Origin of the sequence: Azohydromonas aeria (assembly GCF_009760915.1) — a bacterium.
Lineage (GTDB): Bacteria > Pseudomonadota > Gammaproteobacteria > Burkholderiales > Burkholderiaceae_C > Azohydromonas > Azohydromonas aeria.
This window is the reverse complement of sequence record NZ_VIDQ01000062.1, coordinates 1-45,247: the sequence shown is the minus strand read 5'-3', so window position 1 is coordinate 45,247 and position 45,247 is coordinate 1. Positions and strand designations below refer to the sequence as shown.

The window sequence follows — 45,247 nt, the reverse complement described above, 5'->3', positions numbered from 1 at the left end:
CACTCCACGTTGGGCTACTGCTCACCGCAGGAGTTCCTGCAAAGCTGGATCAGCAAGCAGCAAGCTCAGCAGCCGAAGGCGGCATAAGAGCGGCCAGTTGGAAGGCGAAAAACGAGGGGCACCTCAGCTGGGCTTGGTGCCAAAGCAGCACTCCAGTGGAGGCAAGAACGTCTTGCTGGGAATAAGCAAGCGCGGTGATCGCTACCTGCGCACGTTGCTCATCCATGGTGCCCGCTCAGTCATGTATGCCCTTGAACGAGCAAAGAAGATAACGCTCAGCTGGGTTGGTGTATGCGATCAATCAACGACGCCCTTGAAACCGGCAGCAGCTGTTGAGAAGGTACGTGCCCACGTAGGCAGATGGGCACGTAATGTCAGACAGTCATCTTTCCGAGTTGGCGCAGCGGCTGGTCATCGGCCGCAAGCGTGACGGGCGCAGCATTTACGACGAGGCAGCCAAGCACGAGTTGATCCTGGCGTGCCGCGAGCCGGGCGCGTCGCTGGCCAAGATCGCCCGCGCATGTGGCGTCAATGCCAACCAGCTCGCCAGCTGGGTACGGCAGCACGAACGCTCAGTGGCACAGAGCACCCCGCCCAGCGGCGAGATCGTGCAGGCCCAGGCATCGGACTTCGTGCCGGTGCGCATAGAGCCCGCTGAGCCGGCCGCGGTCGAGCCCGTGGTGAACCTGCAGGCGCGGCTGCCCAACGGCGTCGTGCTGGACCTGCGCGGCTGCGATCTGGGGCAGGCGTGCAGCGTGATCGAGGCCTTGGGGAGGGTGCGGTGTTCCGCTTCAACGAAGGGCTGAAGGTTTACCTGCACCGCCCGTCCGTGGACTTCCGCATGGGCATCAACGGCCTGGCGCTGCTGGTGGAGCAGTCGCTGGGGCTCAACCCGTTCGCCGAGTGCGTGTACGTGTTCCGCAACCAACGGCGCACCCGGGTAAAAATCTTGGGTTGGGATCGCAACGGGTTCTGGCTCCTTCTCAAGCGGCTCGAGGCCGACAAGTTCATCTGGCCCGACGAGGCGGCGGTGCCGACGCTGACGGTGGAGCAGCTGCACTGGCTGCTGGAGGGCATCAACGTGGCCGCCGTAAGACGGCATCCGCAGCGGGTGTACGAGCACGTCGGCTGACGCACGGTGAGCAGCACGGCCGTGGCGTTGAAGCGTCACCGGCCACGGCAATGTTCTCGCACAATAGGGCGTCCCACCGGCACAGCCCGACGCCACGAGAACAACGCCGCCGATGCAGCAGATGCCCAGCGCCGAAGAGTTCCAGGCCCTGCAGCAGGCACTGGCCGAGGCTGCGCGCCGCAACGAGGCGCTGGTGGGCGAGCTGCGCGTGGTGCGCACCGAGCGTGACCTGCTGCAGGAGCAGCTCAACCGGTTCAAGCGGCAGCTCTTCGCTGCCAAGAGCGAGGTCCGCGGCACCGAGCAGAAGGACCTGTTCTTCAACGAAGCCGAGGAGCTCGGCGCCGGCGCTGCCCCGGCCGCTGAAGAGGCCGTAGCTGAAGACGGCGACAGCGTCGACGTGCCGGCACACAAGCGCGCCAAGCGCGGTCGCAAGCCGCTGGACCCGGCACTGCCGCGGGAAGTCGTGCGCCACGAGCTGCCCGAGTCCGAACGTGTGTGCCCGCATGACGGCGCCACGCTGCAAGAGATCGGCGTGGAGGCCAGCGAGCAGCTCGACATCATCCCGCAGCAGGTGCGCGTCATCCGCCACGAGCGGGTGAAGTACGCCTGCCCGTGCTGTGATGGCGGCCTACGCTTGGCACCCAAGCCCCCGCAGATCATCCCCAAGGGGCTATTCACCGAGGGGCTGCTGTCCTGGGTCATCACCTCCAAATACCTCGACGGCCTACCGCTGTACCGCCAGGCAGCGCTGCTGGGGCGCTTCGGCGGCAACGACATGGCGCGCAACACGATGGCTGCCGGCGTCGTGCGTGTCGGCCGGGAAGTGCAGCCCGTCATCAACCTCATGCGCGACCGGCTGCTGGAGGCGCCGCTGATCTACGGCGACGAAACCGTGGTCCAGGTGCTCAAGGAGCCCGGACGCAAGGCGCAGGCCAAGAGCTACATGTGGGTGCAGATGACCGAAGGCTCGGGGTCCGACGGCACCGGGCCGCCGATCCGGCTCTTCGCCTACTCGCCGTCACGCAGTGCGCAGACGGCGCTGGACCTCTACGCCGGCGTGCAGGCGGGCAGCGTGCTGATGAGCGACGGCTACGACCCCTACGACAACGTCGCCACGGCCAACAAGCTCGTGCACTTGGCATGCTGGGCACATTGCCGGAGGCGGTTTAACGACGCAGTGGAGGCCTTGGCCAAGGACAAGCGCGGCCCCGACCAGGTGGCCGTGCAGTTCATGGACCTCATCGGGCGGCTGTACCACGTTGAGTCGGTGGCCCGGAAAGAAAAGCTCAGTGCCAGCACACTGAAGGAGCGGCGTCAGCAGCAAAGCGTCCCGATCCTCGACGAGATCGAGCGCCTCTTGCTGGCCAAGCTGCACACAGTGATGCCCAAGTCACTGCTGGGCAAGGCGCTGCACTATGCCCATGGACAGTGGTCCAAGCTCAGGCGCTACGTTGACGATGGCAACTACCCCATAGATAACAATGTGTGCGAGAACGCCATCCGTCCGTTCGTAGTCGGCAGACGGGCATGGCTCTTCAACGACACAGTGGCCGGCGCCAATGCCAGCGCGAACCTGTACTCGCTGCTGCAGACCTGCATTGCCAACGGCATCGACGGTTACTGGTACCTGCGCCGGTTGCTGACCGAGTTGCCCAAGGCCAAGACCGTGGACGACTACGAGGCGCTGCTGCCCTGGAACCTCGGACCGGCGGCGAGCTGACCGCCGCTGCCGTCTGGCAGTGAGCGCATCCTGCCGCCGTCCGCCAGGACGGGTATGAAAGACCGCTTACGGGTTGGTAACTTGGCTGATCGTCGACACCCCAACATAGCTTGCGTTGCGCTGGCAAACAAAAACGCTCGTGTGATCTGGGCGCTGCTGGCCAACGACCGGGAGTTCCGACCCGATTACGCGTCAGCATTGGCTGCCACGTAATCGAGCCGGCTACGCAGGCTCAACTTACTGACTACACAAGGAGATTCCCACCACGATTGCTCAGGCGATCACGACACGATGGCACGACAGGTTAGACCGTGGTTGGTGAAGCCCGTGTACGACCACGCACTTCGAGTGCAATAGAGTAATGGGGAACCGACCAGCGCATTCCATCGGGGACCGCAGGCCCACTACCTGCATGAAGTCCGAATGCATAGCTGCAATCTTCCTTTCAAGCTGTCGTTGAAAGAACGCCTGGCATCTTCGGGGGCGTCCATGCATGGTCGTACGGGTGGGAGCCACGCGCGGCGCAGCGCATGCGTTTCGTGCTGGACTTCGGCTTCGGCACCGGGCTGCGCGCCAGCGAGCTGGTGGGCGCTACGCTGGGCAATATCGAGAGCGACACCGGCGGCGATGCCTGGCTGCATGTGGTCGGCAAGGGCAGCAAGGCCGGCAAGGTGGTGCTGCCCCCCATCGCGCGCGGCGCGCTGGAGACTTACCTGGTGCAGCGCAGACTGCCGGTGAGCCCGGCGAAGTGGGACCCGCGCACGCCGCTGCTGGGCAGCCTCGATGGCGAGGACGGCATCACGGCCAGGCGGCTGTGGGCGGCGATGAAGCGCTTCTTCTCGACCGCGGCCGCAGTGCTCGCCGACGTCAATCCGGCGCTGGCCGAGAAGCTGAGCCGGGCCTCTCCGCACTGGCTTCGCCACAGCCACGCCTCGTTTGCTCTTGAGTCCGGCGCCGGCCTGACCACAGTGCGCGACAACCTGCGCCACGCGTCGGTGTCCACCACGTCGCTGTACCTGCACGCCGACGACGAGCGCCGTGCCAGGCAGATCGGCGCGGCGTTTTCTGGCCACGGCAAACGGTGATATTCCCACCGAAAAACGCACCGATTTACACGGCCAAACTGCTGTCGCCGTAATTCAAATTTTCGTAAGTCCTTGTCCCGCAACGCGTTCTAGACTCAAAGCGCACCTTTTTGCACGCGGAGTCCGTCCACCCCAAGGTGGTGCGCACCACCGTGGCTGACACGACCGCGTCCTTGCCGTCGGACAAGGTCAAGCGGCAGTTCCGCGCCGAGCGGCCCAACCAGCTGTGGCTCTCGGACTTCACGTACGTGCCGACCTGGCAAGGGTTCGTCTACGTGGCCTTCGTCATCGACGTCTTCGCCCGGCGCATCGTGGGCTGGCGGGCGTCGTCGTCCATGCGCACGGACTTCGTGCTCGACGCGCTGGAGCAGGCCCTGTACGAGCGCAGGCCCACCGAGGATGACCGGCTGGTGCATCACTCGGACCGCGGGTCGCAATACGTCAGCATCCGCTACACCGAGCGCCTGGCCGAAGCCGGCATCGAGCCGTCCGTGGGCAGCGTGGGCGACTCCTACGACAACGCGCTGGCCGAGACGATCAACGGGCTGTACAAGGCCGAGGTGATCCATCGCCGCTCATCCTGGAAGAGCAAGGAGGCCGTTGAGCTGGCAACGCTGACCTGGGTGGCCTGGTTCAACCACCATCGGCTGCTGGAGCCTATCGGCAACATCCCGCCCGCGGAAGCCGAGGCCAACTACCATCGTCAACTCGCCGAGTCGGCCGTCCCGGCCTGACTCACACCAACGAGCCTCCGAGATTCCCGGCGCGGTTCACTTCGGCACCCGGCGCGTGGCGGTCAACGAGGTGTGTGACCGCTGGCATGGCCGGGATCGCACATGGTGGAAGGTTGCCACCGCCGAGGGCTTCTACATCCTGGTGTGCGAGGACACGACTGGCCAGTGGGACTTAGCCGCTGTCGTGGGCGAGGCGCCCCGGGACGATGCTTGGCCTGTGCCGCGGCGTAGAGCCTCGCATTGAAGACGCAACGGCAACTGCACGGGACGCTGCCATGTCACCCGACACAGTGCAGGAACGCCGGCAGTTCTCCGGCGAGGAGGCTGCGCTTCCAAGGCAGAGCCGGGATGTAGCGGCCATTCCGAGCATCAACTTTGTAGGCTGACTTGCGCCTGTGCCGCCGTGAAGGTGGCGTGCTACTGCACGGCAGTGAGGCTCGGTGGCAAACCCGTTATTCAGTCCGGCGTCTCCGTGCTCGACTGCCGCTCTACCAAGACGAACGTCGGATGCTCGCCAGCGGCCAGCAGCATCAGCGTCCAGCTCCGGAGATTCAGCATGCGCGGTGAGCCTTTGCGCTCCGACATGCGCTCGATGTCGCTGACCGCCTGGGCGTCGGTGAGGCCCAGGATGCCGGCGGTGTAACTCAGTGTCCAACCCATGCGCAGCCGCAGCTCGCGCACTTGCTCCCCTGTGGGTTGCGGAAGCTCCGGGTAGAACGGTGGTTCAGGGGGCTTCTTCGGTCGGCCGCGCTTGGGGCGCTCAGGCGGCGCAGCCTCCTCGCTGCTCTCTGACATGGTCTGTTCCCTCAGATGGATTGGGCCGCCGATGTTAGGCGCTTGCCTGGAGCGGTCCGCCTCTGCTGTTCTCGGGAACCGTGGTGACCCTGACCTTGCTCGCAGGTCCTGGCCGTCGCCGCCCTGGTGATCTTCGTGAAACACCCCAGGAGCGCAGGCCTCGTCACCGATGTAGAGCAAGGCAGCCGGGCCCCCTGTCCTGGCCTCAATGCCCTTCAGCACGGCGGCGTTGGACGCATCGTTGACTAGAGGATCAACGGCTGGCACAAGGCAGCTCATTCCTGAACACCAGCAGCATGGCAGGGGAGCCGGTGCGGCCGTGGTCGGCCACGCCAGAGGGCTCGGCAGAAGGAACGGCGGACATGGGCACTTTCCTTGGCACGAGAAACGGAAGAGGAAAGGGCGGCAGCTCGCGCTGCGCGGGGTGGGAAGTCGGAGGGAGGGAGGAGAAGCGCCCCACCACCGCTGGTGTCGCCCTGGAAACCTGTTTGATTTGGCGGCCGTCGTAGTCAGGGTGCGGTGCGCCGACGCGGCTGCGGAGTCGGTGCTGTGGCGGGCTGCTGGCGCGGGGGCTGGTCCAGGCCCGCGCGCAGCCGCGCATGCATGTCGGTGAGCGTGGCGCGCAGGTCCTCGTCGAGTACGTCGCGCAGCTGCTCGCCCAGGGCATCGAGCGTTTCACCGTCGCCCCGGTCGGCGGCGTGCTGCATTTGCTGTGCAAAGGCGTCGGCGTCGAAACCATGGCGAGCCTGCGGCGGCGGCGCCTTCGGCCGCGCCGGTGCGGGTGCCGGCGTGGCAGCCGCGGCTGGCGGCTTCGCGCGCTCGCGAAGCATCGCCTTGGCCCGGTCGGTGGCGCTCGCAGCGGGGGCAGCAGCGCCAGCACCAGCGCCCTCGCCCTGCGCGTCGTTCGCCGCCGGCGGCACTTCGACCGGTTCGAACCAGTCGGCCACCGTGCTCATTTCGTCGCGCAGGCTGACATAGACGCGCTTCAGCCCCACCACCTGCGCCGGCTGGATCGCCTCGAAGCGGCGCTGGATGCGCCGCTCGATCTGTTCCTTCGTCACGCCAAACTCCACAGCGAAGGTGTCGAGCAGCCGCTTGATGCCCTCGGGGGACGTGTCGGCCTTGGCGCGCAGCGTGGCGCTGGCCTGCTCCATTGCCATCTCCGTCACGTCGCCCGGGATCTGCGCCAGGATGCAGGCGCGCTTGCGGCGCGCGGCCTGGTTGGCGCACAGCTCGTAGATGTCGCGCTCGCCCTTGAGCCGGTAGCCGCCCTCCTTCGTCTCGCGCCAGTGGCGCACGAAGAACTGGATCACCTCGCGGTTGGTGGTCTCGTAGTCCACACAGAAGGCTTCAACCTCGGACACGCCCACGCCGTCAGGCCCGACATAGCGGCTGATCTCGCGCCAGCCGCTGGAAATGTTGCCCCACTGCTGCGCCATCGCCTCGGCCGCCCGGATGCTCGGCCCCACCACGTCGGAGCCGCCGCGGCTGTACTGGTACTGCGCCTTCTCGGCCAGGGTCTGCCGCGTGAACGCGTTGCGGATCTTGTCGCAGGCCTGGATGACGTTGCGCGGGAAACGCTTGGCCATCATCGCCAGCGCCATGACCTCGGCGCTCTCGCGGGCCTGCACGGCACGTGCGCCGGCACTCTCGGCCACGCTGCGCGATGCGCCCGGCATGGCATCAAACGGGTTCTGGATCACTTCAACGTCGCTCATGATTTGCTCCTGCAGATGTGGACAGGGATGGCCTGCGTTGTGCGCGCTGCCGACTCCCAAAAAAGCTCACTTTTCGTCCTTGAGTCGAAACTGCCGCCCCGGCGAGCCGGTGCGCAGAAACTTCCGATAAAGCTCCGGATACGCGGCCTCGAACGCGGCGGCGTCGAAGCGCCGCGCGGGCTTGACGGCCCGCCATGTCGCGAGGGCGTGGCCGGTGGCATCTACCAGCGTGTCGGCCTCGCCCAGCGCCCCCATGAGCCGCGCCTTCAGCGCCGCTTCGGCCGCGTCCAGTTGCTCGCGCTGCGCCCGGAGGGCACGCAACTCGTGCACCGCGCGCAGCACGTCGACGCCGGCCACCGCCTGTCCAGCGCGGCAGGTGTCGCCAAAGCGGGCGAGCATGTCGGCCAGCGTCACCGGCTCAGGCGGCTCGCCGCGCTCCACAAGCCGCCAGAACTCCGCAATGCCGTCCTCGATCAACTCCTGCAACTCGCGGTCAGCCTCGACCACGAATTCGTCGTAGTCCGCGCCGCCGAAGAGCACCGGCACGAGGGACACATCAACGCCGGCCAGCAGCATTTCGTGCTGGACCTGCAGCAGATAGTGCTGCGGGATGTCGGGCGAGCCGGACTCGCCCCAGCCCTGGCGCGTGCGCGCGGTTTTGGCCTGGACGTTGAAGAAGCCGGGCGCCCAGGCATCGAGGTGGCAGAACATGCGACCGCGCCGCATGGTGTCGGGGCCGATCACCAACAAGTCGTCCGGGTGCGCGCGCTGAAACTCGGAGAGGATGAAGGGCTCGGCGGCCAGGCCAAAGCGCATCGCTAGGTTGTCGGGCGCTTCCGGGGCCTCGCCGCGCTTGACCTGGTAGAGCTCGAACCGGGTCTGGTACGGGCTCAGACCCAGGGCCGCGGCGCACTCGGAAGCGCCCACGCCGGTACGGCGCAGCGCCCTTTGAGCTTCGGTAAGCATGGCGCGGCCCCCGGCTTCAGAACGGGCAGCCGTCCGTACTGCCCCAAGTCGCAGGCATCGGCGCGGCCTTGGCAAGCAGCCGCAGCGAGCCGCGACAGCCCATGTCGCCGCACCAGCCGCCACCGCGCTCGAACGCCACGCCCAGGCGCTGCGGCTCAATGAGCGTCACGCGGCCGATGCGTCCGTCCGTGCCCTGCACCGTATCGCCCAGCGCCAGCGGCTCCCTGTAGGGATCGAAGGCCGGGCCGCTGGTCATGGCCTCGCACTCGTCGTCGCCTTCGGCTGCCGGCACCAGTCGCAGGAAAGCCGGCATGAATGCCCAGGGCTCGGATTTCATGGCGACGACCACCAGCCCAAGCGCGGCGCAGCCGCCGTCCTCCATCACCACGCCCTCGCCATCGAGGACCGCCGCGACTTCTTCGGGCTCGAACGCGTACACCTCCTGCGCCAGCAGTTGCGCCGCCGTGGCATGAACCCGCACGCGCTGGCCAGGGCGGAATGCGGACGCCGGCAGCGTGTGGGGCGTGCTTCCCACGTGGGTCCAGCCGCGCAGCCGGTCACCCTTCGGAATGAAGGACAGCCGCCCGTCCGCGTCGGTGTCGATGGTGCCCAGCGGCGTGCAGCGGCGGGCCAGCAGCGCCAGCCGCTCGCGCAGGTGCGGCTTGAGCGTGGCCCGGTGAGCGCCGGCGAGGCGGTTGCCGATCACGGGGCCAAGAGCGTTCAACATGGCAGGTACTCCGAAAGAAGGCCGGCAAGAAAGGCCGCCGACCAAGGCCCAGGGGCTCAGTAAGAGACGAACGGCGCGGATGCCAGCGCCAGCAGCAGCCCGGCGAGGAAGCCCAGCACGTCCCAAGGGATCAAGCGGGCGCGGTCACAAGTGCTGTGCTCGAAAGCGTCGGCAGTCGCCTGCTCGGCCAGGGCCGCATCGGTGGCGTAGAGGTCACCCATGGCGGCGCTCCAGATCGCGGATCGGGCAGCCTTCGCCTGACTGGCAGCGGTGCCCGAACTGGCAAGGCGGGCAGTCCGGGTCACTCATTTCTTCGGCTACGCACTCGGCCTCGTGGTGCCCAACCAGGACCAGGATGCGAATACGCTTCACAGGGTTGACGGGCAGATGCGCGGTCAACAGGTGGATGGCCGACTGATGGGCTGCGCTGCTCATTGCATCGCTCCCAAGGCACGGGCCACGGCCACATGCGCGGCTTCCACGAGCAGCCCGATCCGCGCCGCCAGGGCTTCGGCGTCGGATGAAGCATGCAAGGCAGGAAGCTCGGTCAGGGCTTGGGCCACCGTGAACAGGTCCGGCGCCGCTTTGAACAGGTGGGCGTCAGCCAGGACCGGCACCACAGCGACCAGACCGCCAGGGCTCGGCAGATGGTATGGACGCCTCCCACCCGCTGAGGCCAGCGAGGTCTGCCGAGCAGCAGGAATACCGCTGACCAGGGGATCAGGGAGGCCTCGCGTCACACGGCATCGAAGTGCCCAATTGGCGCTGCTTGCAACATCGCCTGAAGACGGAGGCCTCAGATGGATCGTACGACTTACGGCCTGGACCTGGCCAAGAACGTGATGCAGCTCCACTGGGTGGATGCCCAGACCGGGGAGATCAAGCGCAAGAAGATGCCGCGAGCGAAGCTGGCGGAGTACTTTGCACCGCTGCAGCCGACACGGGTTGCCATGGAAGCCTGCGGCAGCGCCCACCACTGGGCTCGCGTGCTTGGCGATCTCGGCCACCAGGTGGAGCTGCTGCCAGCGCAGCACGTCAAACCTTTCGTCCGCAGCAACAAGGATGACGCCGCTGACGCGCGGGCAATCTGGGTCGCTGCACAGCATGAGGACATCCGGCGTGTACCGATAAAGAGCCGTGAGCAGCAAGCCGTGCTGGCGGTGCATCGCACGCGATCGCACTGGGTCAGTGTCCGCACGGCAACGGTCAACGCGCTTCGGGGCCTGCTCTACGAGTTCGGCGTTGTGCTTCGTGGCGGACGCAATGCAGGCCTGAAGGCGCTGGCGCAGCAGCGCGCTGAGATCGACGCGCAGCTGCCAGCAACGTTGCAAGTCCTGGTGGACGGGCAACTGGAGATGCTGGTGCAGGTGGAGCAGCGCATCGAAGCTCTGGAGCACCAACTTGCAGCACTGCAGAAGCAAATCGACAGCGCCCGCACGCTGCGCGAGGTGCCGGGTATTGGACTGCTGGGAGCCACAGCGCTGGCGGCCACGTTGGGCGATGGAAAGGACTGGCGTTCGGGACGCGAGTTCTCCGCCAGCCTGGGACTTGTGCCCGCGCATAGCGGCACCGGTGGCAAGACGCGGGTGGGCAAGCTCTCCAAGCGCGGCGACTCCTACCTGCGCACTTTGTTGATCAACGGGGCGCGCTCGGTCATCGAGCGCACCAAGCACCAGCCGCTGTGGCTCGAAAAAATGCTGGCACGACGCCCGGTGAATGTTGTTGTGGTGGCTCTTGCCAACAAGATGGCGCGCACGGCCTGGGCTTTGATAGCTCATGGTCGTACATACCAACGGGAATGGAAGAGTAATGTGCCCATGGCTTGTGCCTCGTGATTGATTGATTTGTAGCCAACTCAACAACCGGAGTGATATGCCAAAGAGTGCGTGAGTCGAGTCGATGAAGTGATGGCAAAGCGGTTGGACCGCGGGTCGGGTAAAGCTGAACGACAACTTGGACGGGCAGGCAAGCAAAGTCCTATTGGCAGATGAGCACCGACCTTGCGAATGACCATCAAGGCCAGCAGCGGGCTCATGCCTGGACTGCATCAGTAGGCCGGATATAAGACCGCAGTGAATTCCGCTGAGTCAGAGCTTCAAAAATTCGCTCGCCACACGGGAGGCGTCCATATAAGGTTGTCGTGATGCACGGTTCGCCCGCTGGCTCCCAGGTAATACGGGCCGGGCTGAAAGCCGAAATACAGGCGATCAGAAGAAGGCGTTTGGCTTGCGGCTGCCGCATGGCCCCGCGCCGGGGGCCAGGGGCTCCGCTGGATGCAGAGCCCTTCCATTTAGACCCCCGCCCGGCTGTAGTGAGCGTGGTCCAGCTGGGCAATCCAGCGATCTTCAGCCGCAGCGGCGTCGTAGGCGTCGGGGGTGTAGTCGCCGCCGTCGAAGTCGTTGCCGCCGTCCTTGGCATGGGCCTCGGCTTCAGCTAGCCACGTTTGCAGTTGCTGGGGGTGGAACAGGCCGGCGTCCTCGCACAGATCAACTTCGTGCCCATTGAGGATGCAGACCATCGGCAGCACATATACGTCAGCGCCGCGATGGTCCTCGCTGACTTCGATCTCATATTCAATTTCGACCGGGATGCCGGCGAAGGTGCTGTTGAAGCGGTAGGTATTGGAAGGAAGGGAGTCAATCACTGCTTTCTCCTACTGCACCTGCCCTGATGCATGTATTTATTATAGGTCAAACACCGAAATACTCCATGTCTAAGACCTATATTAATTGCATCGGTTTGTTAAATCTAGGATTTTGAAATAGAGGTGGCATTGCGAATAACAAACAGCGTACGAAGAAATATTGACATATTCTTTGGCGTCGCCTAATGCCATAGCCATACTAAAAGTGGTGGAAGTTTTGTAGATATTTATAATCTCGCGGAACTGCTATAGAGGGCCTATGTCGCTTCGCGTCGATTTCATCGAAGGTCTGTTCGACCGGCTGACGCTGCGCTATGGCAGCGCCTTCATGGACCGCTGGGCCGGTCTGCCCCTCGCAGCGGTGAAAGAGGATTGGGCGCGCGAGCTGGCCAGCTATGCCCAGCGGCCCGAGGTCATCGAGCACGCGCTATCGCTGCTGGACCCGGCCGGCGTGCCCACTGCCGCAGCCTTCCGGGAACTGTGTGCGAGTGCGCCGTCTCCGGCCTTTCGGGCACAGCCTGAAGTGAAGCAGCCGCAGCGCGCTGCCGAAATCCGGCGCAAGTACCTGCGCCCGGTGGCGCCGCGGGTGGGGCGTGAACGCGCATGGGCTGCTGAGATGGTGCAGCGCGCCCGTGCCGGCGAGCGGGTGCCGGGGTACAGCCTGCGCCTGGCGCTCGACGCGCTCAATCGACCAGGCGCTTCGTCCTGAACGCCGCGATCAGCTTGGGCGGCTCCTGCGCTTGACAGCGCAGGACCGGGCTTTCGTGCTTCGCATCGAGCCCCCGTGCCGGGGTCTCGACCCTGCCGGGCTTCAATCCCTGCCGTCTTTCGCGGCGGCCTGGCGGCCGCCGCTGCGCGCTTCGCTTGCCCTCCTGGGGGCTGCCTTCGTCAACCCCCGCCGCGCTGCGCTTGGCGTCCCCAAGTGAAGCCGACCAAGCTTCGCCTGCTCGGCTTGGCCCGACGAGTAGGCAACTGCGCCTGGAACGCTCTGCAGCCGTTCACTGGCGCCTGAAGATCGCCCACTGTGCCACTGCACCGGGCCGAGGTGCGAACTGCTCGCGCAAGGCAAAGATCTCCTGCCTGGCTTGTGCCAGCGTCAACTGGCCGGCCCAAGCCCGCCGTTCCAAATCGGCCATCGCGGCCTCGTACGCCGGCGGCGGAGAAGTTGCCGGAAGAGGGATCGACGCGGTGCTGTTCATGCTGCTGTCCTTGGGCGAAGGGTTGGGCCCGGTACTCAGGGCAGCCGGTCAAGCGCCTCAAAAGCACTGACGATCACCGGCATGGTGCGGCGCAGCAATTGTTGTTCCGCCTCGTGGACTCTGGTATCCAGAAAACCGCGTAGTGCAAAGGAGGATGCCGGTGAGCAGCGACTTCATCAGCCGGGAGGCGCGCCGTCCTTGCTGGTACTGCCAGCACTACGGCGGGCTGCTGGCCAATGGGATCAACGCGCGATGCAACAAGCCCGGCGCGGCTCCCGTCGTGGCCCAGCCGGCACACGGCTGCGCACATTGGACGCGCGAGCCCGGCGGCGATGACGAAATCTGGAGCCCCTTGTATTCACCACCGCTGGCGTGATTGCGCTAGCAACCAAGCCGCCCATGCGCTGGGTGACCGGTTTGCGCCAGCGTCAGGGCTCCAACGCAATGCCCCGGCTCGCAAGCCAGGTGCCTTTCAACTGCGCGCGCACGCCGCGCTGATGATCCTGCCGCCCACCGTCCCCGGCGCCGCCACAGCCCAGTCGCCGAACACCATCCCGCCGCGTGTGGGCTGTCCGCCGCCCATGCGCCCTTTGAAGCTCTGGTACTCCAGCAGCCGCTGGCGCCGTCCCTGGCAGTCCACCTCGTAGAGGAACTGCATCGAGAGGTCGAAGTCGATCACCGGCTGCGCCATGTCCTTCATGGCCCAGACCTGACGAAGCTCACCCACGGTGCGGACCGACTCGGGATCGACGTACCAGACCGCGTTCCTGCCATCCTCGCCGAAGGCCGTCCAACCAGCCAACGCCGGTGCACCGACTGCGATGCTGGCGGCCAGCAACAGCACTTCCCTTGCCTTCTTCATGGCCCTGTCTCCCGGCTGTATGAGGCAATTGTTCCGAGCGTTATGTGGCTGGCGAAAGGCCGGGAAAACCTGTGTCGGCGCCGTGCCACGGCTGCGGTTTCCATGGCGCAAAGGTGCCACGCTCGACGGTTGCATCAAGACTCCCGGCCGCCCGGCGGCAGCCACCGAGTGCGCCAGCTTCGTGGTGCTTCTGCGGCCTGGCACTTGGCGGCAGCCGACTGGATACCCGGGCGGCGCCGTGCGTCAGGTTAGAAAAGATCCACGCTGCCCGCGTGCGCCGTGTCCGCAGCGTCTTGCCCGGCCGCCGTCATCACGGACGGCCCCGCCACCTGGTTGCGGCCGCTGGTCTTGGCCAGGTACAGCGCCCGGTCGGCCCGGTCCAGAGCGCCGGTGGGCAGGCCGCCTGGCTGCAGCGCCGTGAAGCCGATGCTCATCGTCACGCGCCCGACCTGCGGGATAAGACCACAGACGGCTCGGGCTGGCGGGTGCCGTTCCGCATGCTGCGTCACATTGTGGACATCTGACTTCGACCGCTCGCGCCAGTAGGGTGCAGGTGCCACGACCACGGCTTGTCAGCCAGAAAGTCGCGCATCGACTTCTGTTTCACAAGCAAAAGTAACTAGAATGCTCGCCCGATTACAAAAGGTGGCTGAGGATGCGAGCAGGAGGAGGAACGGAGCAGCAAGCACTATCGATGTCAGAGCAACTGTCGTACGCCATTGAACGCTATAGCCAGTACAGGGCGGTGACAAGGCGTTTTGTCGAGCAGCAAGCGCTTCAAGACTACGGTGTGGACGTGAAGGTCACTGCAGTCACACCCGTAGTACTACAGCAGTTCCGAGACGACTGGCGCAACTATCCCGGCCGTCTTGTTGACTGGGACTGGGACAAAGCCATCATCAAGCCGCTGGAAGCACGTGGCCCTAGAACATACAGTTGTGCCTTCACTGTTGAAGACAAGCTATGTGGTCTCGTCGCAGCCCGTGTCTCGCGAGGAAAAAAATGGCTCTCTCTTACTCACGTTGAAGGCCATCCAGATCCTTCCCATCCGCTCAAGAAGCACGTAGTCCCGATGGCCATCATGTCCCTCTATGCTTTCCGGTTTGCAATGTGCTCTGACATTCCGCCTACAGCCGTTGGCATCCGGGTACTTCGGCCGCTTCCGGATGCGTTACAGTCGTACAAGAACGCAGGCTATTCCCACTTTGTTGAAGGTAGGTGGGATTCAGCCATCATTGTTGCTGCTCCAGTTGAGCAGCCCAACACAGGAGAGACTTGTGAACAGCCGCCCATTGAGACAGACGAATGCTTTTCGTCGGCCGATGGTGGAGCATGTCAGTGAGGCGATGCTTGATGCTGTTCGCGCAGGTCTGCGTGCAACAGGGGCGCCTACGCTTAGAGATCTGGACCGGCGCTTTGCTAGCTGGAATGGTCCTGAAGTGAGCGGTCAGCTGTTCAAGAAGCCGTAGGCGGCATAGTTGTACGGAGACAAACGGCCCTTCAGGGCCGTTTTGCTTTGTTGAGCTTGATGCAGTCCATCTGTCTCGAAGCTTGGATAAATTTTCTTGTCGCTGCTTGGTGAACAGGCAGGGTGTTGACCTCCAGTCCTTCTCCGCGCCTCTTGCACCAGGACGGTAAAACACCACCGTCAGGGTGCCTGGGGAGACTCATGGAACCAGAGGGATCCCCGAACCTCGAACTGCTGCCGCCACCCAACGGCTCACAGCCCCGGCCGCATTGGTCAATGGCGTTCGCCACAGAGCTTTCGTACTCGTAGCGCCAGGGTCGAACAACACGATGCAGTCTTGGCCAAACTGCTGTGCCGAGCGGTAGATAAAGCCGTCGAAGCCTGCTGCATGGGCTTGTGCGGCAAGCTCCTGGGTCTGCGAATGGCGCAGGGACTGCAGAACTGGCCAAGACCCGGCATGGGGTCGCAGGTCACCCAACTGCACTTGCTGCAACAGCTGCGCTGCCAGCAACTCGCGCTGCCCCAACGCCGCGATTGAGACGCTGGTGGCCTCGCGCCGAAACACTGCCTCGTACAGCGCAGTTTCGGGCGCTTCGGCAAGGTAAGCGGTAGGCGCATCGACCAGATCAAATCGACCCGACATGACGCCTGCAGGAGCCAGCTTCAAAGGGCCTCGCCGCACGGTCTGCCGTGTCGCGCGGGCACGCTGGATACGGAAGAAGGTTTGTCCGGCGGGGATCGTACAGGTGTTGAGGTATTCGAGATCAGCGAGGTTCATGAACGCGGAGGTCAGCTGCCCCGCGCTGCCAGATCGACCACACGGGCACCCTCGCCTCGCTCGATTGCCTCACGTGGCGTGGCTCCGTTGAGCCCGCCATGTGGCGTTTCGAGAAAAGCGAGCAGCGCCCAGCCTTCCTTTGTACCGAGGGCTTGCGACAGTTGCGGCAGCACGTCCCACATCGGGGCATCGAACTGCCAACGCGGCATGCGAAACCCGCGCTTGATCTGGGTAAGCCCAATGGCGCGTCCCTTGTTGATCCAAGCGTTGATCGTCACGCGGCTGGTACCGGTCATTTCAGCGGCCTCGTCCGTGGACACCATGTCTCCAGCCTCAAGGCGCTTTTGGCGAAAGGCAACACTGCCCGCCATCAGCGCGCGCGTCTCGGCGACGGACACGAAATCCTCGGAAGGTTTGCTTTTGGGTCGACTCCTGGCAGCGATGCGGGAGTCGGTTTCAATGAGGTGGGGCGTTGACTTCATGCCGGGCAGGTCAAGGCAGATTGCGAGCGTCAACCTTGCGTGCGTGGAAAAACGCAGCAACACGCACAGAGGTCAGCAAGCGCTGTTGCCAGCCTGACGAAGCATTGCAGGCTGACAGATGTTTGAGGCAACGGCCGCTATTACGCAGGGCCCTCAGCGCCGCATGGAGAACCCGAGCAGCGCGCTGGTACGCCGTCAGAGGGCTGGTGTCGTGCTCTTCGCCAGGAGAAACGATACCGGTGAGTTCTGTACCAAGAGCGGCAAGGGCTCTCATTACCCGCAAGCGGACCTCGTCCACGAAGCGCTCACCTACAGCGATGCTGTCTGCATTGGTTTTGCTTTCGATGAGATTTATGTAGGACGAGGTTTTTTCGCAGCGTCCGAGGTCGCCAATGAGAAGGACTTTGTTGACCGATGCCATACTTGTTTTTTTGGTGTATTTCGTTAAGTACGTAATGTACGTTCTCGACAGGGCAAGTCAAGTGCATGTCGTGAAGAGCCGTGTTCGACTCGCGTTGGAAGCCCTGCGTTTCCGGTCAACAGTGGCATGAGCGGTTTGAGCAGCGCCTGAGCGAACTGTCCGCCTTGGCATCCTGAGATGGCTGTCACCGGCACACGCATCGGAACATTGATAACTACGATTATCATCACCATCACAAAAGTGATCCAATGACCTGAGTCTGTAGCCGCTCCAGGCAAGTTGATTGGACTGCCAAGGACTTAGCGAAGTCCGAATGGCGCCATGCAAGATGACACCATGCCCAACAGCGCCATCGACCACCGCACATGCCGCCCGCGCGAGATCCTGCCCGTCATCGGCCGCTGCTATCCCCACGCCTGGAAGACTTGCGACGAGTTTCGCAGCGACAAGGGCAGCCCCCTGCCCTCCTGACCAGATTGGTGCTTCCTGCCGCTGCCGGCGATGTACCCCATCAGCCGCACGCTGGCGAGTTCAGGCACCGAAGCAGCGCCAGCCGCGGCCGGCACGGGCCTGCGGGCCGTGGTTGAGCCGTTGGAGGTGGGAGACACACCAGCCCGGCGACGGCACGTTGCCCGGCCCGATAGAAGGCCAGCGGCGTTTCAGCCTGCGCTGGCTGCTGCTCATCGCCGTCAACGTCGAGAGCCTGGACACGCTGCTGGCCACCGTGCGCCGCGTCGAGCAGCCAACCCGCCAGCCAGTCCTAGCGTCACGCGCTGGCCTGCCGAGGCACGCACTGGAACTCGGGATGCTGGTTGGTCTTGAACAGCATCAGCTCCCATAGCTGCTGCGACATCTGCGCGCCGTCGTAGGCCGTCTCCACCTTGCTCAGCCAACGCACGCTCTTGACGCCGAGCAGCCGGCACAGCTCGGACTGCGACAGGCCCGCGCTCTTGCGGTAGGCCACGACGTTTTCGGCGGTAGGTTCTGGCAGTGGCATGGCAGCTTCAGCGGCTCAGGTTGATGCGGCAAATATAGTCCACAAGACCACAACAGCAAAACCAAGTCAGGCTATCCAGCGGGCTTGCCATCGCTGGCGCCAGCACCTGCGCTTTGCGCCGCAGCCAGCGACTTCTGAGCCTTGTCCTGGCGGTTCAGCGGTGTCGCCACTCCATCCGTTGCCGCACACAGCACGCCGTCACGCTCGCGCCGCGCCAGTGCGAAGGTATGAGTTTCCCCGCGCGCCACCATGCTGATGGTGCCCAGCATCTCGTGCCCAGGGATGGGCTGGGAGTAGATGCGCCACTGGTCCGTGAGGGCCACCACAGGGCGCGCACGGTCTAGGCGTGACGTGTCGATCTTGGGGCGCGAAGGCGATTGCATGGCAGGTGCTGCAGCTCGGAGCTTGGTGAACAAGGCGGAATTCTGGCTGACCAGAAAAAGGTTTACTTCGCAACTACACACCGACACACATGCAGGCTTGCATCTATAGTCCTAAAGACTATAGTTAAGACATTGCAGCACCGCTGCACCGGCACCCCCCGGCAAGAGGGGTAAGCGAGAAGTCATGAACCAGTTCTACCTGGAGTTCTCCAGCTTCATCGAGGAGTTCAAGGCCAAGCGCGGCCTGAACAAGGCCCCGGCCCAACGCCCGGCGCCGGCTGCCCGCCAGGTCCTGACCGAGGCCGAGCGCAAGGCGGCGATGGATGAACTGGACGTGCTGCTGCCGCAGTACGACCCGGCCTACGAGTGCACCGCTGACGGTGCGGCCTACGAAGCCGGCAAGCGCATCGAAGACCGCATCCGCTTCCTGACCTGGTATCTCAGCGCCGCCTGACGCCGCCCCGGGGCCTCACCGCCCCGCTCCACTTCTGGGAGAAAGAAATGACCTATCCCCACATCCACCACTTCGGCAACGACGCCCTGAGCGCCGTGTGCAACGAGGCCATGGGGCGCGTCCTGCAGCCCATCGACATCGAACTGGCCTGCCGCTACTTCCAGGAGGCCGATTGGATTGCGGAAGGCATCGGCCGCCGCGATCCCGACTCCCACATGCCCGGCATCTTCACGCGGCTGTCGCCGCTGCTGGAGGACCGCTGCTCGTGGGGTGCCTGCCAAACGGCGCACACCTGGGCCGTTGATACGGTATGGAACGAGGGATGAAGCCCCTCACCGCTCGATGTCAGGCTCCGGGTGCTGCTGCGGCGCTTGCGCCGCTGGCTGCTGGGGCCGCTGCTCCTGCTGGCGCTGGCGGTCGAGTTCCACCCCCACCACGTGCGACACCATGGGCATGTGCCGCACGAAGCCCTTGACGGCGGCGGCCAACTCTCGATCCGCTGCATCCGGCGATTCGGCCAAGGCCGCATGCAGGTAGGCCCAGGACATGAGCGAGCGCTGCATTGAATCGCTGCCCAGCGTCACACGTTCGTTCAAGGGCGGCTCCTGGCGCAGCGTCCCCGCCTTCCTGGCCCGGGTCACCCATAGCGGTTCTTCGTTGCGCACCGCGCCGCGCACCAGCCGTGTCGTTGCCTGGGCCGGCACCCCACGCGCGCGCAGCTCGCGGGCGAAGGCCTCACGCCAGCGGTGCAAGTCCGCCGGGCTCGGCGCCAGGCGCTTCAGGTGCCGTCCCTGCGCACGCACGAGCAGATGCACATGCGGGTGGCCTTGGTGGCTGTGGTAGGCCCAGGCCCATCGGTGTCCAGAAAATTCCTGCTGCGCGAACGCCACGGCCGCTGCCTGTACCGCCTCGGGGTCCGTGCCGGGCGGCATGTCCAGCGCGAGTTGGAACGCCTCACGTTGCGTGCCAAACGTAGGAATCGGGGAGCCGTCGTACTTGAATTGATCCCCGAACAGCTTCACGTCGTCGGGGGTGACGTACTCCCTGCCCTCGTCGTCGCGCAGGGTTTCACCACGCTCGGTGATGTAGCGCAGATGCTGACGAACCTTGCCCATCCCTGTGGCCGTGCCAGTGATCTTCACCACCACCGACGGCGCCTTGCTGAGAACCAGCCGCACGCGCTGCCGTACCGCGGCCGGTGTCACCTTGCCGCCCCTGGGGAGGGGCAACTTCAAGTCGCCGGCCTTGGGGCCGCGTTGCGCCCGGGGCCAGAAAAGCTCCTGCCCATGCCGGACCAGCAGTTCATCAACCTGATGACGCTTCACCTGCGCGCCTCTCGCTGCCCGGCCATGCGCCGAGTCGTGCCCACGGCATCAAAAGCCTCAGATGCGCGCCTCGCCTGCGCCCGCACTTCCCTTGCCGCGCTCTCTACCTGCGCCAAAACGGCCGGGTCATGCTCCGCTTGAGACTGCACGGCACGCAGCGTCAGTTCCAGCGACTGCAGCCGCTTGCGTACCGCCTCAAGCACGTCCAGGGCAGCCACACGCGACGTGACAAGCTCGCCACGAGCCACGCGTGAGACGTACTCGATCTGGGACAGCCCTTCAGCCGCCGCAGCCAGGCGCAGTGCCTCGGAGTCTTCCACCGTGAGCCGCCCACCGAAGTTCACCACGGTTGAGTCTCGGCTGCGATTCGCAGCCACGCGCGGCATGGACGCAGGAACCTCATCAGCCGTGTGCTCCTGCACCGCCATCGCCAACGCTTCCCGGACCCAAGCTGCCGTACCCTTTCCAGAACGCTCCGCAGCTACCAACACCAGCGGCTTCAAGTCGCCGAGGTCCACGTTGAGCGTGGAACGCTTCTTGGGCGGCGACATCACCGGCCTCCCCGAGCAGGCGAGCGTCGAAGACCAGAACAAAGAGAATTCATGGAATAGCTACTGCCTGCATGTGTGTCACAAAAGACCAGTTTCTCATGAGAAACCGGCCTCCGGTCCACTCATTCGGCTCGGAAACCGAGCAGGCGCACGTCCGTGGCAAGTACCGTCAAACGCCGAGGACTTCCGGGTCGCCGTCCGAAGATGTGCCCCTCGCGCGGGGGCTCGGAACTGAAGTCCAGCACAAGCGGCTGACCCTTGTATTCACCCATCAGGACACGCGCGGCCGTGGCCTGGCCGGCTGCCGGTGCTTCCTGCTCGGCAGCCTTGTTCTTCGGTGCAGGCCGTGCACCACCCGCCTCAACCGCTGCCGTCGTTGCAGGTGCGCCGGCGGAAGGCGGCATTGCTTCGGCAGCCGGCGCAGGGGCTGGCGCAGCAGGGGCTTCAAGTTCAGCGCGCAGCGACAGGATGCTCGCGCGCGAGATTTCCGGCTGCTGAGCTACCCACTGCTCCACCGCTTCAGGGAACTCGCGGTGCAGGTTGCGCAGTTCGTAGGCCTCGTTCACCCCGGCCACCTTGCCACTGCTGCACGCTTCGACGACAGCTGCCGGGGCTTCGGCCAGCGCCGCAGCCTTGGAGATGTAGCCCTTGCTCTTGCCCAGGCGCTGCGCGATTTCCTGCTGCTGCATGCCTTCGCCCATCCGATCACGGATGAACAGCGCGAGGTCCATCGGCGACAGATCCTCGCGCTGCTCGTTCTCGATGACTTGATCGAAGGAGGTCAGCTTGCGGCCGAGGAAGTAGGGCACATCGACCATCCCGGCCATGCGCGCAGCACGGCAGCGCCGGTGCCCGAAGTTGACGATGTAGCGTCCCGGCGCATCGGGGTTGGGGTAGAGGGACACGGGCTGCAGCACGTCGCCGGCGGCCTTGATGCTGTCCGCCAGCTCCTGCAGTTTCACGGGGTCGTGCTGCCGGCGAGGCTGCTTTGGATCTTCGTCTATCAGGTCCAGCGACATGCGCGACGGGTCACGGCTGGGAGCCGGCGCGAACTGTTCATCGTCCAGCTCGCGCGTGTTGAGCAGCGGCTTGAGCGAGCCCAAGGTGATGCGGGGTTTCTGTGCCATCGCCATGTTCATTTCGCTCCCATCAGTTGCGCGATGCGCTGCATCACCGGTTCCACCTCGGCCCACACCTCCCGGGCGGGGCCGCTCTTCTGTTCCCACAGCACGGCGCCCGACTCGTGGAATGCGCGCCAGATCGTGCGGTGCTTGATCTTCAAGAAGTCGCGGCCCGAAGTGGGTTCGTCCACGAACGACAACAGGTGCTTCCGGTAGTCCGGGGCGCCAAGCAGCGCAGCCAGGCATTCGCGGTCAACGGCATTGCGCTCGTCCACCATGACCGGGAGCATCCCGAGGAACTGCAGCTTTCGGTTGTAGTTCTCCTGGACCACGAACACGCCCGTGCGCGGATCGTTGAACAGTGCCCGGATGCCCTCCAGCGCTTCCTTGGTCAGCGTGATAGGCGACAGCACATAGTCCGACGACACCATGGCGGCCAGCACGCGAATGTCCTGAACCGGGTTGGTGTCGATTACGATGAAGTCGAAGGCCTCTGCATGCCGCCGCATGAAGCGGCGCATGTTCTTGGCGAAATCGTTGTAGAGCTCTGGATGCCGTTCAAGCTCGGACAGCGCAAGTTCGTCCTCGCGCATGAGCACGAAGGGAGCATCCTCGACCGTGGCTTCGGGATCGGTCAGCACCCGCTCGGACGTGGTTTCGGACACCACGCACTTTCCGGACGCGATGAGCGGACGCGAAAAGTCGCCCTGGACGTCAAGGTCAACCGCCAGCACCCGGTGCCCCTGAGACGCCAGGTACTGGACCAGCAGCACGGCGAGGGTGGATTTGCCGACACCGCCTTTGCGGTTTGTTATGGTCACGACACGAGCAGGCATCAGGACTCTCCGTTGTGTTGGGCCAGCAGCAGCGCGCGTTCACCGTCGCCTTGCTCAATGGCTTGCCGCGGCGTGCGGCCATCCAGCGCGCCAAGCGGGGATTCGAGGAAGGCCAGAAGTGCCCAGCCCTCGGTGGTGTGCAGCGCAGCGGACAGCTTCGGCAGCGTGTCCCACAGCGGCTGGTCGAACTGCCAACGCGGCATGCGAAAGCCACGCTTGGTCTGCGACAGGCCAATGGCCCGGCCACGCTCGATCCAGATGACGACGGTCCTGCGGTTCACTCCGACGAGTTCGGCCGCCTGCTCGGTCGAGAGCATGTCGTCAGCGTCCAGGCGCCGGCTGCGCGCTTCGGCGCTGCCGGCCAGCAACTCGGCTGGTGGTGGGTGGGATGCCTCTTTAGTCATGAGAATTTCGGGTAATCCGGGAAAGCCGGGGCATCTTAGCGCACCGACGCTGGGGCTTGGACGAAGACTCGACAGCGCCGCGCAGTGCCGCACCGTTCGTCCTCGATAACCCGGTTCCTTGCGCTTCGGATCGCACAAGTGGACTTCTCCGCTGGTGCCATTTCCGAAGGGCAGGACCATCACCAGGCGATGTGCACGGCTGGAGCACCGGCCCATGTGAGCTTTCCCGAATCCCGCGAAGCCGGACGGCAGTTCCGGGCTCATGGCTGCCTCCACTGCAGCGTGGCAGCGGTTGCGCATGCTTGACCTCCTGCCTGGATCATTCGAGCGAGCAGGGCGGTTCTCGACATTACGCACGCCGGCGGGCCAGGAACCTCTCTCTCGCGTCGTCGGGTCGGGGGCTGGCCAGGATCGCTTCTGCGCTGGCCGCTTCCAGGAATTCCAGGCGCCCTGCATCAAGGGCCAGTATCACTTTAGGCAGCGCGCCCTCCGGCACGTTGCCTTCCAACCATCTGCGTCCGAAGCTGGCGTGCTCGATCAACCTGTCCGGCAGCACCTGCAGCAGAGCCGAGCGGTCCGGCTTCGCCAACCACCGGCCGGCATGGGCTGACAGGAAAGCGCGTGATGCTGCTGCTGTGGCAGCCTCACCGGAGTTCTGGGGGTCGCGGACAGAAGCCGTCCCATCGACCGGCGCAGTCGCCGCCGTTGCTGCAGGCCGCGTCCAGTCTTCGCCGCTGTGGATCAGGTGGATGAGGTAGCCCTCAGGATCATTGGCACGAAGAATCGCGGGAAGGCGATGGGCCATGATGTTCTGCAGCCAGACTCGGGCCCGCTTCGCGATGCCCAGCAGCTTCTTGATCTGCCTGGGCACCAGCACCTGCAGCAGCGGCGCCAGGTCGCGGCGAAGGTGGAAGCGCTGACCGCCTGGCGATAACGCTGGCGCCGGCTGTCGGGGGTTGTGGACAACTTCCTTACCGGCTTGGGGCGCAGCCCCTTGGCCCCCTGAAAGGGTTTGTTCTTTATCCAGAGGCGGCGCAACACCTTGCGCCTGGTCCACGAGCAGCAGGGCCAGCGCCTTCGGCGTCAGAAAAGTGCGCCATACGGGTGAACGTCGGCCACGCAGGCTCGGCGCTGGCCGCTCGATCAAGCCCCAGGCCACAAGGTCGCTGTGAGCGTAGGACACGGTGCGCTCGCAGCAATCAAGCGCCTCTTCCAGTTCGTGGCTGGTGAGCTCGAAGCAGGCACCGCAGCGCAGCTGGTGCAGATCCAGCTTGCCCAGGTGCTCACGGAGCACGCGGTACGCGCGCCGCGGCAACTTGCGCAGCTCACCCAGCAGGAACAGCTCATCGAGCCGGCGCTGTGCCGCAAGAATCAGGTCGGGAAGTGTCCGGGAAAGGTCAGGCAGGCTGGCGCCAGCCATCGCAGCGGATTGCATGGGCATAAATTTGCAGGGACGAGCAAGCCCACCCGTTGCGCGTCACCGCTTTTGCCGTCATACTTCGCTCCATCTCACCGGTGCGTGTCTCTGGCTTTTGCGGGGACTCACATCAGGAAATGCCCTGGCTTCGCACCCCAGGGCTTTTCTCTTTGTGGGCCTCAGATTTCTTTCTCTGTGGGTCCCGGTCCTTTCAAGACTGGTGATGCCGACCGTTCGCGGCGGTCTGCATCGGGTTGTTAGTTCCCAGCGCTATACTTTCCCGGCAGCGCGGCGCTTCAATTCAATGAAGACGCGAAGTGTAGGGGTGGCCCCCAGCACTTTCTGGCTTTCTGTGCTGATTCCTGCTTTTGGCGGCGGCAGTGCACCAGTTGCGGCCGCATCAAGCCGCCATCGTCACGAGGGTGCAGGCGGCGCCTGCGGCGGTTCCAGATCGCAGAGCAACAGCCGGCACACCTCATGTGCCGAGAGGTTCACATCCTGGCCCGGCACGATTACCCAGCGGCCAGGACCTCCGACTGCGACGAACTGCTGGTTTCCAAAGGGCGGCGTCAGCTTGCGCCCCAGGACCGCGTCGCACTCGATGCGCAGGTCATCGACGACTAGCAGCGCTCGCTCGGCTCCCTGCAGCAGTATCGGCATCAACACTTCGGAGAGCGTTGCACCGAACTTGGCGGCAACGATCTTCATCTCCGGCACCGTCCATGGTGTTGTCCCGAGCAGTTTGCGTCGCGCATGTGTGGGCGTGACGCCCAGGAGTTCGGCCACCAGATGAGCCTGCTGGCGCTCAGCCACCTTGTGCTTCTGAAGCAGTACGCGAACGCACATCGCTGCGTCGTCGTCTCCATCCCCTGATCGAATGTTCTGTCGGCTCATGTAGCGCCTCTGTTGAGGCCGCAATTTTCACCGTGCCGAGCGTAAAGCGATGCGCGCAACGCTTGCGTTTCAACTGCTTGCTTCTTGGGGGGAACAAGTACTCCGTGAACTATTGAACACATTGAATGCGGAGGGCAAGATGCTTCCAACATTTGATGTTCTTCGAAGTCATGTGCGCAGTATCTTTCCATAGGAAGAACAGCAGATGTGCTGTTTTTGCGTTTGCCGCAGTTGGGATGTCTCTCGCGGCTCCGAGCGTTGAGGCGTTCGACGGCTGCAAGGTCCTGTTGTGCCTCGCTGGACCTTGGCGGTCCATTCCGGATTGCATCCCCGACGTTCCTGACGCCTTGCGCTGCATGTCACGCGGCAAATGCTGGCCGACATGCCCGAGCGCACCTGGACTCTCCATGGCGTGGGCCAACACCGCTGCTTGCCCCCCGCAGTACGGTCTCTACGAGACGGACGCCTGCGGCCGGCAAACGCTGGTGGGCTGCACCAAGAGCGGCGTCGTGGACGTGGCCTTCAACGGCGTGCCGTCATGGGTGCGCGTGTGGTTCAACCAGGGGGCTGCGGACAACTCGGTATCGCTTCAGTACAGCGACGCCGCCCGGCTCTACATGGGCGAGCACATCAACCCGCAGTTCGATCTGGACTACGCGGCATGGGTGACAACGCAACCGCCCGCGCAGTCGCCGCTTCTTTGTTCTGACGGCAACGGTTGAACATGCTGGCGCTGCCTCCCGAGGCATTGGCGCAACCTATGGAAGTGCCGGTGCTGGCCGCGCACATCAACGAGTTCGCGCCTGCCATCCACCCACGCACCGTGCTGCGCATCGTGCAACACGAATCCAAGCGCAAGCCGCTGGCCATCGGTGTCAATGGCGCGATGCTGGAGCACCAGCCGCGCTCGCTGACGCAGGCGATCAACACCGCCCGCGCACTGCGCCGCCAGGGCTACGACTTCGACGCCGGGCTTTGCCAGATCAACGTGCGCAACTGGCAGTGGCTACGGCTTGACGAGGTAACCGTCTTCGACCCGCGCGAAAACCTGCGCGCCTGCCAGACCGTGCTGCTGGACTGCTACCAGCGCGCCCCCTCCACCGATCCCCAGGCCGCGCTGCGGCAGGCGCTGTCCTGCTTCAACAGCGGCAATCACCGCAGCGGTTTCGCGAGCGGCTATGTCAGCCGCGTCGTGAACGTCCCCGCCGCACTTCCCGCCGTCCCCCTGAAGGAGCCTTCCAGATGAACCGCACTCGTTTCGCTCTCATCCAGCGTGCCCAACAGCGAGCCCGTCGCCACAGCGGCGTGCTGTCCATGCTGGCCGTCTCGGCCGCGCTGCTGGCACTGCCGGGCATTGCCCAGGCAGGGCTGCCCGACATTGCCGGCAAGGCCAACACATTCGCAACGTGGATCGGCAGCGCAGGCTTGGCCGTGCTCACGGGAGCCATCAGCTACACGGGCTACAAGACCCTCGCGCGCGGCGTCCAGTTCGAACAGGTCGAGAAGATTTTCTGGGGCGGTGTGTTCCTTGGCACCGCCGCGCTGATCGCCGCCTTCGCGATCTCATGACGCCATGAAGGAGCGTATCTACAAGGGCGCCACTCGCCCCGCGATGGTGCTGGGCGTGCCGCTCAAGGTCGGCGTGCCGGTGGCCGGCGTGGGGGTTGTCCTGTCCATGTGGGGCGGGTGGGTCTTCGGCTGGAAGGTCTTCACGGCCTTCGCAGCCGCCACGCTGATGGTTCTGCTGTGGATGCGCGCCGTCACTGCCAAGGACGACCAGCGGCTGCTGCAGAAGTGGAAGTCGTGGCGCATGAAGTGGCTGCATGGCAATCGTGGTCTGTGGAAGTGCCGCAGCTATTCGCCCACCGTCTACAAGGACTCCGACGATGCCTGGTTCCATTGAGACACATCAGTTGAAGCCGCATCAAGGCGCGCAGGAGGTGCCGCTGTCGCGCATGCTGCCGTTCAGCAGCCTTGTCACCGAGCACGACATGGCTACCCGCGGCGGACACTACATGCGGTTCTTCGAGCTGGAGCCCGCGCCGTTCGAGACCGCCGATCCCATCTACATCAACGGGCTGCACGAGGCCCAGTGTGCGTGGCTCGCGACGCTGACGGACGACTTCGTCGTGTACCGCTACCGCGTTCAGTTCTACGAAGAGTCGGACCTGCCGCACGCGCAGGGCAGCGGCTACGCGCCGCAGTTCTACAACGACTATGCGGCGCTGCTGAAGAAGAAGCCCTTCCTCATCAATCGCATGTTCCTGGTGCTGCTGTACGCGCCAGCCCGGGAGAAGGGAACGCGAACCCGCGCGCAGATCGAGCGCGACCAGGCCGAGGCACTGCAGGTGCTGGAGGAGCGCACGGCAGGCGTGCTGCGCATGCTCGGCGGCTTCTCGCCGAAGCTGCTGGGCGACGTCGAACGCGATGGCGTCATGTTCTCGCGGCCCGCGGAGTTCGCTGCGCTGCTGGTCAACGGCAAGTGGATGCGGGTGCGCGCCGGCCTCGGACCGCTGCACCGGACCCTGCCGGCGGTGCGCGCATCGGCCGCTGATGGCGTGGTGGAACTGCGCGGCATTGCCGACACGCGCTACGTCGCCATGCTCGACGTGTACGAATACTGCGATGAGCCGCAGGCGGGCTTCCTGACCGAACTGCTGTACGAGCCCATCGAGTACATCGAGGCGCAGTCCTTCAAGCTCATGAGCCGGCGCAGGGCCATGAAGAGCATGGACCTGCAGATGCGGCACCTTGAAACGGCCGCCGACAAGGTGCGTTCGCAGATCGACGCCCTCAAGGAGGCCATCGACCTCGTGGGCGCTGGGCAGATGGCCTGGGGTGAGCACTACGGCTCGCTCGCGTTCTTCGGCGACTCGGTGCAGGAGGCACGGCGCACCGCTTCGGAAGCCGCGGCGACGGTGATGGAGCGAACGGGCATCAACCTCCAGATGACGGACTTGCTGGCCGACAACGCCTGGCTGGCGCAGTGCCCGGGAAACCTGTGGCACCGCACGCGCAACGCCGAAATGTCCTCTCGCGCCTTCGCCGCGCTCAACGGTGGCCACGGCTTTTTCCGTGGCAAGGAGGATGGCAACCCCTGGGGGCCGTGCGTGGGCGTGATGCGCTCCAGCAGCGGCAGCAAGATATTCGTGTCCTGGCATGCCTCGCCGCTCAACGAGGACAACTACGGCCAGTCGTACCCGGCGAACACGCTTTTCACGGGACGCACCCGCTCGGGCAAGACGACGGGCGAGGCGGCCATGCTCCTGCTGTCGTTCCTGCTGCCGCAGCGCCCACGCATCCTCATCTTCGACAAGGACCGCGGCCTCGAAATCTTCGTGCGCCGCATGGGGGGCATCTACCTGCGCCTGCGCGAAGGGGAACCCACGGGCGTCAACCCGCTGCAGTGGCCCCTGACGCCGAAGCTGCGGGCGTTCCTGCAGCAGTGGATCTCTCAGCTCATGGGCGGCACGCTCGACGCGGACGAGCTCGCCGACTTGGAGTTTGCGATTGACACGGTGCTGGGCATGGACTGGGGCATGCGCAACCTCTCCCACGTGTGGCAGATGCTCCCGGTGAACGGCCCCAACGGCAAGGGCAACAGCATGCGTGCTCGCCTGGGCCGCTGGATCGCGGGCGGTGCGATGGGCTGGGCCTTCGACGTGGACGACGACCGGCTGCCGCGCGAGTTGACCATCGCCGGGTACGACTACACGGAGTTCCTTGACCACCCGGAGCTGCGCAGCCCGATGGTCATGGCACTGCTGGAGTACGGCGAATCCTTCCTTGATGGCACGCCCTTCATCCAGGTCGTGGCCGAGACATGGCGCGCGGTCAAGGACAAGGCCATGGCGAAGTTCCTGCACGACAAGTCCAAGACCATCGGCAAGCTCGGGGGCGTGCTGGTGATGGACACCCAGGAGCCCAACGATCTGGTGGACCACAGCGACAGCCCCGACTCCATCGGCAACACGCTGGTGTCGCAGACGCCCACCATCTGCTGCTTCCACGACAGCGAGAGCCCCGACGAGCCCTACCTGAAGACGCTGCGGCTGACCGAGGCCGAACTGCGGCTGGTCCGCACGCTCAACCTGCGCCCCGGGCGCTCCTTTCTGTTCAAGCAGAACGGCCAGTCGGCCATCGTCGAGTTCGACCTGAAAGGCATCCCCGATCACATCGTGGCGCTGTCCGGCAGCGAGAAGAACACGCGGCTGCTTGACGAGATCCGCGCCGAGGTCGGCGACGACCCAGAAGTGTGGTGGCCGGTGCTGCTGCAGCGTGTGCACGAGCGCGACCACCAGGCGCGCATCTACCAACTGGAAACCGTCCGAAAGGCTGCATGACCATGAAGCTCAAGTACCTGGCCGCTCTGTCCGTTCTTGCCGCTGCAACGGCCCATGCCGGCATTCCCGTTGTCGGCGGCCCTGTCCGTCTGCCCAACACCGCGCAGCTTCTACAACTGGCCGAGCAGCACCAAGTGCTCGCGCTGCAGTACCAGCAACTGGCCCAGGCCCAAGTCAAGCAGACGCAGCAAGGCCAACCCCAACCCGCGCAGCCGCAGCTGAAGAACGAGGCCGTGCGCGAAGGCACGAACGGCACGCGCGTGGTCGAGGAGCCGCCCCTGCCGCGCGGCTCCAGCAGCCCGACGACGCCGCAGAGCCTGTGGGCGCCAGGCGTGGTGTCGCCCACCTACGTCATCGACAGCAACCAAGGACTGCGCGAGTGCGGATGGCCGTGGCTCGACAAGGGCTGCCGGGCCTACGTCCCCAAGCAGGACCGGCGTGAGCGCGCCTGGGTGCTCAAGCTCAACGGCCAGTGGATGAAGTGCCCGCACCGTGATACGGCCAAGGGCTGCGTGTCCCACAGCGACTTCCCGAACATGGTTCTGCAGGACTGAAGGGGGCCGCCATGATCAGCTGGCTTGGCATGCAGTTCATGACGACGATCTCCGGCTATGCCGGTGGCGTCGTGGCCTACGTGATGCAGTTCCTGGCGCCCATCGCGCTCGCGCTGCTGACCGCATGGATCAGCCTCTACGGTTACGGCACGCTGCGCGGCGCGGTATCGGACCCGCTGCCCGAGTTCATGTGGAGCTTCTTCTGCAAGCTCGTGATCGTCCTGTTCGCAACCAATGCGGCGATCTACCACGGGTGGGTCATCGACGTGCAGCGCAGCCTGTCCCTGGACGTTGCCAAGCAGTTCGCCCCGACCGGTTCCCCACTGCGCAACGCGGTGAACATCTGGGGCTTCATCGAGACGTTCAATGACCGTGCGAGCCAGCTCACGGCGATGATCGCCGTGGATGGCGTGTTCTCCACGACGTTCCTGCCGTCCCTGATCTCCCTCTTCTTCTTTTCCGTCGGCAACGCCGCGTTGATCGCCGCGTCGATGCTGGTGGCGATGGTCACGGATGGGTTCAACGCATTCCTGCTGGGAATCGGCCCCATCTTCATCCTGTTCCTGCTGTTCGACGTGTCGCGGCAGTGGTTCGTGAACTGGCTGGGCTCGCTGCTGGGCATGACCGTGCTGACGTGGCTGATGTTCTTCCTCCTGGGCTTCAGCCTGTCGCTCACGGAGAAGGTAGTCGCCACCATGGTGCCCAACCTGGGCAACGTCAACGTCCTCACCCAGGCAATCATCTATGCGGCTATGTGCGGCGTGTGGTGCGTGATGCTGTGGGTGGCCCCCTCGTTCGTGAACGGCCTCACCGGCGGCGCGGCGCTCAGCATGGGCGGCCAGATGCTGACCCAGGTCCTGATGCTCATGCGCGGCGGCAAGAAGGGCGGCAACACCAACAACGACAACGGGGGAGGAAACAGCGCGTCGCGCAGCCCCGGCTTCGCCTACCGCGCCGGCGCCGCCCTTGGCGGCATGACCGGCGTGAAGTGGGCTTTCCAGTCTCTGGCCGAACGCGGACGCACCCGCTGACCCATCACCCACGCAGGAGCACCCTCATGGTTGCATTCAAGAAGCTGATGGCAGCCGGCGTGCTGGCTGCAGCAGGCAGCAGCGCGCACGCCGGCATCCCCGTGATCGACGCTACCGCCATCGCGCGTTTCGTCGAGCAGATCGGCCACATGCTCACGCAGATCGAGAACCAGATCACGATGATCGAGCAGGTCCGCGTCAACTACCTCTCGACCACCGGCACCCGGGGTCTGGGCTCGCTGCAGCGCGATCCTTCCTTCAACAACTACGTCCCTCTCGATGCGCCGGGGCAGCTCGACGGCGTGGCCGTCAATGGCTACGCCGGCATGAGCGCAGCGGGCAGGGCGATGCGGGACGCGGCCATGGTGTGGAACTGCCAGGGGCTGAGCGGGAGCACGCTGCTGCAGTGCCAGTCCATGCTGGCGCAGCCGTACCAGAACAAGGCGCTGCTGCGGCAAACCATTGCCGCCGCCAGCGGGCGCATCGGCCAGATCAGCGGCCTCATCAACGCCATCAACGGCACCAGCGACCAGGCGGCAAAGCTGGAGCTGGGCGCGCGCATCCAGGGCGAGCAGGCGCTGCTGCAGCACGAGCACACGCGCGCGCAACTGCTGTGGATGGACATGCAAAACGAGCAGCGCCGTGAGGAAGCCAGGCGGGCCGAGAGCACGGCCGAAATGCTCAGCCGACCCATCGACATTCGCCAGTACCTCGGGAGCACCGCGCCATGAAGAAGATCGGTGAACTGCTGCGTCCTTCCAGCAATGCCGAGTGGGAGGTGGACCGCATCGCAGGCCTTGAAAGTTCCGAGCGGCGCGCGTGGATGGTTGCCAAGGGCGCTGGCGCCCTTGCCGCCCTGTCCGTCGTCGGCATCGCCGTGCAGTCGAAGCTGCGCCAGGTGGTGTACGTGCCCATCGTCGTGGACAAGGCCACCGGCGAGACCGAGGTCGGCAGACCCTTGGCCGAGGACTCGGTATCGGCCAACGATGCCTTGGACAAGAAGTGCGCGGGGGACTTCGTGCGAGCCCGCTTCGGCTACTCGTGGGATTTCCTCTCGCGCGACCGCGACACCGTGGCCCGCATGGCGTCCCCGGAGGTTTTCGCCGTGTACGACGCCCTCTACTACCCCAAAGCCGGCAAGGGCCTGCACGAGCGCGCGGGCCGCTCGCAGCTGCACCGCATCAACATCCTCAGCAGACGCCTGACCGGCCCGGCGGTGGGCGGCGGCAAGGGCATGGTGGTGAACTACGAGATGGTCAGCACCTACTTTGACCGCAGCCAGCCCGACGCAACGACAAGGCACGTGGCGACGCTGACCTACGTGTACCAGCCCAAGGTCGAGCTCAAGGACCAGGACCGCGCGGAAAACCCCTTCGGCTGGATCTGCACGGCCTGCCGCTCCGATCCCATCGCCGACGCCCAAGGAAGCACCTCATCATGAGCCGCGCCTTCCCTCTGGCCCTGCTGGCGCTTCAGGCGTGCGCTGCTCTTGCGCAGACGGCGCCCATAGCCGAAGTGCCCTACGACCGCTTCAAGATCATTCACGTGCCGGTCGCGCGAGGCGTGCCAACGCATATCGAACTGGAGCCGGGCGAGTCCTTGACCACGGTGTCGCCCGGCATCGCCTCGGACTGCGAGACGAACGCGGAGGCCACCTGGTGCGTGCAATGGCAGGAAGGCGGCCGGTTCATCCTGGCCAAGCCATTGCAGGGCTCGGGCGACAAGAACCCTGTCGAAGTCATCACGAACCGGCGCAGCATCAGCCTGCAGTTCAACGTGTCCAAGACCCCGGCGCGGCGGATCATCCTGCGCACGCCACCGCCCCCCGTGGACCCGCGCGCGAACCTGACCGCTGCGGCGCTCGCGATGATGCCGCAGCCCGAGGAAGTGCTTGGCCAGCGGCTGAGCGCCAGGCCCCAGGTGCGCAATGCCGCCTACAGCCTGGCCGTGGGCAAGGGCAGCGACGACATCGTGCCCAGGGCCGTCTTCGACGACGAACGCACCACGTTCCTTGAATACCCCGGCAACCGGCCCGTCCCCTCGGTGTTCCGGCGCATGCCCGACGGCACCGAGCAGACCGTCACGACCCGCATGGACCCGCAGCACAACCTGCTCGTGGTGCCCGTGGTGGCGCGCGCGCTGGTGCTGCGCCATGGCAGTGCCGTGGTCGAACTGCGCAACGAGGCGTTCGACGTGGAGGGCCGCGGTCCCCAGGGCGGCGCCGTGGCCGATGGCGTACAGCGCCTGACACGCAATCCCCGCACGGGACAGATGGAGGCTCAGCCGTGAGCGACACCACCGACAACAGCACCGCGCCAGAGCAGCAGCCGGCAGCGGCGCCGTCGCCCGTAGGCATCCCGAACGTCGCGCGAGAGAACAACCAGGGCGTCAACAAGCGGGGCCTGATCGCGATTGCCGCCGTGGTCGCCCTGGGTGGCAGCGTGGCGGGTGTGGCGTACTGGAAGATCAGTAGCTACCTCAACGGCCTGGCAGAGCAGCGCGCCGAGGAAAGGGCCACCAAGCCCGCATCCGCGACGGGGGGCGTGCGCAAGATGGACGAGGAACTGCCCCAGTTGGCCGCGGCGCCGGCCAGCGCTCCTGGGCAGCAGGCACCCAAGAAGGAATATCAGGTGCCGGACGTGCGGCCGCAGGACGACGACGCCATCCGTGTGCGTACCGACCAGCGCACCGCCGGCGCCGGCGCCAACACGGGCGCGAAGCCCAAGCGTGACCCGCGCGATGCACCGCTGCTGCTGGCGCCCAGCAAGGGCCGCAGCGGCTCGACTGCTACGGCTACCGCGCCCGGCACGGGGGCCGGCGTTGCAGGCGATGACCTGTCGCAGGCACGCGACCAGATCCGGCAGGCCCGCGAGCAGTTGAACGTCATCACGGGCAGCATGCAGCGCATGAGCACCACCCAGGCGCAGCCTGGCGCGATGGTGCCCGCGGTGCTGCCAAGCGCGGGGGCCGGCATGCCGGGCGCATCCGGGATGGTGCGCGCGCCCGGCATGCCACCGCGGCCCCAGGCCCAAGCCGCCGACGACGATGCGCCGCGGGAGCGGGCGCCCCTGGTGGCCGGGCAGATCGCCGACATGAGCCTGACGCTGGCCGAGGGGGACGGCTTCACTTGCACGCTCGCCGTGGAGGTCGTGTCCAACGTCAAGGGCCGCATGAAGTGCATCACCCAGGCCGACGTGCGCGGCGCCGACCAGCAGGTGGTGCTGGCCGAGAAGGGGACGCTCCTCACTGGCGAATACAGCCTGACCAACGTGCGCGCCGGGACGCGCGCCATCGAGGCCTACTGGACTCGGTTGCGCACGCCCTACGGCGTCACGGTTCCGCTGAAGTGGAACGCCGTGGGGCCGCTGGGCGCGTCGGGCATCGACGGGTATGTGAACAACCGCTGGGGCGAGCGCATCACCGCTGCGTTGCTCCTGGCGCTGATCGACGACGCCGTGAAGATCGTGATTGCGGACAAGCAACAGGGCTCGGGCGGGGACACCAACATCGTGTTCGGCGGCACCGCGCAGACCGGCAGCCGCATGGCCGAAAAGGTCCTCGACAGCACCATCAATATCCCCCCGACCATCAGCCGCAACCACGGCACGGTGGTGGGCGTGGACGTGATGAACGACGTGGACTTCTCCAAGGTTTATCAACTGCGGCCCGGCCGCTGAAGCAGGAGCGACCATGCAGACCCACACGCACACGCACATGCACCGGCCAGCGCAGCCGCGCGACCGAAGCAGCGCGGCGATGTACCTGCTGCGACCGCTGCGGCCTTTCCTGGACCGCAACGACGTGACCGAGGTCCTGATGAACCGGCCCAGCGAAGTCTGGGTGGAGGCGAACGGCCAGTGGAGCGTTCACGATGTGCCCGAGATGGACTACACGCGGTGCTGGGCCTTGGCCCGTGCCGTGGGCGGGACCTGCAGCCAGGACATCAGCGTCTCCCACCCGCTGCTGTCGGCCACGCTGCCAGGCGGCGAGCGCGTGCAGTTCGTCATCCCACCGGCGACCAACATGGGCACCGTGTCCATCACCATGCGCAAGCCCTCGGCCGTCGTGCCGCGCCTGGACGAGTTGCACCGCTCCGGCCTGTTCTCCCGCGTCGTTGACCGGCCTACGCACCTGCAGCCGCACCAGCTCGAACTGCTGGAGCTGAAGCAGCAGGGCAGGTGGGACGAGTTCCTGCGCCGGGCCGTGCAGCTACGGCAGACCATCGTCCTGAGCGGCCAGACCGGCAGCGGCAAGACGCACATCATGAAGGCGCTGGCCGAGGAGATGCACCGGCTGCTGCGCATCCTGACCATCGAGAGCGTCGCAGAGGTGCTGCTGCCCAACCACCCGCTGGCTGCGCACCTGTTCTACAGCGACACCGGCCAGGGCCTGGCGCACGTCACGCCCGAGCAGCTTCTGGAATGCGCGCTGCGCATGCGACCCGACGTGATCCTGCTGGCCGAGGTACGCGGGAAGGAGTGCTACTTCTTCGTGCGCGCTGCGGCCACGGGGCACCCGGGCAGCATGACCACGCTGCATGCCGGCTCCACCGACGAGGCTTTCGAGCAGATGACGCTGATGATCCGGCAGTCGCCAGGCGGCGCAGGCCTGGACGTGGCCGAGATCAAGCGGCTGCTGACGCTGACGGTGGACGTGATCGTGCAGTTCGGGAATGACGGTTCCGGCCGCCATATCCGCGAGGTCTATTACGACCCGGCGCGCAAGCTGGCGCTGGCACAGGGCACCGGCCAATGAGCGCCAAGTCTTTTGCCCTGAAGGGCTTGCTCATCGCCGGCGGCATCGCCCTGTGCTTCGGCGCGGGCACGTGGCTCTCCGGCGCTTCCTTCATGGCCATGTCGGAGCGCAGCGTCCAGCGCGTGCTCAACGTGAAGCTCACCAGCATCTCGCGCTACTGGAGCGAGTACGGGGACGACCCGAAGCAGGCAAAGCGGCTGAAGCTGTCCATGGGGCTGAGCTACGGGCTCACCTGCCTGGTGCTGCCGTTCGGCTTTGGCATGGCTGCGCTGGGACGGCGACGACAGCTGCACGGCGATGCGCGGTTCGCCAACGGTGCGGAGATCAAGAACGCGAAGCTGCTGGACGGCGAGGGAATCATCGTTGGCAAGTACCGGGGCCGCTACCTCACCTATCCGGGCCAGCAGTACGTGTGGGTGGCCGCGCCGCCGCGCTCTGGCAAGGGCCGCGGCATCGCCGTGCCCAACCTGCTCAACTGGAGCGGGTCGGTCATGGTGCTGGACTTCAAGAACGAGCTGTGGGAATTCACCTCGGGATTCCGCGCCTCGTGCGGCCACAAGATGTTCCGCTTCGCCCCGTTCGACAAGGACGGATCGAGCTCGCGCTACAACCCCTTGGGCTACGTGCGCAACGACGAGTTGAACCGGGTGAGCGACCTGCTCGCCATCGGCAACATCGTGTACCCCGAGCCCGCTGGCAGCGGCGAAGGGGGCAGCTCCAAGTTCTTCGCCGAATCCGCGCGCAACCTCTTTCTCGGGCTGGGCCTGTACCTGCTTGAGACGCCCGAGCTGCCGCGCACCTTCGGCCAGATGCTGCGGCTGGCGTCAGGCAACGGCAAGCCGTTCCATGTCTACCTCTCGGACCTCATCAAGAAGCGCATCGCGGAAAAACGGCCGCTGTCGCGGGAGTGCGTGGATGCCCTGAACCGCTTCTTGTCCAACGCGGCCCAGGTGCTCAGCAGCATCCTTTCCACCTTCACCGCGCCGCTGACGCTGTTCATGGACCCGGTGGTGGACGCGGCCACGAGCGGCAACGACTTCGACCTGTCGAAGGTCCGCAACGAGCACATGGGCATCTACCTGTGCATCCCGTTCGAGAACGTCCCATCGTCGCGGCTGCTGGTGAACCTGCTGTTCACCCAGGCCATCAACATCAACACGCGTGAGCAGCCCAAGCCGGGGATGCACCAGTGCCTGATGCTGCTGGACGAATTCGCCGTGCCGGGGCGCATCGACGTGCTCACCCGCTCCATCGGCCTGATGCCCAGCTTCGACCTGCGCGTGCTCATCATGTGCCAGTCCGAGTCGCAGGTTGCCTTCGAGTACGGCAGGGACACGGCCAGGACGATCCGCACGGCCATGGGCATGCAGGTGCTGTTTCCGCCCAAGGAGCAGGAGGATGCCGAAGCCTATTCGCGCATGCTCGACAACCAGACCGAGCTGGTGCGCAACCGCAACTCCAGCAGCGGGCGCGGCGGCACCAGCAGCGGACACAGCGAGCAGCAGCAAAGGCGCGCCTTGATGCTGCCCCAGGAGATCAAGCGGCTGCCCAACACGAAGCAGATCATCGTGATGGAGCAGTGCCTGCCCATCCTGTGCGACCGGGCCAACTACGACGCGGATGCCGAGCTCGAGCGGCGCAGCAAGATCCGGCAGGCCGTGATTCCGCCGCTGGATCTGGAGACGCACGTGGCACGCATCCACCTGTGCGTGCGGCCGATGGAAGTGGACGAGGGGACCGCTGCCAAGCCGGTGCCCGTGGAGCGCATGGCGCCCAACTTCAAGCAGATGCCGCCACTGCGAAATGGCGCCACCGACGAGGAAATCGACAAGTGGCAGGACAGCTTCTTTGACATGGTGGTTTCGTCGGCCGCTGCCATCGCGGCCGCAGCGGAACCGCCAGTGCAGGAAGCGGAGGCCCCGAAGAAAACAGCGGCGAAGAAGACTGCGGCGAAGAGGAAGCCCGCCGCGAAGCGCGCGAAGAAGGGCGCCGAGTCCGCACCCGAAGACCAATCGCCGCCCGAGGGGGACAGCGAGGAGCGCTGGGCCGCAGCCTACGAACAAGCGGAGGACGACCTTGACCTGTCGGCGGCGTTCAAGCGCCGCGGCGTCGGCGACCACGCTGGCCTGTAACTCACTGGAGTGAAGATGCGAACCCTTCTGACCCTTTCCGTGATCGCCGCCCTGGCAGGCTGCTCGTCGGCGCCCAAGGTGCCGCAGGCCAGCGAAAGCACCCGGCGTCCTGCCAACGACCCCGCCTACATCGAAATGCTCAAGGCTCGCGCCGAGCTGGACAGAGCGCGCGACGAGCTCGCCCTGCAGCGCCGCGCTGCCGCGGCCGGCCGCATGCTGGACGAGGCCCAGAAGCCGGCGATGGTCCGCACCAGCTCGAACGGTTCGGTGATTCCGGTGTTCGACGTGTCGGCCGCACGCACAGGGAAGAACGTGGTCTTCACGGTGCGCTTTCCCGTAGGCGGCTCCACGATGGCCCTGTCCCCGCAGGCCAGGAACCTGCTCAGCGGCGCCGTCCAGCAGTCGCCTCTTGTCGTGGTGAGCGGGCGCACCGATGCCGCCCAGGCCAACGAGAAGGACGCCCGCATCGCACGCGCGCGTGCCGAAAGTGCCCGCGTGCTGCTGGTGCAGCTTGGCGTGGACAGCCGCCGAATCCGCACCACCTGGCAGAGTGCCGGTGACAACGTGGCGCCTCTGGACACCGCTGACGGTCGTGCGGCAAACCGCCGCGTGGAAATCGAGGTGTACGGCGGCGCGCCGGCGCAGGTCGCGCTCGACGGCGCCGGCACCACGGTGGCGAAGCAGTAAGGGGGATGCGTGGAAAGGCACCTCAACACCCGCTGGGAGTTGACGGCCGAAGGCCGCGACTCCCGCACCTTCATCGACCCGCAGCGTGCCGGCGCGGCCTTCTTCGATGCCAAGCGCGAGGACAGGCCGCAGCTCCTGCAGCACGACGTTTACTCCATCGACGGCGGCAACCCGAAGTCGCGGCATACCGTGATCGCCCTCACCGGGCAGGACCCGGACGGCGCGCCCTCGCACCGCCTGGTGGGCATGCCCGCCGAGGTGCGCCAGGGCTACGAAGAGGCGGCGCAGCGCACCCCCGTGAGGGCCATCCCGGTGACCGTGGAGGAGAAGCTCCAGCCTGACCCGCTGGATGCGCCTGTGCCGGCCGCGCGCGAGCCCATGGAGCTGGCGCTGCATGAGGCTTTCGTGTTGGAGCGCGAAGGACACCAGACCCGCTACTACGGCGATGCCTTCGAGGCCGGCGCCGCCTTCTTCACCGCGCCCATCACGCAGAAGCCGAAACTGCTGCACGTGGTCGGGGACCAGGAGCCGCGCGAGGTGGGGACCGTGAACCACTTCGTGGCCTCGGAGTCGGCGCTCGCCGCGGGCGTCTACCTGCTGCCTCACAAGGAAGTCACCATGGCCGAGCCCGTGGACGCCGACGTGCGCGCGGGCTTCTTCGGCGCCATGGAGCGCAGCGTGGCCGACAGGCTGGCCGCCATCGACTTGCAGGAGGCCACGCACAACGGTGAAGTGTGGCGCGTGCCCAAGCTGGAGCCGCAACTCTACGGCGATCTGCAGGCCCTGACGTTGAGCCACCGCGAACTGGCCTTGCAGGCGTGGCTCGACAACTTCCCCGACGTTGTGAAGCGTCCCACCTTCATGGACCTGAAGACGGGCCAGGTGGCGACCCTCGACAGGACCGCCGATATGTCGGTGGTGCCCGAGGTCGTGAACTACGTGTACCGCGATGCCGAGGTGGTGATCCCGCCACACACCCAGGACGGCGCGCGCTACGCGCCGGCGCAGGGCGTGGCCGCCATGGTCGTTGAGCAGCAAAGCAAGCAGCAGCCGGCCGCGCCGGCACCCACCGAAGCCCCGATGGAAGGCCAGGACATGCAAGACCCGCAAACCCGTCCCGCGCAGCGCATGGGCGTGGAAATTGGCGCCCTGAAGTTCGAGAAGAGCGCCTCCCCCAGCGGCACGCCGCAGGTCAGCTACGAAGCCCTGGACAAGGCCGGCGGCGTGATCTCGAAGTTCGACAACGTGCCCGCCGGCTTCCTGCACTACCACGTGGGCAGCACGCTGGCCGAGCGCATCGACCAGGCGCCGGACGGCCGCGGCAAGCTGATTGGCAACGAGCTGCAGGTCCCCGTGACCGAGAAAAACTGGTCCGCGCTGGTTGCGCGGGGCGCCGCGCCCACCGTGGCGCTCGACGGCAAGGCCGTGACGCACCTGGAGTTCCACAAGTACCGCAACGACGACCTGCCGCAGTACCAGATGGACGTGCGCGCCATCGGGCCTGACGGCACGGTGGTGAAGCAGGGCGAAGGCATCGTGGTGAAGCATGGCGAGGACACCGCACGCGGCAAGCTGGCCGAACTGCTGGGCGGCGAGCTCGCCAAGGCCCTCATCGAGCGGCCGGACTCCAGCGGCCGGCTGCTGCCCCAGGAACTGCCTTCGTACCAGCCCACCGCGGAGCCCGCGCCCGCCATGCCGCTGCCGCAGGCGGCGCCGGCCAAGGCCCCCGAGCAGCCCCCGCCGCTGCCCCCGGAGCTGCCGCCCGTGGCGGCTGCTCCTGCACCCATGGCGGCCCCTGCACCTGTCGCAACGCCTGCGCCTTCGCCCGTGGCCGCCCCGTCACCGGCGGCTGCCGCAGCGCCCGCGCCCGTGGCCGCCGCGCCAGCGGTGCCGCGGCCTGAGCGGATCGCGCAGCCGTTGCAGATTGACGGCGAGACGGTCACCCGGCTGACCTTCACGAAGACCCAGACCCCGCGAGGCCTGGAGTTCGCCGTGCGCGCGCACGGCAGCGGCGCGCTGCCGCTGGTGGAGTACGAAGGGCTGGCGAAGGACAAGCTGGCCGAGCACTTCGGCCAGCAGGTGGCCGACGCCATCGACGGCAGCAGGGGCCGCAGCGGCACGCTGTCGGGCGACAAGCTGCAGACCCTCGGCTCGGCGCCGGCGGCCGAGAAGGAAGCACCGAGCACGGCGGCCGCGCCCGCGCCGGCGGCAGAGCCAGCACCCGCCGCGGTGCCGCCCGTGCTCAACAGCATCGAGGCGGGGCCGCCGCGCGCGCCCGAGAAGTCCCCCGCCCCGCAAGCGGCCACGCCCGAGAAGGACCCGGCGCAAAAGCTCTTCGACTCGCTGGCCCAGCGCTTCGAGATTGCGCGCCTGGGCACGCCCTTCAAGACGCAGGACGAGTACCGGATCATGCAGGGCAACAAGCTGCAGGTGGCCTTCACGGACCACGGCAAGCGCCTGTCCACGCCCCACGACTCGCCGGAAGTGGTCAAGGGCATGGCCGACCTGGCGCAGGCCAAGGGCTGGCACGAAATCAATGCGAACGGCACCCTGGAGTTCCGCCGCGCGATCTGGATGGAGGGCAACCTGCGCGGCATCCACGTCACCGGCTTCGAGCCCAGCCCGAAGGACCATGAGCGGCTGGCTGCCGAGCGCGTGAAGCTGCACCAGCCCGTGCAGGCGCAGGCCCCGACCCGGGCGCCTACGGCGGCGCCTGAGAACAGCGTGGATGCCACGGTGGTGCGCCAGCCCGAGAAGCCGCCCACGCAGGCCGCGGCGCAGCCCGAAAAGGCCGCCTCGCCCGGGTCGGCGGCCAAGCCGAAGGCCGAGGCGCCCGAGAAGGCTGCGCAGAAGCAGCAGCAGGCCGCGCAGCCGGCGCAGGACGCCGGGGCCAAGCCCGGCCAGGCCACCGGCACGCGTGAGCAGTACCTGACGGCGGCGCGCGCGGTCCTGCAGGAGCAGGGTGTCATCGACAAGGCCACCATCGACCGAGCCATCGACCGCATGGGGATCAAGGTGGACGCCATGCTCGCGGCCGGCCACAAGCTTCCGCCCATCCATGTCGTGGACCGCAAGGCCCCCAGCGTGGCGGCCACGCCGCAGCCGGTGGCGCAGCCGCTGCATCAACCCTCGCGTGGACACGAAATGCCGGCGCCTGGCCAGTGAGTGCCATCCTGAAAGGCGCCGGGGAGGCGCCTCGCGGAGGACGGCAATGGGGCCTGCCGGCCGGCTGCGACGAGTCGCTGAAGTGGTTGGCGCTCGGCCTCATGGTGCTGGATCACGTCAACACCTACCTGCTCGACAGCGCCCACCCGTGGGCGTTCGCTGCCGGCCGCACGGTGATGCCGATATTCAGCACGGTCCTGGCCTACAACCTCGCGCGCGGTCGCGCTGGCGCCGCTTGGCGCACGTCACGCCGCGCGCTCGCCTTCGGCCTGCTCGCCCTGCCTGCAACCTGGGCGCTGCACGGGGCGGCATTGCCGCTCAACATCATGTTCACGCTGTCGGCGAGCGCGGCCGCAATAGCGTTGCTGGAGCAGCAGCGCTGGAAGGTGGCCATGGGGCTGGCCTTTGTTGCAGGCGTGCTCTGCGAGGGATATTGGCCCGTCATCGGCACCACTGTGGCCGCATGGTATTTCTGGCGTTCTCCCTCTTGGCGGCCTGCCGTAGCATGGCTGCTGTGCATGCTGGCGCTGACGCCCATAAACGGAAATTGCTGGGCGTTCGCGGCAGTGCCGGTGATTGCAGCGGTCGCGATGCTGAAAAGCCATCCCCGCCGGGTGCGATGGCTTTTCTACGTCGCCTACCCCCTGCATCTCTCCATCATCTGGGGCATCAAGTGAACACCATCAACACCCGCTTGGCAGTGATCGACGCCCTGGGTTGGCCCATCGGCTCTGCGGTGTTCATGCTTTCCCAAAGCTCCGAGATCGGAGGCGTCCACGGCCTGGTGCTGGTGGTGCTGACCATCTGGGCGCTGCGCAAGCTCGGCTGGGCACTCGACGGCTACCGCGAGCCCTCCAACGACCGTCTGGTTGCCTTCAACCCGATCAACCCGATCAGCTGGTTCCTGGTGGGCGCGCTGTTCTTTCTGGGACGCAAGGAAGGCCCGTACTCCTACACCACGACGACGCTGCTGGTGTGGGGCGTGGCGTTTACTGCCATGGCGGGCGTCATCAAGCTGGTGAACTGATGGCGAAGCTCAGGGCTGTCACGAGCATGGCGCACGGGCTGTAGAAGGCTACTTTGGCCTGGTTCTGGATCGCCAGCGGCCCGGTGATGAGCCGCGGCACCCAGTGGTACAGCACCCCCGCGATGGCGCGCGACGGCTCCGGATAGGTCAGCGCGCCGTCGCGCAGGGTGCGCTTAAGATCCGCCGCGCTGGCGGAGGTGCCCACGACGGAGGGCTCCAGGTTGGGCGCCAGGCTCTCGGGCCGGCCGCGGCCGAAGAAGAAGCGCAGCCGCTTGGCACCGGTGGCCGCCGTCACGACGCCGGCGGCCAGCAGCGCCAGCCCGACAGCCACGGCCACCGGCCCCAAGGTCTGCCGGCTCTGGAAGAGGGTCCACAACCCGGCCGCGCACATGAGCGCCGCGCAGGCGAACAGCAGCCGGTTCTGCACCCGGTACGGGTTGGGCAGTTCCAGGGTGGCGTTGGCACTGCTGTAGTCGTAGCTCATTGGGGCCTCGGCGTGCTGGGGCGTGGAAGTCGGACGCATCTATTGTGTTGACGCCCGCGTGCCGAAAAGCGCTCCGGTTGTTAGCGGCGCGCCTTTGCTCAACGCGGCGCCATGCGTGGGTAGTTGCTACACCCTCATCCGCACCGAATATTGCTTCATAAATTTTGATGCTTCCTACTTCGATTTTTTGTATTCAGCCTGGCCGTTGGTTAGATTGCCTGTAGCTTTGTCAACCATGAAAGTCACGGGGCCGAAGCCACCAATTTGGACCTGCAGCGCCCCATCTTTTAGCATTGCAGGCAGATTCTTGGTCTCGGGTTTTCCATTGGTAAAATATCCAGGCTCAGTATTACGGACGATAAATCCTTCACCATTGCGTTCAATCTGCAAGGTGCTCTTTTCGCTCTTTGTGTTTACCCAAGTTCCGACATATTCACCTCCGCTACCCCCACTGCAGCCTCCAAGCAGCGCAGCAGAAGCAAGCAGGCAGGACGCAAGACGGTTCATCGCTGACGCTCCAGTTGTTCAGCGCAGCGATGGAGCAAGGGTGATGCCCTTCAACGCGGCGGCAGCCTTGGTTGCCCCGAATCGCGGGTCCGGACATTGGCGCAGGGTCGCTATGGTTCAAGTCGGTTGCGCAACAGTCCACAGTTGCTGTGCATAAGACTGTCAGCAAGCTGGCTTTTTCAACTGCAAGTCGTTGTCAGTGCAGCGATTTTGAAGAATGCTCAAAAATGAGGCGGCTTCGGGCGTGGCAGAAGTGGCCGCCGACCAACTCGCTCCTTTAGCGTCGCCTTTTAAAAGCCAGAAGTCTCTGCCCGATAACGAAGATGCCGGCCATCGGCAGCGACCGCACTTTCTCAATCACTGATCCAGTGTCAGCCCTGGACCAGTTGACGCCGTCCGTGTTGACTGCCTTCAGTACCGGAGCGAAATAGAAAGTTTCGGTGCATTTAAGTTTCCCGCCACCTCTCACCAGAGCGGCCATCGTGCTGTGATTGCCATTGTGGACCCAGACTACGGGCCACGGGCGCCATGCAAAACTGAAGTGGTTTCGCCGATCCTGCTTCCACGGTCCCCATTCTCGCCCCGGCCCTAATTTCTGCAGCGCGCCGTGAAAGCGGCTCCGTTCCCAAGGTGAGGGAAAAACGGCGGTTTCGTTCAGCTCGACGCTGATAGTGCGCGGTAGCTTGACCGCCAGTTGCCGCATTGACTGCCCCGCCTTGTTCAGCGGCAAATCTTCGTTCCAGAGCAAATCCGGGATATCAAGGGGAGGTTTGTAGGATTCTTGTGCATTCAGGATCAGTCCTTGAAGCCCTTCGCCAATAATGACGCGAGCCAATGCGACTGTCAGGCCTTGAAGCGCGTGTTTACCGTGCTGCTCCGCGTTATCAATAGACCAGAGCAAGGATTTCCATTGCCGTGCGACAGCGTTACGCGCACCTTTGGGCAACTCCGGATAAGGAATGTGTTCTGGTCGGCGACGACGTGGCAAGCTGTCGTCAATTTCTTCCGCCAAAAGCATCAATGAGTCCAGTTTCTCACGGTCCATTTGGCAATTTCGGCAGCTGTCATGATTTCATGTCAAGCCTGCTGCGTAGTTCCTCTATTAATTCATGCAACTCCGGCAGGTACCGGATCTCATCGAAAGGCGCCATTTCTGCTGCATGCTTTATTCGGCGCTGCTGGATGAATAGCGCGGTGCGCAAGTGGTCAACGCTTGCCCGTTGGAGACCTGCAGCAAAGACGGCATCAAAGACGTGCATGCAGTCGTCAATGGAGCGTAGACCATTGCGGTAGCCATCAAAGGTCAGGCAGAAGGGCCATAGTCTTACTGTGTCATAAGCGCAATGGCCTATTGCAAGAGCCGCACAGCGGGCACAGTCCCATCTCAACGAGCAGGTAGCTGCTGAGCCGCAGTCGCAGCGTAGTGATCGAGGTCGGCATGTGGCGCTG

General features: G+C 65.5%; 53 protein-coding genes and 4 pseudogenes. 31 read left to right on the top strand and 26 right to left on the bottom strand.

Features of this window, described 5'->3' with window-relative positions; genetic code table 11:
- Positions 1-118: 118 nt before the first annotated feature.
- The 7 genes and pseudogenes from FJ694_RS38045 to FJ694_RS26850 form a co-directional block, all read left to right on the top strand.
- A pseudogene (locus FJ694_RS38045) lies at positions 119-242 on the top strand (transposase); the annotation flags it as partial.
- A 129-nt stretch (positions 243-371) separates the two neighbouring features.
- Positions 372-806: a transposase gene (locus FJ694_RS26875; RefSeq protein ID WP_157270622.1), complete on the top strand. Its 435-nt coding sequence runs from the start codon at positions 372-374 to the stop codon at positions 804-806.
- Positions 782-1,132, top strand: coding sequence for an IS66 family insertion sequence element accessory protein TnpB (tnpB, locus tag FJ694_RS26870; RefSeq protein ID WP_157270620.1), 351 nt, complete (start codon positions 782-784; stop codon positions 1,130-1,132). Before FJ694_RS26875 ends, tnpB begins: the two co-directional genes overlap by 25 nt.
- A 112-nt stretch (positions 1,133-1,244) precedes the next feature.
- On the top strand, positions 1,245-2,852 hold the full coding sequence (tnpC, locus tag FJ694_RS26865) for an IS66 family transposase (protein WP_157270618.1): 1,608 nt from the start codon (positions 1,245-1,247) through the stop codon (positions 2,850-2,852).
- 81 nt (positions 2,853-2,933) lie between these two features.
- Positions 2,934-3,065: pseudogene (locus FJ694_RS26860) on the top strand (IS110 family transposase); the annotation flags it as partial.
- A 281-nt stretch (positions 3,066-3,346) separates the two neighbouring features.
- A pseudogene (locus tag FJ694_RS26855) lies at positions 3,347-3,937 on the top strand (tyrosine-type recombinase/integrase); the annotation flags it as partial.
- A 134-nt stretch (positions 3,938-4,071) separates the two neighbouring features.
- Positions 4,072-4,671 (top strand): annotated as a pseudogene (locus tag FJ694_RS26850) (IS3 family transposase); the annotation flags it as partial.
- Positions 4,672-5,127: 456 nt separating this feature from the next.
- Here FJ694_RS26850 and FJ694_RS26845 read toward each other — a convergent pair.
- The 7 genes from FJ694_RS26845 to FJ694_RS26815 form a co-directional block, all read right to left on the bottom strand.
- A complete protein-coding gene (locus FJ694_RS26845; protein ID WP_157270614.1) occupies positions 5,128-5,466 on the bottom strand; it encodes a helix-turn-helix domain-containing protein in 339 nt (112 codons plus the stop codon).
- A 509-nt stretch (positions 5,467-5,975) separates the two neighbouring features.
- Positions 5,976-7,184 carry a hypothetical protein gene (locus FJ694_RS26840; protein WP_157270612.1) on the bottom strand — a complete coding sequence of 403 codons (1,209 nt, stop codon included), beginning with the start codon at positions 7,182-7,184 and terminating at the stop codon, positions 5,976-5,978.
- A 66-nt stretch (positions 7,185-7,250) separates the two neighbouring features.
- Positions 7,251-8,150, bottom strand: coding sequence for a YqaJ viral recombinase family nuclease (locus FJ694_RS26835; protein WP_259373182.1), 900 nt, complete (start codon positions 8,148-8,150; stop codon positions 7,251-7,253).
- A 16-nt stretch (positions 8,151-8,166) separates the two neighbouring features.
- Positions 8,167-8,877 (bottom strand): hypothetical protein, encoded by a 711-nt coding sequence (locus FJ694_RS26830; protein WP_157270608.1) that lies wholly within the window; start codon positions 8,875-8,877, stop codon positions 8,167-8,169.
- A gap of 56 nt (positions 8,878-8,933) precedes the next feature.
- Positions 8,934-9,098: a hypothetical protein gene (locus FJ694_RS26825; RefSeq protein WP_157270606.1), complete on the bottom strand. Its 165-nt coding sequence runs from the start codon at positions 9,096-9,098 to the stop codon at positions 8,934-8,936.
- Positions 9,091-9,312, bottom strand: a complete 222-nt coding sequence (locus tag FJ694_RS26820; protein WP_157270604.1) for a hypothetical protein — start codon at positions 9,310-9,312, stop codon at positions 9,091-9,093. The genes FJ694_RS26825 and FJ694_RS26820 overlap by 8 nt, the downstream gene beginning before the upstream one ends.
- On the bottom strand, positions 9,309-9,494 hold the full coding sequence (locus FJ694_RS26815; RefSeq protein ID WP_157270602.1) for a hypothetical protein: 186 nt from the start codon (positions 9,492-9,494) through the stop codon (positions 9,309-9,311). The genes FJ694_RS26820 and FJ694_RS26815 overlap by 4 nt, the downstream gene beginning before the upstream one ends.
- Positions 9,495-9,677: 183 nt before the next feature.
- On the opposite strand from FJ694_RS26815, the gene FJ694_RS26810 reads away from it, so the two are divergent.
- Positions 9,678-10,712, top strand: a complete 1,035-nt coding sequence (locus FJ694_RS26810) for an IS110 family RNA-guided transposase (RefSeq protein WP_157270600.1) — start codon at positions 9,678-9,680, stop codon at positions 10,710-10,712.
- A gap of 455 nt (positions 10,713-11,167) precedes the next feature.
- Here the strand turns inward: FJ694_RS26810 and FJ694_RS26805 are convergent, their stop codons facing one another.
- Positions 11,168-11,521, bottom strand: a complete 354-nt coding sequence (locus tag FJ694_RS26805; RefSeq protein WP_157270598.1) for a hypothetical protein — start codon at positions 11,519-11,521, stop codon at positions 11,168-11,170.
- Between the two features lie 259 nt (positions 11,522-11,780).
- Here FJ694_RS26805 and FJ694_RS26800 point away from each other — a divergent pair, with 259 nt between their 5' ends.
- Positions 11,781-12,230, top strand: coding sequence for a hypothetical protein (locus tag FJ694_RS26800; protein WP_157270596.1), 450 nt, complete (start codon positions 11,781-11,783; stop codon positions 12,228-12,230).
- 289 nt (positions 12,231-12,519) lie between these two features.
- Here the strand turns inward: FJ694_RS26800 and FJ694_RS26795 are convergent, their stop codons facing one another.
- On the bottom strand, positions 12,520-12,720 hold the full coding sequence (locus tag FJ694_RS26795; RefSeq protein ID WP_157270594.1) for a hypothetical protein: 201 nt from the start codon (positions 12,718-12,720) through the stop codon (positions 12,520-12,522).
- 160 nt (positions 12,721-12,880) lie between these two features.
- Here FJ694_RS26795 and FJ694_RS26790 point away from each other — a divergent pair, with 160 nt between their 5' ends.
- Positions 12,881-13,096, top strand: a complete 216-nt coding sequence (locus tag FJ694_RS26790; protein ID WP_157270592.1) for a hypothetical protein — start codon at positions 12,881-12,883, stop codon at positions 13,094-13,096.
- A 96-nt stretch (positions 13,097-13,192) separates the two neighbouring features.
- Here FJ694_RS26790 and FJ694_RS26785 read toward each other — a convergent pair whose 3' ends face one another.
- Complete coding sequence (locus FJ694_RS26785; protein ID WP_157270590.1) at positions 13,193-13,582, bottom strand: surface-adhesin E family protein; 390 nt, start codon at positions 13,580-13,582, stop codon at positions 13,193-13,195.
- Positions 13,583-13,830: 248 nt separating this feature from the next.
- The gene (locus tag FJ694_RS26780; protein WP_157270588.1) at positions 13,831-14,022 is read right to left on the bottom strand and encodes a hypothetical protein; all 192 of its coding nucleotides are present in this window, start codon (positions 14,020-14,022) and stop codon (positions 13,831-13,833) included.
- Positions 14,023-14,276: 254 nt separating this feature from the next.
- Between FJ694_RS26780 and FJ694_RS26775 the strand changes: the two genes are divergently transcribed.
- The gene (locus FJ694_RS26775) at positions 14,277-14,924 is read left to right on the top strand and encodes a hypothetical protein (protein WP_157270586.1); all 648 of its coding nucleotides are present in this window, start codon (positions 14,277-14,279) and stop codon (positions 14,922-14,924) included.
- Between the two features lie 325 nt (positions 14,925-15,249).
- On the opposite strand, the gene FJ694_RS26770 is transcribed toward FJ694_RS26775, so the two are convergent.
- From FJ694_RS26770 to FJ694_RS26760, 3 genes are read right to left on the bottom strand one after another with little or no spacing between them, the layout of a single operon-like run.
- Positions 15,250-15,828, bottom strand: coding sequence for an RES family NAD+ phosphorylase (locus FJ694_RS26770; RefSeq protein ID WP_157270584.1), 579 nt, complete (start codon positions 15,826-15,828; stop codon positions 15,250-15,252).
- Positions 15,829-15,839: 11 nt separating this feature from the next.
- Entirely contained in the window at positions 15,840-16,343 is a 504-nt protein-coding gene (locus FJ694_RS26765) for a helix-turn-helix domain-containing protein (protein ID WP_232540237.1), read from the bottom strand.
- Positions 16,321-16,731, bottom strand: coding sequence for a hypothetical protein (locus tag FJ694_RS26760; protein ID WP_157270582.1), 411 nt, complete (start codon positions 16,729-16,731; stop codon positions 16,321-16,323). The genes FJ694_RS26765 and FJ694_RS26760 overlap by 23 nt, the downstream gene beginning before the upstream one ends.
- Positions 16,732-17,052: 321 nt before the next feature.
- Between FJ694_RS26760 and FJ694_RS26755 the strand changes: the two genes are divergently transcribed.
- Entirely contained in the window at positions 17,053-17,202 is a 150-nt protein-coding gene (locus FJ694_RS26755) for a hypothetical protein (protein ID WP_157270580.1), read from the top strand.
- A gap of 295 nt (positions 17,203-17,497) precedes the next feature.
- Here the strand turns inward: FJ694_RS26755 and FJ694_RS26750 are convergent, their stop codons facing one another.
- Both FJ694_RS26750 and FJ694_RS26745 read right to left on the bottom strand, forming a co-directional pair.
- On the bottom strand, positions 17,498-17,728 hold the full coding sequence (locus FJ694_RS26750; RefSeq protein ID WP_157270578.1) for a helix-turn-helix domain-containing protein: 231 nt from the start codon (positions 17,726-17,728) through the stop codon (positions 17,498-17,500).
- A gap of 71 nt (positions 17,729-17,799) precedes the next feature.
- A complete protein-coding gene (locus FJ694_RS26745) occupies positions 17,800-18,111 on the bottom strand; it encodes a hypothetical protein (RefSeq protein WP_157270576.1) in 312 nt (103 codons plus the stop codon).
- 184 nt (positions 18,112-18,295) lie between these two features.
- On the opposite strand from FJ694_RS26745, the gene FJ694_RS26740 reads away from it, so the two are divergent.
- On the top strand, positions 18,296-18,565 hold the full coding sequence (locus tag FJ694_RS26740) for a hypothetical protein (RefSeq protein WP_157270574.1): 270 nt from the start codon (positions 18,296-18,298) through the stop codon (positions 18,563-18,565).
- 47 nt (positions 18,566-18,612) lie between these two features.
- The gene (locus tag FJ694_RS26735) at positions 18,613-18,891 is read left to right on the top strand and encodes a hypothetical protein (RefSeq protein WP_157270572.1); all 279 of its coding nucleotides are present in this window, start codon (positions 18,613-18,615) and stop codon (positions 18,889-18,891) included.
- A gap of 6 nt (positions 18,892-18,897) precedes the next feature.
- On the opposite strand, the gene FJ694_RS26730 is transcribed toward FJ694_RS26735, so the two are convergent.
- The 7 genes from FJ694_RS26730 to FJ694_RS26700 form a co-directional block, all read right to left on the bottom strand.
- Positions 18,898-19,890 (bottom strand): relaxase/mobilization nuclease domain-containing protein, encoded by a 993-nt coding sequence (locus FJ694_RS26730; RefSeq protein ID WP_157270570.1) that lies wholly within the window; start codon positions 19,888-19,890, stop codon positions 18,898-18,900.
- A complete protein-coding gene (locus tag FJ694_RS26725) occupies positions 19,887-20,441 on the bottom strand; it encodes a hypothetical protein (RefSeq protein ID WP_157270568.1) in 555 nt (184 codons plus the stop codon). The genes FJ694_RS26730 and FJ694_RS26725 overlap by 4 nt, the downstream gene beginning before the upstream one ends.
- 122 nt (positions 20,442-20,563) lie before the next feature.
- On the bottom strand, positions 20,564-21,580 hold the full coding sequence (locus FJ694_RS26720; protein WP_157270566.1) for a ParB/RepB/Spo0J family partition protein: 1,017 nt from the start codon (positions 21,578-21,580) through the stop codon (positions 20,564-20,566).
- Positions 21,577-22,398, bottom strand: coding sequence for a ParA family protein (locus FJ694_RS26715; RefSeq protein WP_157270564.1), 822 nt, complete (start codon positions 22,396-22,398; stop codon positions 21,577-21,579). Before FJ694_RS26715 ends, FJ694_RS26720 begins: the two co-directional genes overlap by 4 nt.
- Positions 22,398-23,066 carry a MerR family transcriptional regulator gene (locus FJ694_RS26710; protein WP_157270562.1) on the bottom strand — a complete coding sequence of 223 codons (669 nt, stop codon included), beginning with the start codon at positions 23,064-23,066 and terminating at the stop codon, positions 22,398-22,400. Before FJ694_RS26710 ends, FJ694_RS26715 begins: the two co-directional genes overlap by 1 nt.
- An 85-nt stretch (positions 23,067-23,151) precedes the next feature.
- Positions 23,152-24,237: a hypothetical protein gene (locus tag FJ694_RS26705; protein WP_157270560.1), complete on the bottom strand. Its 1,086-nt coding sequence runs from the start codon at positions 24,235-24,237 to the stop codon at positions 23,152-23,154.
- Between the two features lie 396 nt (positions 24,238-24,633).
- Positions 24,634-25,113, bottom strand: coding sequence for a helix-turn-helix domain-containing protein (locus FJ694_RS26700; RefSeq protein WP_157270558.1), 480 nt, complete (start codon positions 25,111-25,113; stop codon positions 24,634-24,636).
- A 407-nt stretch (positions 25,114-25,520) separates the two neighbouring features.
- Here FJ694_RS26700 and FJ694_RS26695 point away from each other — a divergent pair, with 407 nt between their 5' ends.
- Genes FJ694_RS26695 through FJ694_RS26615 form a run of 17 tightly spaced genes read left to right on the top strand, consistent with a single transcriptional unit; the run spans position 25,521 to position 42,807 of the window.
- Positions 25,521-25,835 (top strand): hypothetical protein, encoded by a 315-nt coding sequence (locus FJ694_RS26695; protein WP_157270556.1) that lies wholly within the window; start codon positions 25,521-25,523, stop codon positions 25,833-25,835.
- A gap of 2 nt (positions 25,836-25,837) precedes the next feature.
- Positions 25,838-26,359: a lytic transglycosylase domain-containing protein gene (locus tag FJ694_RS26690; RefSeq protein WP_157270554.1), complete on the top strand. Its 522-nt coding sequence runs from the start codon at positions 25,838-25,840 to the stop codon at positions 26,357-26,359.
- On the top strand, positions 26,356-26,682 hold the full coding sequence (locus tag FJ694_RS26685) for a hypothetical protein (protein WP_157270552.1): 327 nt from the start codon (positions 26,356-26,358) through the stop codon (positions 26,680-26,682). The genes FJ694_RS26690 and FJ694_RS26685 overlap by 4 nt, the downstream gene beginning before the upstream one ends.
- 4 nt (positions 26,683-26,686) lie before the next feature.
- The gene (locus FJ694_RS26680; protein WP_157270550.1) at positions 26,687-27,016 is read left to right on the top strand and encodes a VirB3 family type IV secretion system protein; all 330 of its coding nucleotides are present in this window, start codon (positions 26,687-26,689) and stop codon (positions 27,014-27,016) included.
- Positions 27,017-27,026: 10 nt separating this feature from the next.
- Positions 27,027-29,456, top strand: a complete 2,430-nt coding sequence (locus FJ694_RS26675; RefSeq protein ID WP_198321010.1) for a VirB4 family type IV secretion/conjugal transfer ATPase — start codon at positions 27,027-27,029, stop codon at positions 29,454-29,456.
- Positions 29,453-30,010, top strand: coding sequence for a hypothetical protein (locus FJ694_RS26670; protein ID WP_157270546.1), 558 nt, complete (start codon positions 29,453-29,455; stop codon positions 30,008-30,010). The genes FJ694_RS26675 and FJ694_RS26670 overlap by 4 nt, the downstream gene beginning before the upstream one ends.
- Before the next feature lie 11 nt (positions 30,011-30,021).
- On the top strand, positions 30,022-31,041 hold the full coding sequence (locus tag FJ694_RS26665) for a TrbL/VirB6 family protein (RefSeq protein ID WP_157270544.1): 1,020 nt from the start codon (positions 30,022-30,024) through the stop codon (positions 31,039-31,041).
- 26 nt (positions 31,042-31,067) lie between these two features.
- Positions 31,068-31,772: a TrbJ/VirB5 family protein gene (locus FJ694_RS26660; RefSeq protein ID WP_157270542.1), complete on the top strand. Its 705-nt coding sequence runs from the start codon at positions 31,068-31,070 to the stop codon at positions 31,770-31,772.
- Positions 31,769-32,482, top strand: coding sequence for a VirB8 family type IV secretion system protein (locus tag FJ694_RS26655; RefSeq protein WP_157270540.1), 714 nt, complete (start codon positions 31,769-31,771; stop codon positions 32,480-32,482). The genes FJ694_RS26660 and FJ694_RS26655 overlap by 4 nt, the downstream gene beginning before the upstream one ends.
- Positions 32,479-33,330, top strand: a complete 852-nt coding sequence (locus tag FJ694_RS26650; RefSeq protein WP_157270538.1) for a TrbG/VirB9 family P-type conjugative transfer protein — start codon at positions 32,479-32,481, stop codon at positions 33,328-33,330. Before FJ694_RS26655 ends, FJ694_RS26650 begins: the two co-directional genes overlap by 4 nt.
- Positions 33,327-34,718, top strand: coding sequence for a TrbI/VirB10 family protein (locus FJ694_RS26645; RefSeq protein WP_157270536.1), 1,392 nt, complete (start codon positions 33,327-33,329; stop codon positions 34,716-34,718). The genes FJ694_RS26650 and FJ694_RS26645 overlap by 4 nt, the downstream gene beginning before the upstream one ends.
- Positions 34,719-34,731: 13 nt before the next feature.
- Positions 34,732-35,796, top strand: coding sequence for a P-type DNA transfer ATPase VirB11 (gene virB11, locus FJ694_RS26640; protein ID WP_157270534.1), 1,065 nt, complete (start codon positions 34,732-34,734; stop codon positions 35,794-35,796).
- Positions 35,793-37,928, top strand: coding sequence for a type IV secretory system conjugative DNA transfer family protein (locus FJ694_RS26635; RefSeq protein ID WP_157270532.1), 2,136 nt, complete (start codon positions 35,793-35,795; stop codon positions 37,926-37,928). The genes virB11 and FJ694_RS26635 overlap by 4 nt, the downstream gene beginning before the upstream one ends.
- Positions 37,929-37,943: 15 nt before the next feature.
- The gene (locus FJ694_RS26630; protein ID WP_157270530.1) at positions 37,944-38,615 is read left to right on the top strand and encodes an OmpA family protein; all 672 of its coding nucleotides are present in this window, start codon (positions 37,944-37,946) and stop codon (positions 38,613-38,615) included.
- A 9-nt stretch (positions 38,616-38,624) separates the two neighbouring features.
- On the top strand, positions 38,625-41,780 hold the full coding sequence (locus tag FJ694_RS26625; RefSeq protein ID WP_157270528.1) for an LPD7 domain-containing protein: 3,156 nt from the start codon (positions 38,625-38,627) through the stop codon (positions 41,778-41,780).
- On the top strand, positions 41,777-42,457 hold the full coding sequence (locus tag FJ694_RS26620) for a TraX family protein (RefSeq protein WP_157270526.1): 681 nt from the start codon (positions 41,777-41,779) through the stop codon (positions 42,455-42,457). Before FJ694_RS26625 ends, FJ694_RS26620 begins: the two co-directional genes overlap by 4 nt.
- Complete coding sequence (locus FJ694_RS26615; RefSeq protein ID WP_157270524.1) at positions 42,454-42,807, top strand: hypothetical protein; 354 nt, start codon at positions 42,454-42,456, stop codon at positions 42,805-42,807. The genes FJ694_RS26620 and FJ694_RS26615 overlap by 4 nt, the downstream gene beginning before the upstream one ends.
- Here the strand turns inward: FJ694_RS26615 and FJ694_RS26610 are convergent.
- From FJ694_RS26610 to FJ694_RS26600, 3 genes are all read right to left on the bottom strand, one after another.
- Positions 42,791-43,291 carry a hypothetical protein gene (locus tag FJ694_RS26610; protein WP_157270522.1) on the bottom strand — a complete coding sequence of 167 codons (501 nt, stop codon included), beginning with the start codon at positions 43,289-43,291 and terminating at the stop codon, positions 42,791-42,793. The genes FJ694_RS26615 and FJ694_RS26610 overlap by 17 nt on opposite strands.
- A gap of 174 nt (positions 43,292-43,465) precedes the next feature.
- Positions 43,466-43,798 carry a hypothetical protein gene (locus FJ694_RS26605; RefSeq protein WP_157270520.1) on the bottom strand — a complete coding sequence of 111 codons (333 nt, stop codon included), beginning with the start codon at positions 43,796-43,798 and terminating at the stop codon, positions 43,466-43,468.
- A gap of 277 nt (positions 43,799-44,075) precedes the next feature.
- Positions 44,076-44,843: a DUF6710 family protein gene (locus tag FJ694_RS26600; protein ID WP_157270518.1), complete on the bottom strand. Its 768-nt coding sequence runs from the start codon at positions 44,841-44,843 to the stop codon at positions 44,076-44,078.
- Positions 44,844-45,247 lie beyond the last annotated feature (404 nt).

Excerpts from the sequence above, each read along its gene's own strand:
- virB11 (WP_157270534.1), top strand. The coding sequence starts at position 34,732 with ATGCAGACCCACACGCACACGCACATGCACCGGCCAGCGCAGCCGCGC.
- FJ694_RS26660 (WP_157270542.1), top strand. The coding sequence starts at position 31,068 with ATGGTTGCATTCAAGAAGCTGATGGCAGCCGGCGTGCTGGCTGCAGCA.
- FJ694_RS26600 (WP_157270518.1), bottom strand. The coding sequence starts at position 44,843 with ATGGACCGTGAGAAACTGGACTCATTGATGCTTTTGGCGGAAGAAATT.
- FJ694_RS26745 (WP_157270576.1), bottom strand. The coding sequence starts at position 18,111 with ATGCAATCGCCTTCGCGCCCCAAGATCGACACGTCACGCCTAGACCGT.
- FJ694_RS26685 (WP_157270552.1), top strand. The coding sequence starts at position 26,356 with ATGAACCGCACTCGTTTCGCTCTCATCCAGCGTGCCCAACAGCGAGCC.
- tnpC (WP_157270618.1), top strand. The coding sequence starts at position 1,245 with ATGCAGCAGATGCCCAGCGCCGAAGAGTTCCAGGCCCTGCAGCAGGCA.
- FJ694_RS26605 (WP_157270520.1), bottom strand. The coding sequence starts at position 43,798 with ATGAACCGTCTTGCGTCCTGCCTGCTTGCTTCTGCTGCGCTGCTTGGA.
- FJ694_RS26715 (WP_157270564.1), bottom strand. The coding sequence starts at position 22,398 with ATGCCTGCTCGTGTCGTGACCATAACAAACCGCAAAGGCGGTGTCGGC.
- FJ694_RS26650 (WP_157270538.1), top strand. The coding sequence starts at position 32,479 with ATGAGCCGCGCCTTCCCTCTGGCCCTGCTGGCGCTTCAGGCGTGCGCT.
- FJ694_RS26725 (WP_157270568.1), bottom strand. The coding sequence starts at position 20,441 with ATGTCGCCGCCCAAGAAGCGTTCCACGCTCAACGTGGACCTCGGCGAC.
- FJ694_RS26740 (WP_157270574.1), top strand. The coding sequence starts at position 18,296 with ATGAACCAGTTCTACCTGGAGTTCTCCAGCTTCATCGAGGAGTTCAAG.
- FJ694_RS26840 (WP_157270612.1), bottom strand. The coding sequence starts at position 7,184 with ATGAGCGACGTTGAAGTGATCCAGAACCCGTTTGATGCCATGCCGGGC.
- FJ694_RS26775 (WP_157270586.1), top strand. The coding sequence starts at position 14,277 with ATGTCAGAGCAACTGTCGTACGCCATTGAACGCTATAGCCAGTACAGG.
- FJ694_RS26670 (WP_157270546.1), top strand. The coding sequence starts at position 29,453 with ATGACCATGAAGCTCAAGTACCTGGCCGCTCTGTCCGTTCTTGCCGCT.
- FJ694_RS26810 (WP_157270600.1), top strand. The coding sequence starts at position 9,678 with ATGGATCGTACGACTTACGGCCTGGACCTGGCCAAGAACGTGATGCAG.
- FJ694_RS26655 (WP_157270540.1), top strand. The coding sequence starts at position 31,769 with ATGAAGAAGATCGGTGAACTGCTGCGTCCTTCCAGCAATGCCGAGTGG.
- FJ694_RS26710 (WP_157270562.1), bottom strand. The coding sequence starts at position 23,066 with ATGAGCCCGGAACTGCCGTCCGGCTTCGCGGGATTCGGGAAAGCTCAC.
- FJ694_RS26820 (WP_157270604.1), bottom strand. The coding sequence starts at position 9,312 with ATGAGCAGCGCAGCCCATCAGTCGGCCATCCACCTGTTGACCGCGCAT.
- FJ694_RS26795 (WP_157270594.1), bottom strand. The coding sequence starts at position 12,720 with ATGAACAGCACCGCGTCGATCCCTCTTCCGGCAACTTCTCCGCCGCCG.
- FJ694_RS26705 (WP_157270560.1), bottom strand. The coding sequence starts at position 24,237 with ATGCAATCCGCTGCGATGGCTGGCGCCAGCCTGCCTGACCTTTCCCGG.
- FJ694_RS26700 (WP_157270558.1), bottom strand. The coding sequence starts at position 25,113 with ATGAGCCGACAGAACATTCGATCAGGGGATGGAGACGACGACGCAGCG.
- FJ694_RS26785 (WP_157270590.1), bottom strand. The coding sequence starts at position 13,582 with ATGAAGAAGGCAAGGGAAGTGCTGTTGCTGGCCGCCAGCATCGCAGTC.
- FJ694_RS26825 (WP_157270606.1), bottom strand. The coding sequence starts at position 9,098 with ATGGGTGACCTCTACGCCACCGATGCGGCCCTGGCCGAGCAGGCGACT.
- FJ694_RS26610 (WP_157270522.1), bottom strand. The coding sequence starts at position 43,291 with ATGAGCTACGACTACAGCAGTGCCAACGCCACCCTGGAACTGCCCAAC.
- FJ694_RS26630 (WP_157270530.1), top strand. The coding sequence starts at position 37,944 with ATGCGAACCCTTCTGACCCTTTCCGTGATCGCCGCCCTGGCAGGCTGC.
- FJ694_RS26690 (WP_157270554.1), top strand. The coding sequence starts at position 25,838 with ATGCTGGCGCTGCCTCCCGAGGCATTGGCGCAACCTATGGAAGTGCCG.
- FJ694_RS26695 (WP_157270556.1), top strand. The coding sequence starts at position 25,521 with ATGGCGTGGGCCAACACCGCTGCTTGCCCCCCGCAGTACGGTCTCTAC.
- FJ694_RS26760 (WP_157270582.1), bottom strand. The coding sequence starts at position 16,731 with ATGGCATCGGTCAACAAAGTCCTTCTCATTGGCGACCTCGGACGCTGC.
- FJ694_RS26835 (WP_259373182.1), bottom strand. The coding sequence starts at position 8,150 with ATGCTTACCGAAGCTCAAAGGGCGCTGCGCCGTACCGGCGTGGGCGCT.
- FJ694_RS26770 (WP_157270584.1), bottom strand. The coding sequence starts at position 15,828 with ATGAACCTCGCTGATCTCGAATACCTCAACACCTGTACGATCCCCGCC.
- FJ694_RS26680 (WP_157270550.1), top strand. The coding sequence starts at position 26,687 with ATGAAGGAGCGTATCTACAAGGGCGCCACTCGCCCCGCGATGGTGCTG.
- FJ694_RS26665 (WP_157270544.1), top strand. The coding sequence starts at position 30,022 with ATGATCAGCTGGCTTGGCATGCAGTTCATGACGACGATCTCCGGCTAT.
- FJ694_RS26735 (WP_157270572.1), top strand. The coding sequence starts at position 18,613 with ATGACCTATCCCCACATCCACCACTTCGGCAACGACGCCCTGAGCGCC.
- FJ694_RS26830 (WP_157270608.1), bottom strand. The coding sequence starts at position 8,877 with ATGTTGAACGCTCTTGGCCCCGTGATCGGCAACCGCCTCGCCGGCGCT.
- FJ694_RS26875 (WP_157270622.1), top strand. The coding sequence starts at position 372 with ATGTCAGACAGTCATCTTTCCGAGTTGGCGCAGCGGCTGGTCATCGGC.
- FJ694_RS26750 (WP_157270578.1), bottom strand. The coding sequence starts at position 17,728 with ATGCCACTGCCAGAACCTACCGCCGAAAACGTCGTGGCCTACCGCAAG.
- FJ694_RS26800 (WP_157270596.1), top strand. The coding sequence starts at position 11,781 with ATGTCGCTTCGCGTCGATTTCATCGAAGGTCTGTTCGACCGGCTGACG.
- FJ694_RS26720 (WP_157270566.1), bottom strand. The coding sequence starts at position 21,580 with ATGAACATGGCGATGGCACAGAAACCCCGCATCACCTTGGGCTCGCTC.
- FJ694_RS26845 (WP_157270614.1), bottom strand. The coding sequence starts at position 5,466 with ATGTCAGAGAGCAGCGAGGAGGCTGCGCCGCCTGAGCGCCCCAAGCGC.
- FJ694_RS26755 (WP_157270580.1), top strand. The coding sequence starts at position 17,053 with ATGCAAGATGACACCATGCCCAACAGCGCCATCGACCACCGCACATGC.
- FJ694_RS26635 (WP_157270532.1), top strand. The coding sequence starts at position 35,793 with ATGAGCGCCAAGTCTTTTGCCCTGAAGGGCTTGCTCATCGCCGGCGGC.